Source organism: Streptomyces sp. NPDC003032 (assembly GCF_053591415.1).
Genome location: NZ_JBSFTT010000044.1, coordinates 1 through 53570, shown reverse-complemented (window position 1 = coordinate 53570; position 53570 = coordinate 1). Strand labels below are relative to the sequence as shown.

General features: G+C 67.1%; 34 protein-coding genes and 4 pseudogenes. 20 read left to right on the top strand and 18 right to left on the bottom strand.

The features are described 5' to 3' along the window. Window positions 1-251 (top strand): annotated as a pseudogene (locus ACWDZ7_RS37025) (hypothetical protein); the annotation flags it as partial. A gap of 330 nt (window positions 252-581) precedes the next feature. On the opposite strand, the pseudogene ACWDZ7_RS37020 reads toward ACWDZ7_RS37025, so the two are convergent. The 3 genes and pseudogenes from ACWDZ7_RS37020 to ACWDZ7_RS37010 all read right to left on the bottom strand — a co-directional run. Then, a pseudogene (locus ACWDZ7_RS37020) lies at window positions 582-1234 on the bottom strand (amino acid permease); the annotation flags it as partial. A gap of 78 nt (window positions 1235-1312) precedes the next feature. Beyond that, the gene (locus tag ACWDZ7_RS37015; RefSeq protein WP_451803138.1) at window positions 1313-1879 is read right to left on the bottom strand and encodes a hypothetical protein; all 567 of its coding nucleotides are present in this window, start codon (window positions 1877-1879) and stop codon (window positions 1313-1315) included. Between the two features lie 652 nt (window positions 1880-2531). Continuing rightward, window positions 2532-2726, bottom strand: coding sequence for a hypothetical protein (locus tag ACWDZ7_RS37010; protein WP_451803137.1), 195 nt, complete (start codon window positions 2724-2726; stop codon window positions 2532-2534). Window positions 2727-3046: 320 nt separating this feature from the next. Here ACWDZ7_RS37010 and ACWDZ7_RS37005 point away from each other — a divergent pair. From ACWDZ7_RS37005 to ACWDZ7_RS36955, 11 genes and pseudogenes are all read left to right on the top strand, one after another. Beyond that, window positions 3047-3388 (top strand): annotated as a pseudogene (locus tag ACWDZ7_RS37005) (helix-turn-helix domain-containing protein); the annotation flags it as partial. Between the two features lie 240 nt (window positions 3389-3628). Then, window positions 3629-4618 (top strand): hypothetical protein, encoded by a 990-nt coding sequence (locus tag ACWDZ7_RS37000; protein WP_451803139.1) that lies wholly within the window; start codon window positions 3629-3631, stop codon window positions 4616-4618. A gap of 39 nt (window positions 4619-4657) precedes the next feature. Then, entirely contained in the window at window positions 4658-5692 is a 1035-nt protein-coding gene (locus ACWDZ7_RS36995; protein ID WP_451803136.1) for an asparaginase, read from the top strand. 43 nt (window positions 5693-5735) lie between these two features. Beyond that, complete coding sequence (locus ACWDZ7_RS36990) at window positions 5736-6203, top strand: PPC domain-containing DNA-binding protein (protein WP_451803135.1); 468 nt, start codon at window positions 5736-5738, stop codon at window positions 6201-6203. Window positions 6204-6436: 233 nt separating this feature from the next. Beyond that, complete coding sequence (locus ACWDZ7_RS36985) at window positions 6437-7177, top strand: HAD family hydrolase (RefSeq protein WP_451803134.1); 741 nt, start codon at window positions 6437-6439, stop codon at window positions 7175-7177. 849 nt (window positions 7178-8026) lie between these two features. Next, window positions 8027-8701: a class I SAM-dependent methyltransferase gene (locus tag ACWDZ7_RS36980; RefSeq protein WP_451803133.1), complete on the top strand. Its 675-nt coding sequence runs from the start codon at window positions 8027-8029 to the stop codon at window positions 8699-8701. Further along, window positions 8698-10014 carry a N,N-dimethylformamidase beta subunit family domain-containing protein gene (locus ACWDZ7_RS36975; protein ID WP_451803132.1) on the top strand — a complete coding sequence of 439 codons (1317 nt, stop codon included), beginning with the start codon at window positions 8698-8700 and terminating at the stop codon, window positions 10012-10014. The genes ACWDZ7_RS36980 and ACWDZ7_RS36975 overlap by 4 nt, the downstream gene beginning before the upstream one ends. Before the next feature lie 13 nt (window positions 10015-10027). After that, entirely contained in the window at window positions 10028-11170 is a 1143-nt protein-coding gene (locus ACWDZ7_RS36970) for a glycosyltransferase family protein (RefSeq protein ID WP_451803131.1), read from the top strand. Between the two features lie 6 nt (window positions 11171-11176). Further along, window positions 11177-12772, top strand: a complete 1596-nt coding sequence (locus ACWDZ7_RS36965) for a hypothetical protein (RefSeq protein ID WP_451803130.1) — start codon at window positions 11177-11179, stop codon at window positions 12770-12772. After that, window positions 12724-13278, top strand: a complete 555-nt coding sequence (locus tag ACWDZ7_RS36960; protein WP_451803129.1) for an FkbM family methyltransferase — start codon at window positions 12724-12726, stop codon at window positions 13276-13278. Before ACWDZ7_RS36965 ends, ACWDZ7_RS36960 begins: the two co-directional genes overlap by 49 nt. A 23-nt stretch (window positions 13279-13301) precedes the next feature. After that, a complete protein-coding gene (locus ACWDZ7_RS36955; protein WP_451803128.1) occupies window positions 13302-13940 on the top strand; it encodes a histidine phosphatase family protein in 639 nt (212 codons plus the stop codon). A gap of 32 nt (window positions 13941-13972) precedes the next feature. Here ACWDZ7_RS36955 and metG read toward each other — a convergent pair whose 3' ends face one another. After that, on the bottom strand, window positions 13973-15694 hold the full coding sequence (gene metG / locus ACWDZ7_RS36950; RefSeq protein WP_451803127.1) for a methionine--tRNA ligase: 1722 nt from the start codon (window positions 15692-15694) through the stop codon (window positions 13973-13975). 326 nt (window positions 15695-16020) lie between these two features. Here metG and ACWDZ7_RS36945 point away from each other — a divergent pair, with 326 nt between their 5' ends. From ACWDZ7_RS36945 to ACWDZ7_RS36925, 5 genes are all read left to right on the top strand, one after another. Continuing rightward, window positions 16021-17316: a nucleotide sugar dehydrogenase gene (locus ACWDZ7_RS36945; RefSeq protein ID WP_451803126.1), complete on the top strand. Its 1296-nt coding sequence runs from the start codon at window positions 16021-16023 to the stop codon at window positions 17314-17316. Window positions 17317-17330: 14 nt separating this feature from the next. Further along, entirely contained in the window at window positions 17331-18302 is a 972-nt protein-coding gene (locus tag ACWDZ7_RS36940) for an NAD-dependent epimerase/dehydratase family protein (RefSeq protein ID WP_451803125.1), read from the top strand. Window positions 18303-18602: 300 nt separating this feature from the next. Further along, the gene (locus ACWDZ7_RS36935) at window positions 18603-19835 is read left to right on the top strand and encodes a helix-turn-helix domain-containing protein (protein ID WP_451803124.1); all 1233 of its coding nucleotides are present in this window, start codon (window positions 18603-18605) and stop codon (window positions 19833-19835) included. A gap of 29 nt (window positions 19836-19864) precedes the next feature. Next, window positions 19865-20395: a flavoprotein gene (locus tag ACWDZ7_RS36930; RefSeq protein WP_451803123.1), complete on the top strand. Its 531-nt coding sequence runs from the start codon at window positions 19865-19867 to the stop codon at window positions 20393-20395. A 262-nt stretch (window positions 20396-20657) separates the two neighbouring features. Beyond that, window positions 20658-21110: a helix-turn-helix domain-containing protein gene (locus ACWDZ7_RS36925; RefSeq protein ID WP_451803122.1), complete on the top strand. Its 453-nt coding sequence runs from the start codon at window positions 20658-20660 to the stop codon at window positions 21108-21110. A 561-nt stretch (window positions 21111-21671) separates the two neighbouring features. On the opposite strand, the gene ACWDZ7_RS36920 is transcribed toward ACWDZ7_RS36925, so the two are convergent. After that, window positions 21672-22001, bottom strand: a complete 330-nt coding sequence (locus ACWDZ7_RS36920; RefSeq protein ID WP_451803121.1) for a flavoprotein — start codon at window positions 21999-22001, stop codon at window positions 21672-21674. Between the two features lie 384 nt (window positions 22002-22385). On the opposite strand from ACWDZ7_RS36920, the gene ACWDZ7_RS36915 reads away from it, so the two are divergent. Beyond that, window positions 22386-23453: a hypothetical protein gene (locus tag ACWDZ7_RS36915; protein ID WP_451803120.1), complete on the top strand. Its 1068-nt coding sequence runs from the start codon at window positions 22386-22388 to the stop codon at window positions 23451-23453. Between the two features lie 57 nt (window positions 23454-23510). Here ACWDZ7_RS36915 and ACWDZ7_RS36910 read toward each other — a convergent pair whose 3' ends face one another. The 6 genes from ACWDZ7_RS36910 to pglW form a co-directional block, all read right to left on the bottom strand. Further along, a complete protein-coding gene (locus tag ACWDZ7_RS36910; protein WP_451803119.1) occupies window positions 23511-25667 on the bottom strand; it encodes a DEAD/DEAH box helicase in 2157 nt (718 codons plus the stop codon). Window positions 25668-25720: 53 nt separating this feature from the next. Next, the gene (gene brxD / locus ACWDZ7_RS36905; protein WP_451803118.1) at window positions 25721-27073 is read right to left on the bottom strand and encodes a BREX system ATP-binding protein BrxD; all 1353 of its coding nucleotides are present in this window, start codon (window positions 27071-27073) and stop codon (window positions 25721-25723) included. A 70-nt stretch (window positions 27074-27143) separates the two neighbouring features. Beyond that, on the bottom strand, window positions 27144-30062 hold the full coding sequence (gene pglZ / locus ACWDZ7_RS36900; protein ID WP_451803117.1) for a BREX-2 system phosphatase PglZ: 2919 nt from the start codon (window positions 30060-30062) through the stop codon (window positions 27144-27146). Then, window positions 30062-33961, bottom strand: coding sequence for a BREX-2 system ATPase PglY (gene pglY, locus ACWDZ7_RS36895; protein WP_451803116.1), 3900 nt, complete (start codon window positions 33959-33961; stop codon window positions 30062-30064). Before pglY ends, pglZ begins: the two co-directional genes overlap by 1 nt. 23 nt (window positions 33962-33984) lie before the next feature. Continuing rightward, entirely contained in the window at window positions 33985-37743 is a 3759-nt protein-coding gene (gene pglX, locus ACWDZ7_RS36890) for a BREX-2 system adenine-specific DNA-methyltransferase PglX (RefSeq protein ID WP_451803115.1), read from the bottom strand. Beyond that, on the bottom strand, window positions 37740-42512 hold the full coding sequence (gene pglW, locus ACWDZ7_RS36885; RefSeq protein WP_451803114.1) for a BREX system serine/threonine kinase PglW: 4773 nt from the start codon (window positions 42510-42512) through the stop codon (window positions 37740-37742). Before pglW ends, pglX begins: the two co-directional genes overlap by 4 nt. 504 nt (window positions 42513-43016) lie before the next feature. Between pglW and ACWDZ7_RS36880 the strand changes: the two genes are divergently transcribed. Beyond that, on the top strand, window positions 43017-46289 hold the full coding sequence (locus ACWDZ7_RS36880; protein WP_451803113.1) for a type I restriction-modification system subunit M: 3273 nt from the start codon (window positions 43017-43019) through the stop codon (window positions 46287-46289). A gap of 157 nt (window positions 46290-46446) precedes the next feature. Here the strand turns inward: ACWDZ7_RS36880 and ACWDZ7_RS36875 are convergent, their stop codons facing one another. Continuing rightward, entirely contained in the window at window positions 46447-47805 is a 1359-nt protein-coding gene (locus ACWDZ7_RS36875; protein WP_451803112.1) for a DUF2399 domain-containing protein, read from the bottom strand. A gap of 3 nt (window positions 47806-47808) precedes the next feature. Further along, window positions 47809-49656, bottom strand: a complete 1848-nt coding sequence (locus ACWDZ7_RS36870; protein ID WP_451803111.1) for a hypothetical protein — start codon at window positions 49654-49656, stop codon at window positions 47809-47811. 21 nt (window positions 49657-49677) lie between these two features. Here ACWDZ7_RS36870 and ACWDZ7_RS36865 point away from each other — a divergent pair, with 21 nt between their 5' ends. Further along, window positions 49678-50007 (top strand): hypothetical protein, encoded by a 330-nt coding sequence (locus ACWDZ7_RS36865; RefSeq protein ID WP_451803110.1) that lies wholly within the window; start codon window positions 49678-49680, stop codon window positions 50005-50007. Here the strand turns inward: ACWDZ7_RS36865 and ACWDZ7_RS36860 are convergent. The 5 genes and pseudogenes from ACWDZ7_RS36860 to ACWDZ7_RS36840 all read right to left on the bottom strand — a co-directional run. After that, window positions 49928-50920 (bottom strand): hypothetical protein, encoded by a 993-nt coding sequence (locus ACWDZ7_RS36860; protein WP_451803109.1) that lies wholly within the window; start codon window positions 50918-50920, stop codon window positions 49928-49930. The genes ACWDZ7_RS36865 and ACWDZ7_RS36860 overlap by 80 nt on opposite strands. Then, on the bottom strand, window positions 50917-51570 hold the full coding sequence (locus tag ACWDZ7_RS36855) for a hypothetical protein (protein WP_451803108.1): 654 nt from the start codon (window positions 51568-51570) through the stop codon (window positions 50917-50919). Before ACWDZ7_RS36855 ends, ACWDZ7_RS36860 begins: the two co-directional genes overlap by 4 nt. Beyond that, a complete protein-coding gene (locus ACWDZ7_RS36850) occupies window positions 51563-52024 on the bottom strand; it encodes a hypothetical protein (protein ID WP_451803107.1) in 462 nt (153 codons plus the stop codon). The genes ACWDZ7_RS36855 and ACWDZ7_RS36850 overlap by 8 nt, the downstream gene beginning before the upstream one ends. Before the next feature lie 114 nt (window positions 52025-52138). Further along, window positions 52139-53314, bottom strand: coding sequence for a hypothetical protein (locus tag ACWDZ7_RS36845; protein WP_451803106.1), 1176 nt, complete (start codon window positions 53312-53314; stop codon window positions 52139-52141). Between the two features lie 120 nt (window positions 53315-53434). Beyond that, a pseudogene (locus ACWDZ7_RS36840) lies at window positions 53435-53570 on the bottom strand (IS5/IS1182 family transposase); the annotation flags it as partial.

Genomic DNA, 53570 nt, shown 5'->3' with positions numbered 1-53570 from the left:
GCTCCAGTACCGCCACAACATCCTCGACGGCTGCCTCACCGGCACCGGCCTCCGACGCCAGCCACCATGACGACATCACGCATTCAAGGTCAGTAGTCCAGACAGGGGTCTCGCTCTACGAGGTCCAGCACTTGCTCGGGCACGCGAACTACCAGACAACCGAGCGCTATGCGCATCTCCAGCCGGGAGCCCACGAAGCGGTACTTGATGCGTGGGAAAGCATGGATGGCCGCCTGTCCCTCGTCGCGTAGTCCGTGGGGGAAGGGCTTCTGGTTACCGGACTCCACGATGACGGGAGTCTGTTGCCGTGCGCACTTTGGAGGGCGACTACCAGATGGCATCCACTACGTACAGTGTGCAAGTGGCTGCCAGATGTAACGATGGGTCCCTAGCGCTTGCTGCCCCCGTCTGTCGAGATCGACGTGAGGCCCCAAAGCCAATCCGGTCCTGAAGGGCTGGCTATGCGTAGCTGCTGACGCTCGTTTGACGCTCTAAGGGGTTTCGGTCGTTGGATAGGACCGAAAATGTGGTCTGACCTGGGGTTTTGTGATAGTCCGATTTTTTTGCGACATCTTTTCGATGACGAACTCGGTGAACACGAATCCGGGGGACTGGTGCCGGTCGGGCACGAGGAGCAGTGCGCCGACGATCACCACGACACCAATGAGGTGCCACCCCACGGAGATGGTGTTGAAGAAGCCCACGACGCGCACCCGGAAGGTGTTCACCACGGCGTGCAGCAGCAGGATGAGGCCGAAGAGCGTGATGGTGTGCCCGGGGCTGGCGGCGTAACCGGACTGCAGGTTCAGGTAGGCGTTGAGGAAAGAGGCGGCACCGAAGTCGATGCCCGCAGTGACGGCGACCTGGCCGAGGGTGTTGAACCAGCCGGTGAACCACGCCCAGGCGGGCGCGGACTTGCGGGGGGGGCGAGCTTGTGGGCCCAGAAGTACAGGCCAGCCGACGTCGGGTACGACGAGCAGACCTCGGCCATGGCCAGCCCGACGAACAGCGTCATCAGGCCGACGAGCACCCAGCCCCACATGATCAGGGCAGGTCCGCCGGTGTTCATGCCGAACCCGTACATGGTCAGACAGCCGGACAGGATGCTGATGATGGTGAACGAGACGGCGAAGTTCTGGCGCCCGGACATGGAGCGGTCCAGGGTCTGGGTGATGCCGAGTTCGGCCAGACGCTCTTCTTCCGAAGGCGTGACGCTCGGTATGTCCAAGGGCATTCGGCTGATTCCTTCATCCTCGTCGAAACTAACTGATGGGTCGGGAAGAGAAGTTGGGACTTTGCGGCCGCGGCGCAGCTACGGCGCGGTGGCCTTCACGGCCCAGGCGCGGTGACGGGTGAACAGCGTGCGGGCGTCGCCGCAGTAGCTCCACGGCACGTCGGTGGCGTACGGGCCGATGGCGTCGAAGACTTCTCCGGCTTCACGGTGCCGGTTGGCGAACGACAGGGCGTGGGCGAGGTAGTTGGCGTCCTCATGGAACGCGGCGTGAGGACGGCTGGGTGCCCGATGGGCCCACCAGTTCTCAAACGCCTGCCAGGTCGACGGGTTGTCCGTCCAGGGGTGGACGGTCAGCCCGTAGCGGTGCCCCTCCACTTCCATGCGCCGCCGGTGTGACTCGGCGAGGGCGACCAGGGGCAAGACGTGCACCGGCAGGCCGCGTGGGGCATGCGTGCACTGTTCTTGAACCCAGTGGAACATCTCCCCTCCCGTGCCGTGCCAGGAGGGGAACATGTAGGTGAGCAGCTCGTGGTGAGCCTCCCGATTCCACGGGTCGCGCTCCTTCACCTGTCCCCACAGCTGACGCACCGTGGAGCGCCAGGTGTGGTCTCGGGGCGGCGAGTGAAAGCGAATTAGTGCGAGCATGACAATGTGGGGCGAAGGGTCGTCCGGCATCGCATCCGCGGCGGCATCGCACGTATCCCACGCCTGCTCCATCGCCTCACTGCGACCGCGTCCTCGACTGCTGGCCATGGACCGCAGGGCCAGAACGTTAGCCAAAAGGGCAAGAGCGTGCGGGGAGCGCGGCTCAGCTTGCGCCCATGTGTCAGCGAACGTCAGCCGCGCACCAGCACGGGCGAGGACCTGTAGGCGAAAGATGCGCCGATCCCAGTCCGAGCCTGTAAAAGCAAGCAGCTCCCTGGCACCTTCCCATCGGCCCATCGCCGCGTCCTCGACCACCACGCGTAACTGGGCGTCGTCACGGGCGGGATGCCTGACCAGGGCCGGTCTGTGTCTATTCATGACGGCCCCGCTCGCCCCCGAGAAGCTGCTGCAGCCCCGCACACCGGGCCTTCCGTGGCAGGGCCAGGAGGCGCGCTCCGCGCTTCGCTGCAAGCGCGGGGCGCGCAGGCTGCAGCGGGGCGGCGGCGGTTGCCGTATCCGCAGTCAGGTCCGCGGCACAGCTGGAATCGGCGTCATCAACAGTCCTTGGGTCGCATCCGGTAGTGGAAAGACCGTCAGGGCGCAGCGGTAAAGGGAGGGGAGCCAGAACCTCGCCCGCACCCAGACGGTCGGTCTAGAAGTCGAGCTTTTCGATCAGCTGTGCTGCGTCCTGCACACCGTCCCTGATGCTCGGAGCCGCGGAGCTCCCAGCCAGGAAGAAGCCGAACAGGACGCACACGACGGCGTGGCCGATGTTCAGGCCGGCTCTTTTCACGAGCAGAAAGACGATCACACCCAGGAGCACTACGGCGGAGAAGCTAACGACCACGGGCTGCCTCCAGGGAGGGGCGCATGCCGCAACGCGAGCGAGCCTGCCGTGCCGTCGCCCGCGAGCGACCCGACAGCAGGGGTTGTGCCAGCCGTACGTGTAAGGCCGAGGACACCTTGGACTCCGGAGGACATGTTCAGGGACAGCTGCGGGCCCACAGCGCGCTAGGCGCGCCCGAAAGATCCGCTCCCGGGGGGTTCGTCGGCGCCGCGCACTGCGGGAGTCCCAGAGTGATGGGAAAACGCGCGGCGCACACATTTCGCAGGTGATATCACTGGAGTGATTTCAGTTTCACCAGGCGCAGTTGAGCCCGCCAGGGCGTGGTCAGCCGGGAGGCAGAGGTGTTGGCGCAGTCGCCGCGACGCTGTGAACAGTGCGGCTATCAGCTGAGCCAGTACAACTCAGGAACGCTGTGCTCAGCCTGTCTTCGCTCGCACAGCTTCAGTCCACCCGCCCCTTCCGTGCCAGAGCGCGTTTGGCGAAGCCCGGAGGTCCAACAGGCGTTGGCGGCCTGGGACTTTGGAGGGGCAACGCAGCTTATCCGCCAACAAGGGTCACTGCGCCAAGACGACATTGCCCAACTAACGGGCCTCAGCCAAGCGTTCCTCTCGATGCTTGAAGCCGGGAGTCGACGCCTCACCAATATCGACAAGATCGCCGAGTTCCTCTCCGGCCTCGAGGTACCTCCCGAGATCTCTCCACTGCTGCTTCCTCGCCAAACTCAGCCACCTGTAAGCCTGGACGCCGGTGAGACGCTCACAGAGGGACCAAGTCACCTTCTCCTGCCCGGAGGCCGCAATCTTGCTCCCACGATGCTGCCGGCGCTAACCAGACCGGCCACCTCATTCCGTGGCGACACGCTGTGGCTCCCACTGAACACGGACACCGAGACATGGAGCCGGATGCCGCTCCGGGCACTGCTCGCCACCTCCCGCACCGTCGACGGGACACGACGGCACTTCGTCATGGACGCACGCCAAGGCGACCGGCACCAGGCGGGCGGCGTCCTCGCTATCCCCGTGGCCTACGAACTCGACGACCTCACCTACGGAATCCTGTGGGCTGTAGCGGGGTTCGATTCCGCCATTCTTGGCGACGACACAGCCCTCCACGACCTGCTGGCTCCTTCGCCGCAGCCCCGTTCAGCAGACAACGGCACGATGCCCGCCCGAGACAGCCTCGCCGACGGATCGCAGATGCTCGTCGGCTCCCAGATGTGTGCCTCGTTCATCCTCGAACAGCGCGACGCACTGGCCGACGACCCGGTCTTCTGGACCCGCGAACAGCGCGGGGAAGAGGCCGCGACATGGCTGATCTTCCAGCACAAACACCGCTACCTCCAGGAGATGGCTCCCAGACAGGCCCACAGCGGCGTCGGGCGAGCCTTCTGCATCCCCCGTTCCGAGGTCACTGCCTCGCCCACGTACGAGCGTGTCCTGCTGTTCCTCGCGCTCGCATTAATGGAGTCGTACGGCGTCACGACCTGGCTCACCGACGAGCCAGACCTCCAGCAGACGGACGGTTTCGTACTGGTCCCCGGACGCCGTGCCGCCATCGCTACTTGGGTGCGTGCCGAGCCCTCGCCCCAGACCGCTCTGGCCGCCGCAGCTCCCATGCTGAGGACGTTCATGGACCTTACCGGGCACGCGCAGGCACACACGATCACGGCTGGATCGACGCCTGGACAACGGCTGGCAGCAACCGCGGATTACCTCGGCCTCGACCGCCCGTGGCTGACCCGCCGCTGCCGACAGCTCGCAGCCGAGGGCACCGCAGGGCTGGCCAGACCTCGTAGCCGCCACCTCAGCCTCGACGCCCTGGACATCGCCTGCTCCTACGCGGCCACCGAATTGCAGCCCAAGGCTGGCGGCCATCCCGAGGAGACCCGATAGCCTGCACCGAAGGATCTCCGTCGAGTGAGATCTACTGAGATGCGAGCGGGCAGGTACGGGAGGGGAGTTGGGGCAATGGCCGACGCGACAGCAACGGTGGCGGTCTATTCACTGGGCGGCACCATCGCCATGAGCACCGACTCGACGACCGGAGGTGTCGTACCGGCCCTGTCTGCCCGGGACCTCCTCGCAGCCGTACCCGGCCTGGACCGCCGCGGCATCCACCTGCGTGTGCACGACTTCCGCCGAGTACCCGGTGCCTCGCTCACCTTCGACGACCTCACCGAACTCAGCGCGGCAATCGATAAGAACCTCCATGGTGGCGACATTGACGGAGTCGTGATCACGCAGGGCACGGACACCATTGAGGAGACCGCGTTCTTCCTCGATCTCCACCACAGCCGTCACGAGCCACTTATCGTCACCGGTGCCATGCGCAACCCCACCATGGCTGGACCCGACGGACCTGCCAACCTGTACGCAGCTGTTCTTGCCGCAGCCGAGCCCCAGCTGCGCGGAGCCGGCGCTCTGGTCCTGCTGAACGATGAGATCCACGCGGCCCGGCACGTCCGCAAGGCGCACAGCACCAGCCCCGCAGCCTTCACCTCACCTGGCACAGGCCCCCTCGGCCGTGTCGCCGAAGACCGTGTACGCCTGACAATGCCCCTGCCACGACGGCACAGTGTGGTACTGCCGCCGAGCCGTGACGCGCGTGTGGGCCTGTACACCGTCAGCCTTGGCGACGACGGCACCCTGCTGCACGCGTGGGACGGCCAGTGCGACGGCCTCGTCGTTGCGGCCTTCGGCGTTGGCCACGTCCCGCAGCCGCTCGTCGAGGCACTGGGTGAACTCGCCTCGCGCATTCCTGTGGTCCTCGCCTCGCGCATCGGCAACGGCCCCGTCCTGACCGGAACGTACAGCTTCCCCGGATCAGAGAAGGACCTTATCGGCCGCGGTCTCATCCCGGCCAACGACCTCGGCCCGTACCAGGCGAGGCTCCTGCTGCATGCGCTGCTGGCCCAGGACGCCGACCGCAGCGCGATCACCGATGCCTTCGCGACCTTTGCGGAGTGAACCACCGCTCAACAGCCCGCCTTCAGACTCTAAGGATTCCCGCATGCGTGCCCACGAACTGACGATCGGCCGAACCTTCGGCGTCACCTTCGACCACGGCGAGGACTTCTTCGACGCGCTCTCCGTGTTCTGCCGCGAGAACGAGATTCGTCAGGGCTACGTTCCCTCGTTCATCGGCGCCTTCGCTGAAGCTGAAATCGTGGGAGCCTGTGAGAAGTTGGACGACCCGGACGCTCCCGTCTGGGCCAAGACGTTCGTCACTAACGTCGAGGCTTTCGGCGCTGGCACCCTCGCCCACGATCCGGAGACCGGCGGCATCCTCCCGCATATCCACGTTTCCGCCGGGCTTAAGGCACAATCGGCTGACGGCCGAACCAGCCACCTGCTGAGCGCCAAGGTCCAGTTCCTCAGCGAGCTCTTCGTGGTCGAGGTCGTCGCGCCGATCATGACCCGGCCGCGCAACCCCGCGCTGTACGACGTGCCCCTGCTCACCTTTGGCGCTGCGCAATGAGCTGCCAATACTTCACAGTTACCCGACCGGCGCACTAGGCAGCGCCCTCACCGCAGTACGACCTGCTCGCAAAAGGATCAAACCCCATGGCGTGCCTGTACTGGGCTCTCGATGTGGCGTAAAGACCTTCAGTCGACTCGCCTCAGTGACCACGTCGAGGTGAAGCTCAGCTACCTCCAAGCAGTCAGGAACGCCACGTACGTTCAAGACGCCACCCTCACGGGAGCAAGGAATTGAACGACGCCAAGGAGTCACAGACGCTCATCCTCTGGGACATCGACCGCACGCTGCTCTACGTCGGCGACATCGACCGCCGGGTGTACCGCGAGACGTTTGCCGAAGTCGTCGGCCGCCCGGCCGAGCACCTGCCGGCCCGTGGCACCGGCGTCACCGTGCCCCTCGCGATCCGGTCCCTGCTCCTGGAGAACGGCGTGACGGAGGAGATGGTCCCAGAACTGATGCCCCGGATGGTGGGACTGCTGCCCAAGCGGCTCGCAGGTCACACAGATGATCTTCGGAGTCAAGGGGGCCTCATGCCTGGAGCGGTGGCCGCACTCCAGGCCGTGCGTCGTCACAAGGGCTGGGTGCCGACGGCCGTAACTGGGAACCTCAAGCCGAACGCACTGCTGAAGCTGGCAGCTTTCAACCTCGACAAGTACCTGGACACCGAGATCGGCGGATACGCCTCCGACGACGTCCATCGACCGGCCCTCGCCGGCATCGCGCAGAAGCGTGTGCAGGCCAAGCACGGTACGGGCTTCACGCGCAACAACACGGTCATCATCGGGGACTCCCTTGAGGACGTCCGCACTGGTCGTGAAGGAGGTGCCAAAGTCGTCGGCGTCGCATCTGGCACCGCGTCTGCCGACGCCCTCGAAGGCGCTGGCGCCAACACTGTTGTGCAATCACTTGAGGACATCGACACGGTGATGAACCTAAGCGCGACGTTTGCTCTCAAAGACGAATGTCCCTGACTGAAGGAGGAGCAAATGATAGTTCCTTCGCATCACAGAACCATCACGAGATACCACAAGGACAGTGTGTACGGGCCTCACTCATGAGGCCGAGCTCTGGAAACGAGCCCACAGCGTATGCGATCGGGATGCTCACGTTTGGCGGTGGCGCTCTCCTGCTGAGCGAGCTGTTCGGGGTGTGGATCGCGTTCACGGTTGTTGTCGCGATCACCTTTGTGATCACTCTGGGGACTATGAAGCGTCGACGCGAGGGCTGTCGTCACGACGAGCAAGCTGCATGGGAACGCATTCTGAGAGAAGAATGGGGCTATCGCAGGGAGTAGGCCACAGATCGGCGTCCGTAAATCGTCAGGCTCGGTACACGCCTGAGGCGCGCCCTCGGGCGTGCTGGTGCAAAGCCCGGGCAGATGCCAGTTCGTGCTCTTCGCACTGACAGGTAGTTCCGGAAAATCGATGATGGTGACGCCAGCGGACGTGAGCATCTCCACTCCGCCGACAGACTGCTGGCTCCGCAGGATTCACCGGATCATCGCTGCGATACTGCGCGGACACGGTGACGTGTCTCTTCCCATTTAGTCGCATGGCTACAGCCGTTCTCATCGCCAACTGCCGCGACATCACTCAGGTGATATCACCTCCGCAATGTGCGCCTCAGCGCAACATCCTGCACGGTTGAGAACCGTCGCGACGCCGAGGTCAGCATCTCGGCCGAGCTCGATTCCCGAAGCACGTTGTGTGCCCGCACGTACCGGTGGCTCATCGAGTATCAGTTCACCGTTCTCCACTACTTGCCCAGCCGCTTGGCCGACCAGCGCGGCAGCACCGCCATGCGTACAGAGAGGGATCATCATGCACGCCACACCGGACGAGCGCCCGCTCGGCCACTGGTCGCAACGCCAGATCGCCTACTACCGCGCACGGGCTTCCGAGTACGACACCTCGTACGCCGATCGGATGCGTATGCCTCAACTCAAGAATGCGCTCGACACGTGGCCGATCAGTGGTGACGTTCTGGAACTGGCATGCGGTACGGGCCAGTGGACCCAGTTACTCTCCAACCGTGCGAACAACCTGACGGCGCTTGACGCCGCGCCCGAGATGTTGGATGTCGCCCGTACCCGGATGCGGGGAGCGGCCACACGCTTCATCGAGGCGGACATCTTCCGGTGGGAGCCCGACCGCCAGTACGACACGATCTTCTTCGCCTTCTGGCTCAGCCACGTACCACCCACAGTGATGTCCAGCTTCTGGGACATGCTGCGGCGGTCCCTGAAACCAGGTGGCCGAGTGGTCTTCCTCGACGACTCGCGGGCGAAGGCGGAGATCGAAGAGCAAGTGCCCGAGGCGCAGGTACCGACTGTGCTCCGCACCCTCGCCGACGGTACGCAGCACCTCGCCGTCAAGGTGCTGTACGACTCGGCCGATCTCACCCGGCATCTGAACGACCTCGGGTGGGAGGCCCACGTCGAGCAGTTCGACCCCTACCACGTCGGCGGCATCGCGCGGCCCAGGAGCCACAAGTGATCAGCGTCAACGGCTATCCAGCGCGTCCCAGCGTGCGCGCCGGCGACGTAGTCCGACTGCATGTCGCCACAGAAGCCCCCCGGTTTCACGTCGACTTCTATCGCTGGGGGGCCACTCCCCAGCACACGGGTCACGTCGAGTGGCCGGGACGAGTGGCCGCCCCGGGCCGGTTCGACGCGGACTGGCAATGGCCCGCTTATGAGTTCCGCATTCCGCGCGACTGGAAATCCGGGGTCTACATCGCGGTCCTGAGCGCAGAGCCGACGTCCGACGCACCGGCCATGGACTCGCGGGACGCCAGGATGCTGCTGGTCGTCACACCGGCCGCTCCCTCGGCCGACAGGGTCCTCTACAAGATCCCGACCTTCACCTACCACGCCTACAACACGGCGGGCGGAGGCAGCCTGTACAGCGCCACCCGCGTGACGTTACGCCGTCCCGGAGGCGGTGTGGGAGGCCCCGTCAAGGGCCTGCCCGACCCGTACGACACCGCCTCCCCCCGCCAGACGTTCGCACACTGGGATGCGTCCTTCATCTCCTGGATGGAGGACAACGGGATCGAGGCCGACTACTGCACGGACCTCGACCTCCACGAAGGACGGCTTCTCAGCGACGGGTATCAGCTCCTGGTCTCCGCCGGCCATGACGAGTACTGGAGCGCCCAGACCCGCCGGAACGTCACCGCATTCCGGGATGCGGGAGGCAACATTGCCAACTTCGGGGCCAATACCTGCTGGTGGCGGGTGAACGTCTCCTCGGATGGAGCGGGGCTTGACTGCATCAAGTTCCCGCCCGAAGCGCCCGCCGGGACCGACCCCGACAGCTCGTACGGATGCCCGGACCACTGGTGGGAGACAGAACCCGAGAACACCCTGCTCGGAGTGAGCTACCGCAACGGTGGTGGTCACTGGGATGGCATCCGTACCCCCCTCGGGTTCACCATCACCGACGCCGACCATTGGGTATTCGCTGGAACCGGCCTGAAGACCGGCGACATCCTCGGCAGCGACAGGGCACTGATCGGATACGAGTGCGACGGCGCAGCGTACGAGATCGACGAACTCGGTCGCCCCCGCCCAGAGGGCCAGGACGGAACCCCGAAGAACTTCGAGATCCTCGGCATCGCCCCACTGCCCGCGGAGTGGAACTTTGCCGCCCGGGAACAGACGCTCAGCCCCCGAGCGGCAACCCTCGGCCTCTACACCGCTGCCGGCACGGTCTTCACCGCAGCCACCACTGACTGGGCCCGTCTGCTGGCCACCGACCCCCAGGTCGCGGCCATCACCCGCAACGTCATCACCCACCTCGCCTGACGAAGGGATCGTCGTGTCCGGACTCGCACAGCCCCTCAACGTGATCATCGGAGTCAACGGCATCGGAATGGGGCACTCAGTCAGACAGAGCGTGATCGCCCAGTACCTCCGCGACCGCGGACACCACGTGCGAATCGTCACCAACGGACGTGCGCGCGTCGACTATTTCAAGAACCTCGGCTTTCCCGCCTGGGATGGCTGGATGCCTTCGCTCCTCGCCCGCGGGGACCGCATCCACACCCGTGAGGCGGTACGCGCCAACATCCGACAGGCTCCTGCGGGCCTCGCCCAACACCTGCGCCTTCGCCACGCCGTCCGGGACACAGGCATCCCGGACGTGTTCATCACCGACTATGAGCCCAACACCTCGCGCCTGGCCTACCACTTCGGCAAGCCGCTGATCTCCATCGACCAGCAGAGCAAGTACCGTCACCTGGACCTGCCGACGGTCGGCCAATACGCCCGCACCGCCGACGAGCAGCGACTGCGCTACTTCACGCCCCGCGCCGACCGCTCCTTCATCTGCTCCTACGTCCCCCTGGACACCGACAACCAGACGCTGGAGTTCATCGCCCCAGTCGTCCCCGACCTCGTCCGCTCAGCGCCGGTCACCACCGAGCCCCTCGCCACGGCCTACTTCTCGCGCTACTTCGATCACGGCCCCGAGGAGTCCGTCCGCACCCTCGCCGAAGTCTTCCGCCAGTACGTTCCCGACCGCGCCCTGCGCATCTACGCGCACACGGATGAGATCGGGACCCTCCGCCGGTATGCCGAGGGAAAGATCGAGATCTGCGCCTTCGACCGCCAAGCATTCATCACCGACATGGCGCGATCCGAGGCTGTCTTTTCCAACGCCGGCTTCAACCTCATCAGCGAAGCCTTCGTCCTCGGCAAACCTGTCCACCTGGTGCCGCTGCCCACATATGACCAGCACTGGTGCGCCAAGGCCGTCCACGAGGCGGAACTCGGCGCCTGGGCACCGCGCATCGACCGTGCAGCGGTACTCGACTTCCTCAACCGCACTCGCGAGCTGCGCCACAACGTCGTACGCCACCGTGACCAGCACCTCACGTCCGACCCCCGTGAGCGCATCGCCTCTTACCTGGAGAGCCTGCCTGCGGCAACCGGGCGGGTCACCACACAGTCTGTCCTGTAGACGGTCATGGAGACCGCTTCGCTCCATACCGGCGTGGGCACCGCGGGGACTGCCGTCGCCGTCGTCGTCTGCTACCGATTCGCCGTCTCACCCGCCGTACGCGCCCTCGCCCAAAGGCCCAGAGCATTGCGGGCCGCCATCTATGCCGCCGTGCCCGCCGTGCTCCTTGCGTTCCGCCCGCTTCCAGAGCCGGGCTCGTTCTGGTGGCTTGCCGTCTTCATAATTGCGCTACTCACCTGGCAGGGCACCACCAGCGACTATGACGTGACCCAGCCCATCGGGCCACAGCGCCGCGACAAGCAGCTGCTGCTACTCCTCGCGGCCGCGTCGTGTCTGTGGACACCAGCCCTGCTGCCGTGGCTCGCTGTGTACTGCGGCAAGCTGCGCGGCTGGAGGCATCACGCGATGATGCCCCTGCGGCTGGTCAAGGCGTATCTCACCTGGTTCCTCGTCGCGCTGGTCGTCGGCCCCCGAGTGTCCGCGCCCGGGCTGCTTCTGGTCCTCGGCTGCGTCTCGCTGTCTCACTACGTCAAGCCGGCCTGGAGCAAGGCCCGCTTGGGGCCCCGCCCATGGTCGTGGGCCTGGCACAACCGCACCCACTACCTCATGGCCTCCGCGTACTCCTGGGGCTGGGCACGGTTCCTGCGAGCCGACACCGTGTCCCGCCTACTGCGTGGAGCACGCGTCGTCGATCGACCAGCCAACTTCCTCACGGTGGCCATCGAACTTGTCGGACTCGTCGCCTTCCTCGACCGGCGGCTCCTGATCGCGGCCCTGGTAGCCACCGCCCTGTTCAATCTGGCCGTCGCCCTCGCCTCCGGCATCCTTTTCTGGGAGAACATCTGCACCAACGTCGCCCTCGCGATCGTTGTCACGCTGTTGCCCGAGCAGGGCTACGACATGGTGTTCGGCTGGCCCGCCGCGCTGATCGCTCTTGTGGTAATCCTGCTCAGCGTCGCTGATCTCCTCTGGAATCCTTGGCACTTGGGATGGTGGGACTCGCCCTTCACCGCACGCACCCACTGGCAGGTGGAGACTGTCTCCGGCGCGAAGCTGGGTCTCTACAACGACTTTATGTGCCCGTACGAGCGTGAGTTCGGCCGCGTCCTGGGCTACTTCCTCACCGTCGAGCCCATAGTCCACGGACATCTCGGCATCGTCTGGGACCAGCAGCTACGCGATCGCCTCGTCCAATCTGACGGCGACCTCGACAAGCTGAACGCACTCAAGCAGACCTACGGCCAGAGGCAGACAGACCAGGTGCAGGCGCGCGAGCACATCGCGTTCCTGACCACGATGTTCACCCGCCTCAACACCGGTGCCCCGAAGGGCCCCGTGCCTCGGTCACTGCACAGCCTGAAGGCACCGGGCGGCCAGCTCTACTACTGGGGCGACCTCCCTCCCTACCGCGGCGAGGAGCCAGTCCGCCGCATCACCATCCGCTACGAGGAACGCCTCTACCGCCCAGGCGCAGGCGACTTCCTCCTGCTCACTGATCGCACCGTGAAGGAGATCGAACTCCTCACGCCCACCCCTGACCACGGGAGTACCCCATGCGCAAGGTCTTCGTCGACTGCGGAACGAACCTCGGAGTCGTCCTGAACCGCTTCATCAACGAGCTCCCGGACCACGACTTCTACGCCTTCGAGCCCAACAAGGAACTGCTGCCGTCCATCCACCAGCAGGTCGAACGGGCCGATCGCTCGCCCCGCGTCGAGATCTCTCACAGCGCGGTATGGACCCATGACGGGACGATTGATCTCTTCCTCGGCCATCACGAGAGCTCCACCGTGATGCCCGGCAAGCGGGTGCCGCCGATGTACGACCAGCAGATCGACTACAGCTCTCCCGTCTCCGTGCAGGCGACCGACTTCAGCGCCTGGCTACGCCGGACCGTCGCTCAGGACGATCACGTCGTCGTGAAAATGGACATCGAGGGCGCCGAGTACCCCGTACTCACGAAGCTGGTCGCCGACGGGACGATCAACCTCATCTCCGTCCTCTACATCGAGTGGCACTACGACCGCTTCCCCTCCATGAGCCGAGCCGACCATGACCAACTCGTCGCCGCCGTATCCGACTTCGTCGACGTCCGCGACTGGGACTAACCAGGGGAAGGGGACAGGCCAGCATGCACTCGAAGTACATCTACCTGATCAAGCACGGTGAGACCGAGGAGAACGCCCGCGGCATCCACCAGGGCCAGGCGGTCGGCGGCACACTCAGCAAGCGCGGACGCGACGACATCCGCACCGTTGGCTGCACCCTCGCCGCTGCCGGAATCACAGCTGACCAAATGCTGGTCAGCCCGATGTCTCGATGCCGTGAGTCGGCCGTACTCCTTGCCGCCGCGCTCTCACCGGCCGACGCACGCGTGGACGACCGACTGGCCGCGAAGAACAGCGGTCATCTTGGCGGCCGGCCCAGGGAGCTCGCGGCGGCGGAGGCGGCTAGACAGGATGTCCCCATCCACCAACTCCGCGCGCCGGGCGGGGAATCGTCCGAAGACGTACAAGCCCGCTACGTGCGCCTGTGGGACGAGGTCTGTGCTGGACCGCACCGCACAACTGTCCTGGTCGGACACGGCGGCGGAATCGCGTGCCTCCTGCTGAAGCTTACGCAGCACGGCTTCGAGCACTACCTCGAGTACGTGCCCGAATCTGGCTCCGTGACGTGGGTCGAGATCATCGAGGACGCCCCTCGGATCCGGCTGATGAACGGGCCGCCCACTGAGCTGGCCGGACACCTCACCGCCCGTACCGCCCGATGAAGCCGGGACCGGTACGGGCGCGGGAGAAGACGTCAGGCGTCGGCTCCGCCGAAACGGGTCCGGTAGGACTCCAGGTCCTCCTCCATGATTTTCGCGAAGAGGACCGGCGGCACGCTGAACGCCGTACCGGCCGGGACCGCGTCCAGGGACTTCGCCTGCTCGGCGGTGACCCAGGTCGCGGTGTCGCCCTCCAGCGCGAAGGCACTGCGCATGGCGGCGGAAGAGGCGGGGATGAACGGCTCCGAGACCACCGAGTACAGGTGGATCAGGTTCATCGCCGTACGCAGGGTCAGTGCGGCGCCTTCCGGGTCTGTCTTGATCTCCAGCCAGGGGGCCTTCTCCTCCAGGTAGGAGTTGCCCGCAGACCACAGGGCGCGCAGCGCGGCTGCGGCCTTGCGGTACTGGAGGGCATCCATGTGCTCCTCGTACTCGGCGAGCAGCCGTGCGATTTCATCGCCAAGCTTCTCCTCCACCTCGCCGGCGGCGTTGCCCGCAGGAACCTCGTCGCCGAACCGCTTCCGGGAGAAGGACAGGACGCGGTTGACGAAGTTGCCGAGGGTGTCGGCCAGGTCCTTGTTGACGGTGGCGGCGAAGTGCTCCCAGGTGAAGGAGGAGTCGTCGGATTCGGGGGCGTTGGCGATGAGGAAGTAGCGCCAGTAGTCGGCGGGCAAGGTCTCCAGGGCCTGGTCGGTGAAGACGCCTCGCTTCTGCGAGGTGGAGAACTTGCCGCCGTAGTACGTGAGCCAGTTGAAGCCCTTGACGAAGTCGACCTTCTTCCACGGCTCGCGGACACCGAGCTCGGTGGCCGGGAACATCACGGTGTGGAAGGGGACGTTGTCCTTGGCCATGAACTGGGTGTAGCGGACGGTCTCGTCGGCCTCGTACCACCACGACTTCCAGTCGCGGGTCTCGCCGTCCTGGGCGGCGTCCGCCCACTCCTTCGTCGCGCCGATGTACGCGATCGGGGCGTCGAACCAGACGTAGAAGACCTTGCCCTCAGCCGCGAGCTCCGGCCAGGTGTCGGCTGGCACCGGGACGCCCCAGTCCAGGTCGCGGGTGATCGCGCGGTCGTGCAGACCCTCGGTCAGCCACTTGCGGGCGATGGACGTGGACAGATGCGGCCACTGCGTACTGACCGAGCTGATCCACTCCTCTACCTCGTGCTGGAGCTTGGACTGCAGAAGGAAGAGGTGCTTGGTCTCGCGGACCTCCAGGTCCGTGGAACCGCTGATCGCCGAGCGCGGGTTGATCAGGTCGGTCGGGTCGAGGACTCGGGTGCAGTTCTCGCACTGGTCGCCGCGTGCCTTGTCGTAGCCGCAGTGAGGGCAGGTGCCTTCGACGTAGCGGTCCGGCAGGAAGCGGCCGTCGACCGGCGAGTACACCTGCCGGATCGCCCGCTCCTCGATGAAGCCGTTCTCGTTCAGCTTCCGCGCGAAATGCTGGGTGATCTCCACGTTCTGCTGGCTGGAGCTGCGGCCGAAGTAGTCGAAGGCCAGCTCGAACCCGTCGTACACGGCCTTCTGCGCGTCATGCGCCTGCGCGCAGAACTCGGCGACCGGCAGCCCCTTCTCCTTGGCGGCCAGCTCGGCGGGCGTGCCGTGCTCGTCGGTGGCGCAAATGTAGAGGACGTCGTGACCGCGCTGGCGGAGGTACCGGGAGTACACATCCGCCGGAAGCATCGACCCGACCATGTTGCCCAGGTGCTTGATCCCGTTGATGTAGGGAAGCGCGCTGGTGACCAGGTGTCGAGCCATCCTTGGATGCTCCATTTCGTACGTACGGCGCCGGTGCCACGGCGGGCCCAAGTCGGGAGGCTGCAGCCGACGCGACCACTCAAGTCGCACGATGACGTCACACAGGGTGACGGATCGAGGCTGCAAGCCACGGTCATCGTATCGAACCTGGGGAACGCCCTTCCTGCGGGTTCAGGGGTTCCACGGCAGGGCTGGAAAGGCACTCGGCCGTCCGAGACAGGCGGCCAAGCGAGTCTCGTACGGCCGAGGCAGTCCCATCTTAGAGCCACCGCACCGCCGCGGTTTCGCAAGCACTGCCTTCACACCACTCCAACGAGGTGGACAGCATGATCGAGAATTCCGAGTCCCCGCAGCTCCGCGTGGTCATCGTGGGGCAGGGATACGTGGGACTCCCGCTCGCTGTCAGCGCGGCTGAAGCGGGGCACCGCGTCGTCGGCCTCGATGTTGACGTACAGCGAGTGAAGCGCCTCATGCTCGGAGAGTCGTATGTGGAGGACATCCCGAACGCACGGCTGGCCCCGCTCCTCGCATCCGGCGCCTACCGCCCGAGCATCGACGCCTCCGACTGCGCGGAATTCGACATCGCGGTCGTCACCGTCCCGACGCCGCTGCGCGACGGCGTGCCAGACCTGTCGCATGTAGAGGACGCGGCCCTGACGCTCGGCAGCCACCTTGTGCGCGGAGCGACGGTCGTCCTGGAGTCCACCACGTACCCGGGTACAACCGAGGAGTTGTTCGGCCCGCTCCTTGAACACGCCTCCGGCCTGACAGCCGGCATCGACTTCCACCTCGGCTACAGCCCCGAACGCATCGACCCCGGCAATCCGGACTGGAAACTGGAGAACACCCCCAAGGTCATCTCCGGTATCGACGCCCCATCCACCCATGCCGTCCGCCGCTTCTACGCATCCGTCGTCGAGACCGTCGTGCCGGTTTCGAGTTGCAAGGAGGCGGAGCTGACGAAGCTGCTGGAGAACACCTTCCGGCACGTCAACATCGCGCTCGCCAACGAGCTGGCGATCTTCGCCCACGAACTCGACATCGACATTTGGGCTGCCATCGACGCCGCGTCCACCAAGCCGTTCGGGTTCATGCGCTTCACCCCGGGCCCGGGGGTGGGAGGCCACTGCCTGCCCATCGATCCGTCGTATCTGTCCTGGCGCGTTCAACGCGCCCTTGGGCGCAACTTCCGCTTCGTGGAGCTGGCGAACGACGTCAACAACCACATGCCCGACTACGTGGTCCGCCGCCTCGTCGACGGTCTCAACGAGCGCAAGAAGTCCGTCAACGGATCCCGCATTCTGCTCCTTGGCCTCGCCTACAAGGCCAACACCGGAGACGCGCGGGAAACCCCGGCAGCACGGATCGCCGAGATGCTCACCAGTATGGGAGCAGAGGTCCAGGCGGCTGACCCGCACGTCCTCGACGACGCGCACCCTCCCGCCGCCAGCCTCACAGCCGTCCAGCGAGTCGACGTCACCCCCGAGCGCCTCGCGGCGGCCGACGCCGTCGTCCTGCTCGCCGACCACGACGCCTTCAACTACCCCGCGATCACCGCGCACGCCACATACATCCTCGACTGCCGCCGCCGACTCGTCGGCACACACGTCGACTCTCTCTGAAGGGAAACCCCTCCGTGGACATCGTGATCACCGGCGGCGCCGGATTCATCGGCAGCAACCTCGCCAGGACCCTGACCGAGCACCCCGAGATCAACCAGATCCGGGTGATAGACAACCTCTCCACCGGCTCCAAGGAGAACCTCGCAGACCTCGACATCCGCTTTGTCGAGGGCGACATCCAGGACGCCGAACTCCTGGACCAGACGTTCCACGGCGCGGACGCGATCGTCCACCTCGCTGCCCTGCCATCCGTACCGCGCTCCGTGAAGGACCCCCTGGCCAGCCACCACGCCAACGCGACCGGAACCCTCCAAGTCCTCGAAGCCGCCCGCCGTGCCGGCAACCTGCACGTGATCGCCGCTTCTTCCTCCTCGGTCTACGGCGCGAACCTCCACCTTCCGAAACATGAAGACCTCAGCACTGCCCCGATGAGCCCTTACGCCGTTACCAAGCTAGCGACCGAGGCCTACCTGAGCGCGTACCACCACAGCTACGACCTGCCGGTCCTGCCCTTCCGCTTCTTTAACGTCTACGGCCCCGGCCAGTGCGCCGACCACCCCTACGCCGCCGTCATCCCGAAATGGATCAGCGCCACGCTCGCCGGCCAGCCCATCACTGTGTACGGCGACGGCACTCAGACCCGAGACTTCACCTACGTAGGCACCGTCTGCCAGGTTCTCGCTGATGCCCTCCTTCGCCGAGTTGTCGAACCCCGTCCGGTGAATCTGGCCTTTGGCACTCGTATGTCTTTACTGAACGTGATTCCAGTGATCGAGGCGGCGGCGGGAATTCGCGCTCGCAGGCAGCACCTGGCCCACCGAGCCGGTGATGTCACCGATTCCCAGGCTGACAGCACTCGCCTGCGGTCACTCTTCCCGCGAGTCGAGCCCATGCCGATAGAGGGGGGCATATCTGCGACGGTTGAGTGGTTTCGCCCTCGCTCCCGGGAAGCCCTTGCTGGCTTCTCCCCGGGATCTCGGCGGTGAGCCCGGCGTGAATGGGCAGCGAGTCCGCGGTCTGGCCTCTCCCGAGCCCCAGCACGCCAGCCGGGGCAGGCAATCCCCGTGATCGTGAGACTTGCGTGTGAAGGGCCATGGCTGTCACCCGTAGAAGGCCCGTCAGAGTTCATGCCGGGTGCCGGCCGCCACTAGCGGCGGCTAGTTCCTGCCAGTTCGGGAAATCCAAGCCCGTACCACCACTGCGGCACGCGCCACCACTCCCTGATCTCGAGGGCCTGCTTGACCGCTAACGTGGATGACGGACCAACCGTCGGGGAGGCAGCGCGCATGCGTGGTCTTGGGGATCACCTCAGCATCGGAGAACGGATCGCGTTCTACCGCGAGCGCCGGGGCTATACGCAGCCTGTGCTCGCCGGACTCGTCGGGCACAGTACCGACTGGCTGTCGAAAATCGAGCGCGGTGTGCGGAAGCCGCCGAGGATCGACAAGCTCACCGAGCTCGCCCGTGTACTGCGGGTCCCGCTCGGCGACTTGATGGGGCAGCCCGTCCTCCTGGAGGACGATGAGAAGCACATGGACGACGTGCCAGCCGTCCGCGATGCGCTGATGAACCCGCGCCGGCTCTCCAAGCTGCTGTTCGGCCGTACGGCGGAGCGGCAGTTGCCCCGGCCGGATCAGGCGCAGGTCTTCGTCGAACGCAGTTGGGGTGACTACCAGGCCGGCGTCCTTGGGGACGTCATCACCGCCCTGCCCGGACTGCTCAGGAGTGCCCAGGAACTGGAAGACCTTCCCCCTGGCGATCAGCGCCGACGCGGCCTCGCCGTCTCGGCTCGTACGCACCACCTGGCGGCGACCACCCTCGCCAAGGTCGGCGAGTCCGACCTCTCGTGGCTCGCGGCCGAGCGAGCCATGCGGGCCGCTGACGAATCCGAGGACCCGCTGTCGCTCGTGTCCGCTGCCCGCTCCGGTACACACGCACTGCTTGCCAACGGGCGCTACTCGGACGCCCTCGAACTGGGCGATACCGCAGCGGCCTGGCTGGCCAGTCAGGTTCGTGCCGACGACCCGGCCGCCTTGAGCCTGCTTGGCATGATTCATCTGCGAGCCGCTGTGGCCGCCGCACGTCACCAGGACCGCCCCACCGCCAACTCTCTGCTGGAGAAGGCCAAGCGCCTCGCCGACCGGCTCGGCTCCGACGAGAACCACTGGCAGACATGCTTCGGCCCGACGAACGTCGAACTCCACCGTCTATCGATCGAGCTCGACCTGGAGAACATCCCGTACATCGTCGAGCACGGCGACATCGACGTCTCACACATGCCAGCAGAACGCGCCGTGTCCCACCGCATCGACTACGCCCGCGGCCTCTGCCTGAAGGGTCGCGTCGACGAGTCCTTCAGAGAGCTGCGGGAGGCCGAACGTACCTCGCCGCAGCTCGTGCGGAACAATCCACGCGTACGCGAGACCCTTCGCGATCTGAGGAAACAGTCCCCGGTCACGGGCGGCAGCCACTCGTCCGAGCTGCTGGCCATGGCCCAACGATGCAGGGCGGTGCAGTGAGTTCGGTGCGAGGCAAGGTATTGGGCGTCGTGGGATCGAGCGCCGGCGGGGTCGAGGAACTGCGTACAGGGCTCGTGATCCCAGCGCTCGAACGGGGCTGGACGGTCGCGGTCACGCTCACACCGACCGCCGACCAGTGGCTTCGCGTGAGCGGGGAGACCACGGAGCTCGAAGGACTGACCGGGCTTCCCGTACGGGCCGAATCACGCCTGCCGGGTGACTCCCGTCCGCATCCGCCAGTGGCCTGTTACGCCGTTGCCCCCGCGAGTGCCAACACCGTCGCCAAGCTCGCCCTCGGGATCTCGGACAATCAGGCGTTGACACAGGTCAACGAGGCCATCGGGACACTGGACCTTCCGGTAGTCGTCTGGCCCCGGGTGAACGCTGCGCATACCCGCCACCCCGCCTGGGAGGGGCACATCAAAGCCCTTCATGATTCGGGGGTGCGGTTGATCTACGGAGATGAGGTGTGGCCGCTCGCCGAGCCGCGGGCGGGGATGCCGGGGCGCCCGTATCCGTGGAGAGCCGTACTGGATGAGGCAGGCAGGGCTGTCTCCTGACAACCCTGCAATGAGGTTGAAGGCAAAAGGAATTGGACCCGGACAGTCTGTCCGGGTCCTTCGTCTTGGCCGGCGCCACTCTGAGGGCATCACCGACCAACGGAGGCACGGGATGCCCGATCAGGGATTGAGTGCGGCGCTCCCCGGCGCAACGATCTGGGGCGACCCATCCAGGGGCTGCCCGACCACACGCACAGGTGTGGACGCTTCCCGGTCTGCGGACCCCAGGGCGAAGCGTCTTGTCACCCCACCGGAGAGCCAGGTGTCGACGACGCTGCCCTCCACACCTGCTGGCGGCACCCGGTTCTGCGGCCTCTGCCGATGCCGTCTGAGCCGGTACAACAGGGAAGACCTGTGTGCCGGTTGTAGCCGGGACCACCGGCGCCAGGAACCAGCCGAGTGCACCGTCCCCACGGGCGTCTGGCAGTTACCCGATGTCCGCCAGGCTCTGGTCAACCGCGAATTCGGACGCATGTGCCTGCTGATCAGACAGCACGGTGGGGTCCGCCAAGACGACATAGCCGCAATCACCGGCCTGAGCCAAGCTTTCCTGTCGATGCTCGAGTCCGGAGCTCGCAAGCTGACCAACATCGACAAGATCATTCAGCTGCTGGATGGCCTGCAAGCTCCACCAGAACTCACCGGACCGATGCTGCGGCCTAGCATCCATTACCAGCCTCGTTGCTCTACGCCTACGGCTCTCTCGCGTTGCTGACCTCGCCGTCCTCATCACAGCCTGCGAGGTGCTAGCCGTCACCGGGTGGATCGTGGCCCCTGCCCGAACCCCGTGAGAACCCGTCGCGCGGTCCGATCTGCTTCCCTCACCCTGACGGAATGCCGAACACCATCACCCCGCGCCTCCAGTACAGCGCCACGGCCGTGCGCTCGCGCTGAGACGACCGCCCACAGGCCATCTGTCGGCTCATCTCCCGCCGCCTGGACGGCGTGGTGGATGCAGGGCCGAGCGCCGGGAGCGGGTTCACCAGCGGCTTCGCCGCCGTGCTCCGTGGAGCTGGCGAGCTCCGGGCTTCGCGCGGCGTTCACGCTCGTTCACCGGGCCTCTCCTGGGCTACGACGTAGTGCGCTTCGCGCTTGTCGCTGAGGCGTGAACGAGTTCATTGTGGCCTTGTTCAAGCTGCTGCCGCAGTAGAGTCCAGAGGAAGGGGCTGCGATTGCTCGGCGGCCAGAATCCGTACGCCCCACTCGCGGAGGATCGGGATCGAGCGGCCGTACTGCGGGTGCCCCGCGAGGCTGGCGTTGGGCCGTGGAACCACGATCACTGGCAGTCCTGCCCCCAGTGCCTCCGCGGCGACGGAGAGAGGGTGTCCGCGATGCCGGCAGCAAGCTTCTTGATCGTGTTGAAGGCCGCCGGGGCCACGACCACGGCTTGTGCAGTGAGCAGCTCCACTGGGTCGTCGGGATCGATCTCCCAGCGCACGGCCAGCCCCGAGCACTGCCCGGCCGCGGCAATGTCTGTAATGAGCCGTCCGGTTGGGCTGGTGATGACATAGGAGCCCCAGCCATCTGCACGCAGGGCGGCTGCGAATTCTGGGAGGTCGCCGATCGGGCGCGTTCCACACCCCACGAGGTGCAGTACTGGACGCATGCGCTGCTCCCCTCCAGGTGAGGCGATCACGCCACGTATGGGTGGGCGGGCAGCGAGGTTTGAGGGGCTCCCGGTGCATCCGGGCTGACCAGCAGGCCAACCATCGTAGGCGGATGAGAAGGTCGGGGCGGGGGACGGGGGTTCACAAAGGGGGCGAGGGATGGTCGAGGATTCGACGTGCGGGGCTTTCTGCTTGTGAGTGATCACGAAATTCCCCAGGCAGGGCGGGTTCACAACTGCGTGTCCAGACTCCTTGCGCTCACACCGCAGCGGCGATCCGGTGCGCACGTGGCGGTGGATACGGGATAGGTCCAGTCGGTTCCAGGAGAGGGTGAGAAGATCACATTTGGCAAGTTCGGTGAACGGCAGGGGTGGGGCAAGGGCATGGCAAAGAGGTCCGCGTTGCGGGGGTACTTGCTCGAGGAGGCCCTGGCCTGGTTGCTCCGGCACAGCGGTTACCGGCTGCTCGTCGACTATCGACAGGACGATGCCGAACTCATCGGATCAGGCGGTTCTCTGCGTGTTCGTGGTCGTGGCGCTGTCCATCAGGTTGACGTGCTGGGTGAGTTCGCCTTCACCCCAGCCTTCTCCCTCCCCGTGCGGATGTTCCTAGAAGCTAAGCATCACTCGACCCCGTGCGAACTGGAGGTCGTGCGCAATGCGCACGGCGTCCTGCACGACGTCAACGAAAACTTCATGAGTCATGCCGGTACGCGGCCCCGACGGCGGTACCAATACACCTACGCGCTCTTTTCCGCCAACGGGTTCAGCCCGAGCGCCCAGCAGTATGCTCTCGCCCACCAGATCTCCTTGGTGGACCTGTCCGGAGAGTCCTTCACATGGCTGCGCAAGGCGATCCGGACCACTGCGGCCAGCCTTTACTCGGCGCAGAATGCCCATGCCGTTGCCCGTTTCCCTGTGACATGGATGCGCAAGGTACTCCGCGAGGCTCTCGGCACATGGCCGACAGGGGTGCCGCCACTGCCGGTCACTACCAACGCCGAGCAGTTCAAGGCTGCCGCCTCCGTGATCCTTACCCAGTTCGTCGATACCTTGGAACAGCACGCTGCGGCTGAGCTGCTGCTCGGTTTCCCTGCGGCCCCTTTCATCCTGCCGCTGGCCGCCGAGGACCAGGAGCAGTTCCTCTCTTACGCCGAACAGTGCCCCGACCACGCTGTGCGGTTGCGCCGGTCTGGGCAAGCCGCAACTGCTGAGTGGACGCTTTCCCCGCGAGAAGACGAGGGCGCATATCGCCTGGCCTTCAAGCTGCCGGAACACATTGAGGTATGGATCAGCGGGATTGAAGAGAAAGAGCGGCAACGCATCCTGGACATCAAGCAGCAATTCCTGTCGAGCATCACGATCTACCGCATGAACGGCAGCGGTGTCCGCGCCTACCAACTCAGATATGAGCCGAGCGAGTTGCGGCCGTCTCCAGGCGGAGGGCAATAGCGGATCAGCGAGGGGAGGGAACTGCACCGGCAGTAAATCGCCTGTGTGCCGGGCTGTTCAGGTGCCCCATTCCATCCGTACAGGCTCGCGGGCTGCGGCGAGGGCGCCGTCGAAGTCGGCGAGGCGTTCGGCGAGGGTGGTGGTGGCGATGCGGGGCGGGAGGGCTACCGAGAACTTCAGGCCGCGGACGGCTCGCGGGTCGACGGTGGGCAGGGTCAGGGAGTCGGGTAGTTCGGCGCGGGCGGTCTTCCAGTCGGTGGGGGCGAGGTCCTGGCGGAGCCGGACATGGGTGTCGGTGGGGCGCTGCACGGGGTCGGCGAGGTTGCCGAGGGAGGCGGCGAGGGTGGCGTTGGCGCGGTAGCCGGCCCAGGTCCACCAGCGGGTGGCGTCGGCGTCGCGGACCAGCAGGGTGCCTGCCGGGTGTACTTCGTGGGGTGCGAGGTCCAGGCGGAGTTCGGCGAGAGCCGCGATGGCGCGGCGGGTGAGGCGGACGTCGGGGTCCGTGCCGAGCAGGACGTCGCGCATGGCGCGGGTGAGGACGTAGGACAGCCCGCGGGCTTCGCTGCCCTGCCATTTGGCGATGCCGCCGTCCTCGACGGGCTCCACGAAGGCACGGCGTCGGGCCCAGTCGATGAACGTGACCTGCCAGCTGCGGCCGGCCAGCAGCAGGCGGCGTGGGCCCGGTCGTTCTTCGGTGAGGACGGTGGGGTCGGTGGTGCCGATCTCGGTGCGTCCGGCGAGCACGGTGAACTCGGGGGGTGCGGTGAAGGATGCGGTCAGCTCCATGAAGTGCCGGCGGCCGAAGTGCTTCTCGGCTTCGGGGCCGATGAACAGCATGCCGCCGTCGTTGTCGAGGAAGTCTTCCGCGACCAGGTGCGACAGGACGGGCGCGGCGGACTGGTCGAAGGGAGCCAGGCCGTTCCACTGCTCTGGCCACAGCCGGTCGCCGATGCGGTGTTCCTGCAGGGTGACGGCGAGGAGTTGCTGTGCGACGAGATGGCGGGGTGAGGGCGGCGGGGTGACGGGCTCCACCCAGCCTCGGGCCCACAGAGTGAGCAGGCCGGCTGCTTGGAGCAGGGTGTCGGGCCGTGTTGCGAGGAACAGGCAGTTGCGGGAGGTTCCGGAGCGGCGTCCGGTGCGGCCGATGCGCTGCAGGAAGGAGGCCACGGTGCTGGGTGAGTCGATCTGGATGACGCGGTCGAGGTCGCCGACGTCGATGCCGAGTTCGAGGGTGGAGGTGGAGACGATGACGCAGTCGCGAGCTTCGGCGAATGCCTGCTCGGAGCGTGTGCGTTCGTCGGTGGAGAGGGAGGCGTGGGAGAGGAACACGGTGACGTCGCGAGCGCGCAGCGCCGCACCGAGTTCTTCCACCTGCTTGCGGGAGTCGCAGAAGACAAGCCGTTTCTCGCCCCGGTGCAGGGCGGAGATCACCTTGGCGGCGTTGGCGAGCGATCCGACGTAGTCGAGCTCCACCTCTCCTGCGGGACGCGGGAGTTCGGTGCTGCTGGCGTTGCCAGAAGTGGCGGGCAGAGTGACGCCGGGGGCGACGACCCGGCCGGGGCGGTCGGCTGGGCTCGCGCCTTGGAGCCAGGTGAGCAGGGCGTCGGGGTTGCCTACCGTGGCGGACAGGCCGATGCGCTGGATGCGGTGGCCGGCGAGCCGCTCCAGGCGCTCGAGTACGGCGAGCAGGTGCCAGCCACGGTCGTCCCCGGCGAAGGCGTGCACCTCATCGACGACGACGGCACGCACCCGGCCCAGCATGTGCGCGTGGTCGGTCTTGACGCTGATGAGCATCGCTTCGAGGGACTCGGGCGTGGTGAGAAGTAAGTCGGGGGACTCGGTGCGGATGCGACGGCGTACGGACTCCGGGGTGTCGCCGTGCCAGAGGGCGGCTCGGCGCCCCAGCCACTGGGCGTAGCTGTCGACCCGGTGCACCAGGTTGTTGAGAAGCGCCTTGAGCGGGGCCAGGTAGAGGACGGAGGTGCCGGTCCAGCGCTGCTCTCGCATGGCGGACAGCAGCGGGAAGGTGGCGGCCTCCGTCTTCCCTCCGGCCGTCGGGGCGAGCAGGATCGCGTCCTCGCCGTCCATCAGCGGATACACGGACGCCTTCTGCAGGGGTCGTAGATCGGGCCACCCGAGCGTGTTGACGATGTGGTGCAGGACTACCGGGTCGAGGCGCTCCACCGGGTCGGTGCCGCGCGGCTGCTCCTGCACGTCTGTAACTCCAGGGCTGCTCGTCAGAGTTGGGGACTTCAGAAACTGGGTCGTCAGAGGTCGAGGTCGAGGTCGTCCGCCGACGCGGCCGGTGCGGGCGCGGCGAAGTTTCGTTCGGTGGCGGTGAGATCACCGCTGCCCACGGTTAGCTTGTAGTGCGTGCGCGGGTCGAAGTCGGGGAACTGGTCGATCCGGTCGAGTACGTCGCCGACCAGCTTCTTCAGGTACAGCCGCGGTGCGACCCCGACCTTCCCGCCGAGAGCTCCGCCCACAGCTCGGGCCAGGTCGGTGAGGTAGACGTCGTCGGCGAGCTGCTTGATGCGATCGGGGGACTGGGAGCCTTCGGCATACAGGTCACGGATGGTGGATCCGAGTCCGACCAGCGATTCCTCGGTGAATCCAGGCAAGCGGATCTGGACGGCCCGCGGATTGTCGAACCGCGGGTCCGTGGTGAAGTCCGTGGCGAGGCGCTGGGCGAGCGGCGCGAGTCGCTGGACGCCCTGCTGACCGTCGTAGAAGGCGGGCGTGCCGGTGATCACGAGGTACAGGCCAGGGAAGCGGCCGGAGTGGACCTCGTCGATGAGCTGGCGCAGGGCGTTGAGTGCCTTGTCGCGGGCGTCGGAGCGGACCCGTTGCAGGGTTTCCACCTCGTCCAGGACGAGGATGAGTCCCGCGTGGCCGGCATCTCGGAGCACGGTGAGGAGGCCCTGCAGGAAGCCGAAGGCGCCGAAGTGGTCGAGGTCGCCTCGGACGCCGGCGCTGCGCCGGGCGGCTGCGGCGACGTGCGGCTGGCCGCCGAGCCAGGACATCACCGCGGCGGCGGTGGCCTCGTCGCCGGCGTCCAGGGACTGCTTGTATCCGCGTAGGGCGGTAGCGAAGGCGGGCGCGTGCCGGGACACCTCGGCCAGGCGGGCAGTGAGCAGCCGGTCCACCGCCTGCGCCAGCTCCCCCTCGCCGGTGCCGTCGTCGAGGGCGTCTTCTTCCAAGGCGTAGAACCAGGCGTCGGTTACCGGGCGCAGAGCGCTGGGCGGGAAGCTCGAGGTGGTCAGGCGTTCGGTGAGGCGCCGGTAGACGGTCTCGAGCTTGTGCAGGGGTGTCTCGGTCTCCGACACCTGCACTTCGGCCACGGCGAAGGTGCGACGCTTGGCGCGTTCGCCGAGCCAGCGAGTGAAGAAGGTCTTGCCGGAGCCGTACTCGCCGCGTACGGCCTTGAACACCGAGCCACCGGCGGCGACGGTGTCCAGTTCCTCGTCGACTGCCTGCTCGAACCGGCCGAGTCCGGTGGCGAGCAGGTCGAGACCGCTCTCGGGGACAGCGCCGCGCCGCAGCGCGTCCACCACGGCGCGTCGGCGTACGGCCCCGACGGGGGCGGTGGCACCGGAGGCTGAAGATTCAAACCCGTTCACCGGAACAGTCTCCCATCCGGCCGGACGCGGTCCCGCCGGTTCGAAGGCCGATGGGGTCGGTGGCATGTGTTCACAGACCGAACTGCTCGATCAGCTGGGCCCGGTGTAGGCGCAGGGTGCGGTTGTCGGGGAGGATCTCCAGGATCTGGGCGCCGTCGTAGTTGAGGATCTGGGCGAGCGTCGCAGCGAAGCCAGGGGCGCGGGTGGCCGGCTGGCCGGCGCGCTCGGCGAGGGCGGTCATCGACAATGTGCCTGCTTCGACGAGCGCAGTCAGCGCCTTCGGGAGAACCGTCTTGTCGCGTGGCTGACGGGCGAGCAGGTCCAGCTGCGTCCGGTACAGCTCGGTGGCCATGAGTCGCTCCACGAGTGTGGTGACTGGGTCAGCTGCCGGGGCAGGGGAGGGGGCGACCTCCGTCTTCGAAGGCTCGGCAACGGCCTGCTGTGCAGGTTCGGCAGTTGCCTGCGGTGTCGGGGGCGCCACCTCCTCTTCGCCGAAGAGGCCGATGACGCCCTCGGGCACGGGCGGGGCGGACTTCTTGGACTGCTTACGCTGCGGGTGCACTGGGGCAGCGTCGTGGGTGGGAGCCGCTTCTTCCTCTACTTCGACTGCGGCCTCGGCGCCCTCCCACCACATGGGTGCCGGGTCGCCCAGCTCGCGCCAACCTGCGGGCGGCTCGGCGCCGAACGGCAGCAGGGCGAGCAGCGGGATGGTGAACTCGGCGAGTGTCGCACCGCCGTGATAGCCCGCCTTCAGCGCGGTGTACCGGGCGTCGTGGTCGCGCAGCGCGACGATCCGCGCCCCCGGTTCCGGCCAGATGACCCGGGGCCCGGCCAGCTCTACCTCGGCCGGTGCTACGGGTCCGCCGGGGGTGCGATGGCGTGCCGAGCCGACGGTGCCGCCGACCACATCGAGCTTGCTACTGCGCCGCTCCACGACATGGCCGTGGTCGGAGGTGATGAGCACGGTCATGTCGTTCGCTCGGGCGGCGCGCAGCAGCGGTTCCAGGCCGCCGATCTCCTTCGCGGCCCATGCGCCGTCGCCAAGCTTCTGCTCCTTGCCGAGTCGGTCGTCCACGGTGTTGAGGACGACCGCGACGTGGGTGCGTTCGTCGGCCAGCGCCTCGGTGAGAGCGGTGGAGAAGGGCGAGCCGGTGTCGGGCCCGCGCAGGTCGTCCTTGTGAAATACGGCAGCCGGGGCCCCGTTCCAGCAGGGATGGAGAGGGAAGAGCCGCTTCTCGTCGTTCTGGTCGCCCTTCATCAGGGTGCCCGCGAACAGAGAGGTGCGAGAGATGGTGGTCAGGGTGGGCAGTGCGGCAGCCACCGCCCGTCGGACCGGCAGACCGGTCGCGTCGGTGAGGGGGTCGAACTCGGCCCACTGGCCCCGTAGTTCTTCGCCGAGCTCGGCGGCGATCGCGGCACTCATGCCGTCGATGAGGAGCAGCAGAACCCGTCGGCCAGGACTCTGGACGACAGGCGTGACGACGCGGTTGAGGAAGCTCTCCACGGTGAGCATGGAGCGGGGACCGGTGCCGTCCGCGGTCCACACCGCAAGCCGCTCGGAGAATGCCTGGTCCAGCTCCCTGCGCCGCTCGCGGACCTGGTTGCCGATCCGGCTGTACGCATCGGAGAGTGCGGCGTCCGCGTCGCCGCCCGCTTCCAGGTGTTCCAAAGCTCGGTCCACCCAGCCGAGTTCGTGGATCTGACGGGCGGTGCCGTCGGCCACCGAGGCGATCTCGGATCCGGGCTGGGTCGTGAGCCAGCGCCGCAGCCGTGCTGCCATCCGTACCCGCTCGATACGGGCCTGGTTGGTGCCGTCCGCGGCCAGTGCGTGCTCGACCAGTGCGGTGACGGCGGCTGTGACCTTCTCCGCGTCTCCGTCGGAGAGTGCGCGGCCCGCGGCCGTGAAACGTGCGTCGAGTCCGGATTCGAGCAGAGGGCTGGCCGAAGCGGCAGCCTGCGCCCCGAACTGCGTGACGAGCTGTGCGGCCCGCGTCAGGACGGGGTCGGCGAGCCGGTGTTCTCCCCGGTCGACCAGGCTGCGGACGTACGTCTCGCCGTTCTGCCCGAAGGAGGTCAGGAGCCTGTCGAGTTCGTCACCTTGGGCGGGCGGCGCTTCGCCGAGCCACCGCTCGGCACGCCCGCGCGCCCGGTACAGGTCGTGGTCGGCTTCTGCATGCCCCCACAGCGCTGCGCACACCACCGCATACGCCGCCGCGTCCGCCCCGTGCTCGGCGTCCACCAGAGCGGTGACGATCCGGCCGGTGGAGCCGCCTTGTTCGGGCTCGGACAGGAAGCGGGCCAGACCGGCCCGTTCCGGGCCGCGCAGGTCACGCAGGAGGTCTGGGCCGCCGGGGGTGAGGGTCCACTGGAACAGTGCGACGGGATCGATGCGGTCTCCGTCGTCGTGAGCGGCTGGCCGTCCGAGTGGGTTCGTGTCGTGGCGGCCGAGCCGCAGGCGCCGCCGGGCCAGCCGGGTGAGGGCCTCGTCGCGGGAGAGCAGGCCCCTGCCGAGTGAGGGCCATCCCCGGGTCGCCGCGGCGTCGAGGAGTGCTTCGGCCGCCCACTTCTCGCCGCGCAGCCGCCCGTCGAGGCCGCGCGCGTCGAACGCTTCCTGTACGACCTCCCAGTTGTCGACGGATCGGATCCTGCCGCCGTAGACGCGGGCGAGCAGCCCGGGGTCGAGGTCGGTGTCCTCTCGATCGGTGAGGACAACCAGGACCTTGGGATCGACGGGCTCCGCCGCGTCGAGGTGACCCAGGATCTGCTCGTGCACGGCGAGCACCGAGGGAGCCACGGCCACCCGCACCTGCAGCCCGCCCGCCGTCCGCTGCACCACGGGCGCATCCCAAGACGGAGCGGCCCGCAGCAGCAGTACGCGGGGCGTGCCATCGCCGAGCCGGCTGCGAGCGGCGACGTACTGACGGACGGTTCCTGCGGACAGTCGGGCGGGGCCGACGGCCGCAGGGACTGTGGTGACCGTGTCGGGCATCAATCGACGACCTTCCAGACGACCTCGACGGTTGCGTTCGGGTTCTCAGCTGCGAGCGCCGCGATCTCCGCCTGCAGTTCGGCGGCGGCTCGGGAGGCGGTGGTACGCCCGCCGCCGGAGCGGGCCGCGGACCGCGACGGAGTCTGAGGCCCTGGCCCCGGCCCTGGCTCCGGCAGTACCTGCGGGTGGGCTGAACCAGTGTTCAGATCCACGCTCTCGGAGCTGGGCGGCAGTTCGGCGGGCGGCTGGGGCTGCTCGGCCGCGGTCCGCCGGGACCTCAGCAGGGACAGCACCTCCCGGCCGGCGGCGGTCAATACTCCGGGCAGGTCGGGGTAGTCACCGGGGTCGCCGGCAGCGGCGTCCCGCACCCGCTCCAGGACCGCCGCGCCGTCCACGCCGAGGGTGTCGGCCAGGCTCAGCTGGTCCCAGACGGTGTTCTGCAGCGCGCCGGCGACCTTCCCGGAACTCATCAGCGACATGCCGAAGCGATGTGGGGTGAAGTCGCCGAGGTCGAAGCGGGCGAGCCGGTCCACCACGGACTTGGCATCGATCCCGGCCTCGGTCACCTCCTTGACCAACTCCTGCGCCCGTCGGGCGAGAACGAGCCGGGGCGAGTCGTCGCTGAGCTGGAGGAAGTCGCGGTGCTTCTCCAGCTCCCCGACGAGCCGTCCGGTGTCCTGCGCGAGCGCGGCGGCAGCCTGCCTGATCTGTCCGGCGAACTGGTTGACGATCCGCCCGCGCCGCAACTGCGGTGCCCCCTTCCCGAGCATCGGCTCGAAGCGCTTGCGCGCTTCGTCCCAGTCGCTCTCGCTGGGCAGCTGCTGCTCGCGCAGCGCGTAGTCCCGCTTCAACTCGTGCGGTGCGGGCGCGGGTTCGATGGGCACCCCGCCGCGCACCCACACCCGGTCGGTCATCTCCGCATACGCGGCGGCAACCAACCGCTGCAACGGCTCCGGCAGCCCACGCCGATCGGGCAGCTCACTCCAGTCGCACAGCTTGACCAGGGTCGGCTCGGCGACGCCGTCCCGGCGGGCCTGGGCGTTGAAGTGGTCCGGCCAGGCGGTGGACTGCCGGTAGTACGCCTCCCGCATGGCGCCGAGCCCGAGCCCGCCCGCGATCCGCGCCATGACCTTGCGGTCCTTGGCTTCGACCTCGACCTGTCCGTCACGGTCCTCGGCGGCCTTACGGACGTACTCGAAGACGCTCCTGATCTCGGCAGGCTTCACGGGCCTGCCCGAGCCCTCGGGGTCCAGATCAGGATGAGCGGGGTACTGCTGCGCAAGGAGCTTGCCCACCAGATCGCGGGCAGCGGACTCCAGCGGCGCGCCGAGCGGGAGCCGCAGATCGGCTGCATCCTGCTGGGCGACCAGATGGTTCTCGAAGCTGAGGTCGACCACCCCTTCCTGCTTCTGCGCAAGCCCGTACGCCTGCCGCAGGGACAGGTTGACCCGCTCAGTGAGGACGACGAGTTGCGACTGGAGCATGCCCTTGGCACGCTCCTTGTCGTCCGCGTTCAGGCTCCGCGCGTACTCGGCGTCGAAGCGGGCTTCGTCCGCGAGGGCCTTGTCGATGACGACGAGACGCTCGAAGTCGGCACGGGAGGCATCCGTCAGATGGGTGGGAAGCCAGGCAAGGGTCCGCGAGTCACCGCCAGGCTTCTCCCGCAGGGCGCGCAGCCGCTGCAAGTCATCCATCGGGCCGAACTCGCCCTCGTCGTACGGGAAGTCGACGACGAGGCGCCAAGCGTCGTCCTGGCTGGGGCGCAGAGTGGTCTCGGGCAGGGAGTCGGGATCGGCGACGTTCCCGAAGACCACCTCGACCTGCCGCTCGGTCCCCTTCCACACCAGTCCGAGCACGTCGTACGCGTCGAAGCCGCCGGGGCCATCGCTGACGCCGAGCGCATCCTTGAGCAGGGCACGCATCTTGGTCCGCCGGTTGCCCTGGTTGTTGTGGACCTGGGCGTTGGCGAGGACGGCGTCGAGGTCGACGCCGGTGAGCTCCAGGCGTACCACTGCGCCCGGCCCGGTACCGGTGACCTTTATCTCCGGGAAGTTCACCGCCCATTCCTTGACCTTGTGCTCAAGGCGGCCGACCTCAGTGCCTGCGATACGGGTGGTGATGGAACCGTGGTTGAGGGCGTGTAGCCGCGCGAGGGTGAGATCCGCGAGAGCGGGCACACTCGGCGCCAGCGCGGACAGCAGCAGGGTCTGCAGCAGCCGACTGTCACCGGTGAAGTCACGGCAGCGAGCAGTGAGTTGGGGATCGTTGAGGGCCTCGGGATGACGGCGGTACGCCTCGACCTGGTCCTCGGTGACCTGGTTGGCCTTCAGCAGATACGGGCGCAGCTTGTCCCGGTACAGCTTGTCGGCGGCCTCGAAGTGGACACTGGTCTCCCCGCTGAACGCCTTGTCGCCGCCCCCTGCGATCGCCGGGTACAGATCACCGAGCGGCACGAGCTGCCCGAGCCGCCAGTCGTCGCGGTGGTCGACGAGCAGCTGGCTCATCAACTTCAGGCCGGTACGGGAGCGCTGCAGCGCGGCGGAGATGTGCACCAGGGTGTCCATGAACGTCGGCGGGAACGGATACGTCCGCCGGAACGCGGTCTCATCCGCCCCCGTGGTCGACTTGTCGTGACCGAGCAGGGTGTCCCACACGTCGGAGCCGAGCTTCTTGGCCTCGGCGAATGCGGCCTCCACCTTTGCCTCGGCCTCGTCGGTGGCGGGCTTCAGCAGTCGGGCCTGGGCGATCTGCGGAAGGTTCCGGTCCTCGAGCACCACCTTGTCGAAGCGCCCGCCACTGAACTTCAAGGTGTCCTGTACGGCAGCCTCGGCGGCCCCCGACATCTCCTCGCCGACCAGCTCGCGCAGATCGCGCTGGCGGGCGATGAACGACACGACCGGGATGGCGCGCCGTTCGTCTGCGCCCTCCACAAAGTTCGTGATCTTGTCGGCTTCGCGGGAGACGAACTTCTGGTCGTGGATACGGGAGGCCAGCCACAGGATCAACTCGTCCATGAACAGGACGAGCCCGTCGTAGTTGAGCTCCTTGGCGTGTGCGGCGATGATGCCGAGCCCCTTGTCCAGGGAGACGAACCCGTCGGCGTCCTCGGAGGCGTTCCGCGCGAAGGAGGGGAACAGGGTCTGGGTGAGGTCCTGCACAAGGCGGGCCCTCAACTCCTGTGGCGTGGAGGGGTTCTCCAGGTCGAGACTCTTGGTGTTGTCGTGCTCCTCCTGCGCGGCAACCGCCTGGTCGAGCAGCTCGGTCGTCCAGGCGAAAGAGTCACCCCACTCGTCCTCCTGGCCGCCTCCGGCGTCGGCGAGCTGTTCGATCACCCGCTCGTCGCCGTTTCGTCGGCGCTGCTCGGCGAAGTCCTCGAACAGCCCGTCGGTCAAGTAGACCTGGGGCAACGGGCAGCCGGGGTGCAGTTTGCGTACATGCTCCACATACTTGCCGAGCACGCGCTGTTCCAGGGACTTGGAGCCAAGCATGTGGTAGGGCACCAGCAGGAACTTGCGGTCGTCGGAGTCCAGCCAGGAGTGCCGCGTGCGTACGGGGTCGAGATCCGCGCGGGCTCGAGCGGCCTGATTCCGCGAGAGCAGCGCGTATAGCACCGCCATGAAGTGCGACTTACCGGAACCGAACGAACCGTGCAGGTAGGCGGCCTTGGACGAGTGGCTGTCCAGTGCCGACTTGATCAGGTCTAGGGCCTCGTCGAAGTTTCCGAGGAGGCGGTCGGTGACGACGTAGTCTTTCAGCGCCGCCTCAGCGCCCTCGGGAGTGACCGCCTCGTTCAGCTTCAGTACGAAGTCGGAGGTGGACACCGACTCCGGGATGTCGATCAACTCGCGCAGCAGCGGCCGGTCTTCGGGGCGCGGGGTGTTCTTGCTCATGAACGCCATGGTGTGTTTGCTCCTCGCCCTGCTCAGTGGGACTCAGTGCCGGTGGCGGCATCGGTGGTTGCGTCGGTGGTGCCGGCCGTGACGGACGTTTGGGCGGCGGCCTTCGCGCCGGTGCGCTTCTTCGGGGCGGCGGCCTTCTTGGCGCCGCGTCCGCGGGTGGCAGCCGCCGGGCGCCAGGCCCGCAGTGCGTCGTCCGTCAGCCCGAGCTCACCTTGCTTCGACTGCCGGAACGCCAGGATCTCGGCGGCCGGCGACGCCCCGAACTCCGGGTCGTACTCGCCGTACCACTGCTCCAGCCAAGGCTGCAGCTCCAGCAACCCGGCCAGATACGGCACGAGTTCGTCCTCGCCGAGCCCGGCCTGCTGGATGTACGAGGCGAGGGCGAGCGCCTGCTCCAGGTGATCCCAGCCGGCCCACCCGTAAAGCTCCGGCGACTGCGCGTTGACCGTGCCGTACGACACGAACCGCTCCTTGGGCACGTCGAGCTTGCCGCGCGCACGCCAATAGCTCGGCTTCAGGAAGTCCGCGGAGGTGTACTTCGGCGGTACGGGAATCCGCTCACGGATCTTGCGCTTGGCGGGCTCGTCGGGCGCGGCGTCCTCCTCACGCTGGAGGCCCCAGACGTGCTCCCAGTCGGCGCGCTTTTTCAGTCCGGCCGGCTTGTAGCGAAGGGCCGGGATGAATGGCACATGCTCCTCGGATACCAGCTCCCGTACGGTCTTCACGAGGTCCTGACGGGGCGCGTACAGCTCGGCGACGGACGTGAAGTCCTCGTCGGCGGACAGGCTTTCGGCGAGGCGGGCGAGGGTGGTGACGGTGGGGTTGCCGTTGACGTCGAACCAGTGCACACGGCCCTCGATGCGGTCGAGCAGCCAGGACTTCAGCGCTTTCTGACGCATCGAGTCCCAACCTTCGGTGGCCCAGCGCCGCTTGTACTCGGGGCGCTCGACCATGCCGATGGCACGGTTCGTCTCGATCGCGTCGATCCGCTTCTGGACGAGTGCCCGGTAGTCGTCGGACCAGTGGGTGGGGATTTCGGTGATCGGCGTCGACTCGTGCCGTGTGAACCATTCGCCACTGGCCTCACCAGCGGCGACCCGCCGCGCGAGCACAATCTCGAAGGCCCGCTCACCAAGAGCGAGTTCGGGTACGACGGAGGCGCCGGGCAGGTGCAGGTCCTCGGCGTGCAAGTTGTAGAGGGAGTAAACCTGCCAGTCCAGCTCCTCCTGAAGGGCGATCATTTGGGCGCGGGTGGAGATATGGCGGGCTTGCGCTTCGCGAAGCCTGAGAGCAGTAGGGGTTTCAGAGGCCGCGATCTGTGAGGGGTCGGTTTCGGTGAACTCTTGTGACAGAGATTCCAATAGTGAAGCAAGGGCGGTGGGATATGAAGCGGGAAGCGGGAAACGCTCTACGTTCCCGCCGGTGAACTGATAGAAGTCCTCGAAAGGTACCGTGCTCTGCCGAGCCCCCTGAGAGTCAACAGTGCTTCCTGCGTTATGGCTGACCTGCTTGAGCCAAAAACATGCAGTCGAACTATTGAGGACACCCAGAATTCCAAAATGATCTTCTGGGCTCGCCGCTTTAGGGAGCTTGATCACAGGAGCAGAGCGATTGAAGACCTTCCCGCCGCGGGCAAGCACGAAATGGTTGTGCGTAGCAATGAATGAGTATGCGATTGCCCAGGGGTGAGCTGCGCCATTCTTAGGTAGACGGTGCCACTGCCACCAGGAGAACCCTGATTTGAGATAGTTTCCTTTGCTCCCCGCTGTGCGGTGCCACAAGAATGACCTCAGAGGCCAAAAGTGATGAATGAATTCATGGTTGAGTTCTGCGGCGGGGAGCAGTTCGCGATTCGTGTCGTATGGCATCGCGAGGAACTCTTTTTCCGTGAAGTTCCATTCGCGAGCGTGATCGCCTCGGTGGCTTTCTAGAGCATGTAGCTTGCTAGCCTTTGCGCCGAGCGGCCCCCCGGTAGGGAGAGTGAAGGCTTCATCCGCGTGAGTATCTCCGTCGAATCCGACGCCCCAGGTCCTTGATCGAAGGGTCAATTCGGATGCCGATTCGATAGCCTCCTTCACTTCGGGGGATCCCCCGCCAGAGAGGCTCCATGGGTGAGCTGATAGTTCGGCGCGTTCGAGCTCCTGAGTGCTTACCCATTGAGATTCGCTTCCAGGGAGATCGATTTGCTCCACGATGGCCTGCCATACGACTCCCTCGGCAGGTGTTTTTGGGGTGGAAGGCTCTCCTTGGATACTCATCACGGCGCGGATGGTTGCGCCACGTTCCTTGCCGCTGCGAGGTTGACCGACCAGGATTACTGTTGGTGTGCCGTGACCTGGGATGTAGGCGCCTGATGTGTCGATTACCTCGGTTAGCTCGACGTGGTTGGCAAAAAACTCCTCGATTAGACGCTTGCCGAACTTCCGCTTCATGAATGAGCTTGCAGTAATTTGGCCAACGCGCCCAAATTTTTGGTCGTCTGACTTGTAGGCTAGGTCGAAGAATCGTTCTGCGAAGGGGACTGAGAAGCTGTACAGCCCAAAGCAGCTACCGTAGAGATCTCGATACGCCGCATTGAGGCTTCTGTCCGTTACCTGGATGTATGGCGGGTTCCCCACCACTACGTGATAGCGCCCCGGCCGCAGGATGTCCGGGTACTCGTGCACGTCCTCTGTCTCGTACTTGAAGTCGGCGAGCTCGTCCGCGCCGGCCTCTTGCGAGTCGTCGAAGAGGTTGCCCTGCCGGTGTCGGTGTTTCATCAGCGAGTCACCGACCGCCAGATGGATCGGCCACTCATACTTCCCAGCCTCCGGCATCGTCCGCACTCCGCTCGCCGCCATCGCCGCGACCAGAAGCCGGAACCGGGCGATTGCCACCGCGAACGGGTTCAGGTCCACCCCATGGACCGAGTTCAGGGCTGCCCGCACCCGGTCATGTGCGTTGCCCCCCGGCTGACTCTCCGCCCACAACCGAATGAGCCGCTGGAAAGCTCCCAGCACGAAGTGGCCCGACCCGCACGTCGGGTCAATCATCTTCAGCTCTTCGAAGCCGAACTCCCGTACCGCAGGCGTCATCGTCCGGTCGAGGATGAACTCCTCCACGAACTCCGGCGTCTGCAGCAGCGCGTATGTCTTGCGGGCCGCCTCGCTCAGGTCCTGGTACAGGTCACCGAGGAACCGGGTGTCCCACCCTTCAGTGCCGTCCTCACTCAGAGGGTCGCTGAAGTCGTGCACGAGTACCGGGCCGCCGCCCTCACCGGGCTCGCCGTCGCCCACTCCCTCGCCGGCACGCTGCTCCCGCCAGAAGGAGAGCAGCGCACCAGCCCCGTCATGCGAAAGCGGGATCTGGTACAGCGGGTTGTGCTCCTGATCGAAGAGCAGCCGCCCCGCCTGCCCAGCCCCCAACTCGGCGAACGCGGTCTCCAGCCACCCTCGATACGTGGGGTCGGAATCCTTCTCCAGATATTCCTCGTACCGTGCCTGGGCGGTCTCCCGCCCCGCCACATCCGGCGCCGTGATGTACGGCTCGGCGATCAGCCGGTTGTCCTCGCTGAAGCGGACGAACACCGTACCCAGTACCCAGGCCACCGCGACCTGTGTGATCCGTTCGCCCAGCCATGCGTTCCACGTCGCCGCCGTCCGCCCCAGCTTCCGGGCCTGGTCGTACTCGCCGCGTAGCCGCGTCCCGACCTCGGGGACAGCCTTGACCTGCTGCTCGAGGTCAGTCTCTGCCGCCTTGACCTGCTTCTGCAGATCGGCGAGGAGGCTCTTGCGGTCGATCACGTACGGCTCCTGTGGAGAGTGGGAGAGAGCGGAAGAAGATCAGGTAACGAGGGTCGGGCGTCAGGTACGAGGTGCTTGCGGGTGACCCAGGCATCCGGCACGACGATCCACTCGTCGAACCCCGCCTGGTAAGGAACACTCTGCCCGGCCAGACGCGGCGCCCGTGCCGGATCGGACTGGGCGACGAGCAGCCACAGTGGGTTGCCTCCCTGCCGGGCCTCCTCTGCGAGCCGCCCGAGCAGGTCCAGCGCGTCGTACCGGATCAGCGCCGCGGTGTCGGTGAGGAGCAGTGGGCCGGGCCCCTCCGCCAACCGCTCCCGCAGCCGCGGCTCGATGCGCCCCCACGCCTTGTCGGTGCGGATGCGCAGCTGTTGATGGGCCCGGCTGCCCGATTCGGCGGCGTCTGCCTTGAGGACGGTCTCCCAGGTGGGACGCTCCGCCTCGCTGACCACCCCGCGCAGTTCGTCAACGAACAGTCCGGTCAGCGACACCGGCCGCGCACCGAACGGTTCACCGGCCAGCCATCGCACCGCGTCCTCGGCGCGCCGCTGGGGCACGGTCAGCACCCGGAAGCCGTCCTGCCGCGCCGAATGCGTCAGCCGCTGGTCGGCCTTGACCGCGGCGGCGACCGCCGCGTCCGCGTCGTACTGGGTCGGGGCCGAGCGACGCGCGGCCGAGGCGCCCCAACTGGCCGAGGTCAGCCCGGCGGTGGCGTCCCCGGACCGGCGGTCCGGGACGAGACGCAGGACCTTGTCGTAGCGCGTGGCCAGCTTCAGCTCAAAGCCGGCCTCCTTGAGGGCGCGCACGAGGGCGCTGCCCGTGGGCAGCTCGCGCGGCACCAGCGGATCCGTACCCAGGTCGGGGAAGCGGGTCGCAACCCGCTTGTGCAGTGCGTCCACCGTCAAGCCCGGAAGGCGGTCCTCCTCAACGCCGGGCTGCACGGCGACCACACCAGCCTGGGTGATCCTCAGAGCGCGCACGAGGTCCAGGTCGCGCGGGTAGATCTCCAGACGCGGGGTGAGCGCAGCCCGCGTCGAGGCGGCGACCGCGATCTCGGCGGTGCGCCGCTCATCCCAGCCCAGGTTGCCCGGCGGCCGGCGCACCCCGTCCAGCTCGGTCAGGACCGTGCTCGCCGTCGGAAGGGACTCGAGCGCTGCGAGCCGGTCGGCACGTGCGCCCAGGTTCAGCGCGTACTCCTGCAGGGCAGGCAGCGACGGGGTGTCCGGTCCATCCACGCCCTCCCGGACGTCCAGGGCGAGCAGGCCGATCACCGGATCGGCGCCCTTGGGCATCCGAGCGTGGAAGTAGCGGAAGAGCTGCGGGGACTCGTCGTCCCCGCTCTCGCGCTCCACCAACGCCCGGCTCTCGCGCTCCACCAACGCCCGCAACAGGGACAGCGCGAGCGCACGCCGGTCGCGCCGTCCCACATGCTGAGTTCCGCGCCGGGCGATCAGTGCGTCAGCGAGTTCGATCACCGGGGCGACCCGGCCTCGCTCGGCGAGGAGCTCCACCAGCTCCTCGCGCAGCAATCCGAGGGCGGCATCCTCGTACCAGCGCTCGCGTGCCTTCTTCACGATCTGCGGGATACGGCCGACGGTCAGGCCCACGGCTTCGGCGACGTCCCGCTGACGCACCCACGCGAGACCGTCGGGCAGGCGGCCCTCGTCGTCGGGCAGGCGCAGGAGCAGCCGTACGGCTTCGCGCTCCTTGGCATTGGAACGGGCGTTGCCGCCGGACGGCCTCGGCACCAGACGCGCGGCGAGCGCGTCCAGGCTCAGGCCGCTCAGCGCCTGCGGGACGGCGACGTCTACGCCGGCCTCGGCGATTGCGTCGGCGGCCGCCCGTTCCAGGGCGGTGCGTTCCTGGTTTGCCGCCTTGAGGGCCGCTGCGCTCAGCGGCGGGGGCGCGGTCTTGCCGAGCCGGAGGTTCCACTCCTTCTGCCGGCGCTGGATCTCCTCCCGGGTGCGCGAGCCCATGCCCGGCGCGGTGAGGAACTTCTTTGCCGAGTACTCCAAGACGTCCCCGACGGTGTTCAGCCCCATTGCGAACAGCTGCGACTGTGCCGCGACCGTCAGACCGGCCACCGACAGCGGCGTCTTCCGGTCGGCGCGCTCGGCCTGCTGGTCGCGGACCTGCTCGGCGGAGACGTCGTCGTCCTCCCGCCCGATCCGCGGTTGCGCCGCCGACTCGGCTCCTGCGTCCGTGCCGCCCTTCGCTCCGCGCCCTGATTTCTCGCCGTGACCGGTGCTCGGTGCCGTCGTCTGCTGTGCGTCAAGGAAGATGCGCTGCCAGGCGCGCTCCATCGGCTTGAGATCCGGGAAGCGATCCTTCACGTCCCGGGCCAGGGCCTTACGGAAGAACGCCACCAGGCCGTCCCGGACGGCCGGTTCGAATGCGTCGGCCGCGAGCCGCGGGTAGGGCCACTCCTTTGCATCTGTCTGCCGGGCCGTGACCGAGCCGTCGCCCCAGCGGGGCAGTTCATTCGCCGCCATCTCGTGCAGCGTCACGGCCAGCGCGTACCGCTCGGCATGTCCGTCGTACGAGCCGCGCGTGATGATCCCGACGAACGGGTCGAGGTAGCCCTCGGTGCCGGCCTCGATCTCCTTCGCCGGATATCCGGCGAGCGAGAAGTCGATCAGCACCAGCTGGCGGGTGCCGTTGGGGCGGATACGGATCGCGATGTTGTCCGGCTTCAGGTCCCGGTGCCAGATTCCCTCCGCCTCCAGGTGCTCCACCGCGCCGAACAGGTACTTCCCGTACGCCTCCAGCTGGTCCATGCCCAGGCGGCCGTTGTCCCGCAGCTGGCGGGCGACGGTGTCCTCACGGCGGCGCGGCCCCTTGCTCGTACTGCCGTCCTGGTCCTTCAGCTCCCGGCTGTCGCCCACGTACTCCAGGACCAGGACCCGGCGCCCGGCCAGCGTCAGCGGCTCCGGTTCGTACAGCGAGATGATGCTGGAATCCCGGTGGATACGGCGCAGGACCTCCGCCTCGCGATCCAGGACCGCGTGCTTGGCCTCGCTCAGAGCGACCTTCAGCACAGCCACCGGCAGGGCGCCGCTCCGCCGCGGCTCGCCCTCCAGATCTCGCACCAGGAATGCCCGTGAGGTCGAGCCCGTGCCGAGCCGGCGCATGACCTCCCAGCGCCCGGCCAGCACATCCCCGGCCACCGCCTCCAGCGGGTCCTTCTCCGGCTCGGACCGCTTCTCGCCCGCTCTTGTGGCTGAGCCGCCGTCCCCGCCTGCGCCTGCAGCCGCATCCCTGCCGCCCGGGACCTCCTCGACGAACGCCTGCTCGACGTACTCCAGCATCTCCAGAAAATCGTCGACCGTGGACAGACGCCGACCCGGTTCGTACGCGGTGGACGTTTCCACCAGATCGTCGATGTCCGGATTGAGACCATCGACCAGCCCGCTCGGACGTAGACTCTCGCCTGCCTCCAGACGCGCCATGACCTCGCTCTGACTCGCGCCCGGCGCCTGCCCGGTCACCAGCAGATACGTGAGCACGCCGAGCCCGTACACATCGAGGCGCACCGGATCGGCCTTCGGAATCCTCAGCTCCGGCGCCAGATATGGATCTGCCTGCTCCGCGACATGGAACCCCGACACGTTGGTCGGAGCCAGAGTCAGCGGCCGACCGCGGCTGGCACTTGCCCCAGTGGCGATCTGCCAGTCCGCGATCTGCGTCCACGGACGCAGCCAGCGCTGCTCTTCGCCAAGCTCCCGCCCACGCGGGCCACGATCGCGCGGAATCACATGCACCGCGTGCGCCGACAGCGTGCGGTGGTGGACCCGCCGTGAGTGCGCGGAGCGCACTGTCTCGGCAAGCTGCCGCACCAGCGCGAGGCGCCCCTGCAGGTCGAGACCCTCCCCACGCTGGACGAGGTAGTCGTCCAGGCGCAGCGTCTCCGGGTGGTAGTCGAAGAGGATCGCGGGCCCGGCGGGATGCCCCGACGGTAGATAGTTCTTCAGCTGTACCGCACCGGGATGACGAAACCGGCTGAGTACCGACGCCTCGCGGGCGGCGGCTCGTTCCACCGAGCGCCGCTCATCGTCGGAGGCGCCACGCTCACTGAGGAAGACCCGTACCCGCGCCAGATCGTGCAGCTGGGAATGGCGGCCCAGATAGTCGGCCCAGGTCATCCCGGAATCGAACGCCTTCGCCTCCAGGAGGTAGGAGCCCACCTCGTACTGGCGGCGGATCGGCGCGATACGGAGCTTCTTCAGAGCCGCATCGACACGGCGGGACGTCTCGGCTGTGGTCTGGTACCGGGCGTCTCCCGGCGGTACGGCCAGCATCTCCACCAGCTGCTTGACCGTGAACACGCCGTTCATGTCGGCGGCCGGAAGGTTCACACGAAGCTGGTCGTCGGTGAAGCAGACCGCCTCGCCCACCCAAATTTTCGGCCGATTAGCGGGCTGACCGGAGACACCGTTGATCAGGCCCGACAGCTCCTTGGCCTTCCGGTTCGACAGGTGCAGCGGATTGCCGTGCCGACGGCTGGTCCCACCGGGTGTGGTCTGCACCCAGTCGTTGCCCCCGCCGTGGACGGAGCCGTGCCAGTCCTTGAGCTCGACCAGGAACACCCCGGCCGGCGCCACCACCAGAAGATCGACCTCACGGACGTGCCCGCTGTTCGCGGTGAACGCGAAGTTCGACCAGGCACGCCACGGCTCCTCGTCCGGCAGGCGCCTGCGGATCGCCTCAAGGCCGCGGCGCTCGTGCTCATACTCGGACTCGGTGACCGTCGTCCACCGGTCTTCCAGCATGCGGCTCCCCGTCCGTGTCTACTTGTACGTCTGCCTGCCACATTCCTGTCGGCGTGTTCAGGAAGCCCGGCTCAACCTCGGACTGAATTCTAGAGGGTGGCACTGACAACAAGAGCGGACGGATCCCGTACCGGCAAAGGCCCTGTAGACCAGACTTGGAGGCGCCGAACCGGGGCAGAATGCACCACGAACGGATTCAGCCAGGCGAGCCAGATCGATTTCGGCCGCAGCGATGCCGAGTCGATACGGGCACGTGTGAAGCGGTGGGTGGCGGGTCGGCGGTCATGTCGCCGTGCACGATGACGTTATGTCTTTGTGCCCCAGCGTGCCCTGACGGCGCCAGGTCAGAGCAGCGCTCACGTGCCACCGGCGGCCGATGGGGGAGGGGCAATGGCTGGTTAGTAGGTGCGGGCTGTCACGGTGGTGCCCTCTGCGTAAGATCCAGTGACTGTGTGAAGATCGGCCTTGAGTGTGGGAGGGGCCGGGTGACCGGAGGGGAACGCCATGGGCGATTCAGGGACGCAGCTTTCCAGGCATATCTGGTCGCTCACGGATCTTCTTCGCGGAGACTTCAAGACATCTGAGTATGGCAGCGTTGTTTTGCCGTTCACGGTGCTGCGGCGCCTGGATTGCCTCCTCGGACCCACGCGGCAGGAGGTGCAGGACGCCTTGGCGAAATTGGTGGATAAGGGTGCATATCCGGACTCTTACCTGGAAAGCGTCCTCCATCGTGCCTCGGGCCGCCCGTTCTTCAACACCAGCCGCTATGCACTGGACGCGGTCGCCGCCGATCCGGGCAACTCAGAGTGGTTGCTGCGCGAGTATGTGCACGGTTTCTCCGAGAACGTCAGGGACGTGTTCCAGCGCTTCGAGTTTGACCGCACCATCGAACGGCTCCACCACACTGGGCTGCTGTATGCCATCGTCAGCCGGTTCCTCTCCATAGACCTGGGGGGACCTCTCTCTGCCGACGACATGGGGTTTGTGTTCGAGGACCTCGTGCGGCGCTCTGCCGAACAGGCAGGAGGGACCGGCGCGGATGAGCACGTCACCCCTCGTGACGTCGGCCGGCTGATGTCCGCCCTTCTGGTGCTGCCCGACCAGGATGAGCTCGCGCGGCCCGGCGTGCTCCGTACGGTCCACGACCCGGCCTGCGGAACCGGCGGCCTGCTCGACGAGGTGGCTGAGCGCATCGAGTCCGCCCATGCCGGGGCGCACGTGTCTCTGCACGGCCAGGAGATCAACGCCGAGACCTGGGCCGTCGCTGGCTCCAACATGCTGATGAGCGGACGCGACCCGGCGCAGATCCGGTTCGGGAACGTCTTGCGGGACAACGTCTTCGTCAATCAGCACTTCGACTACCTGTTGGCGCACCCCCCGTTCGGCCTGAGCTGGAAGAACGCCGAATGTCAGGTCCGCGCCGAGCATGAACTGGGCGATGAGGGGCGCTTCGCTGCAGGTCTGCCGCGTGTCAGTGACGGGTCGCTGCTCTTCCTCCAGCACATGCTGGCGAAGATGAAACCGGCGGACGCTTTCGGCGGCGGAAGCCGTGTTGTCGTCCTGTTCAGCGGTGCCCCCATGCAAGGCGGAGCTTCTGGCTCGGGCGAGTCCGACATCCGGCGATGGATCATTGAGAATGACTGGCTCGAGGGCATCGTCGCCTTGCCCGACCAGCTCTTCTACAACACCGGCATCAGCACGTACCTCTGGATCCTGAGCAATCGCAAGAAGCCGACGCACCAGGGCAGGGTGGCCCTGGTCAAAGCGCAAGACCACTGGCAGAAGACGCGGCGGTCATCGGGCAGTAAGCGGAAGTACCTCGGCCCCGATCAACTCAGTAAGATCGTCCGGCTCTATGAAGAGGCGCTGTCAGCTCCGGTCGGCGGATCCCCCCGCGGCCACGTGAGTGTCGTGCGGAACGAGGACCTGCTCTACCGGCAGATCGTCATCGAACGCCCGCTGCGCCTGCGCTTCGAATTCACCACCGACGCCTTGCACCAGCTTTCCTCTCTGAGACCGATCCAGCGAGGAGACCATCCCGAAAAGCTGATTGGCGCGCTGAGTGGATTGGTCGGAACGTCTTGGGCCACAAGCTCCGACGCTTTCTCGGCACTGCGGCGCGCGGCCGTGGCCGTCGGCCAGCCCTGGCCGCGAGGTGCCGCCTTCGAAAGGAGCGTCCGGAACGCGATCGGGGTACGCGACGATCAAGGAGAAGTGCAGCAGCGCCAAGGCGTGAGAGAACCCGATCCGGAGCTGCGTGACCTGGTCGTCGTGCCGTTGCGGGACGACCCTGATCGGTACTTCCGCACAGAGGTGCTGCCGCATACCCCGGATGCCTGGCTCGACCATGCGAAGACCAGGGTCGGCTGCGCCATCCGGCCCTCGCTTTTCTACGTCGCGGAACTCGACGGAGCGTTCGGGCCGTTGCGGGCCTTCGCGCAGCTGGAGACGGAGCGTGTCAAGCTGCGCCCTCCGCGGCGAGGTGAGGCGGAGCCCATCCCGCCCAAACACCTCACGGCATCCTATCTGCGCAGCGTCGACTCGGCCTTGGAACTTCCAGATGCGGAATTGGATGACTCTGAACTGACGCCTTGCGCGGGCGGTGACTTGGTCGGGCGCTCCGGTAACTGGCGCCTTCTGCCTGCAGGGTTCGGTGACGCTGTCACTCGGCTGTTCGTGCTGCACCCCACCGAGGGAAGCGGCCGTGTGCTATGCGAATGGCTCAACTCTCGCAAGGGGAGTACGGCTTACCCGCAAGCTCGAGAGCTGCTCGACACGCCAGTGCCGGTGGAGCTGGTCATGGCCCCGGAGGTTCAGAATCTACTTGCAGAAGTACAGGAGGGGCGCCATGCGCTACGCATGGCGACGGAGGGCATCTTGCCGAACGTCTTCGAGAACCCCGAGACGCGCGTTGCGGAGATCCGTCAGTCCATCCGGTTTGTCGCCCGCGAGGCGCGCCTCGCGGCACGATTGGTGCGCCCTTTCGACGACCCCGTGTGGCGTGCGGAGGCGAGCTATCCATTTCACGTAGCCGCTCTCGCACGGCGTTACCGCGTGAGCACCCACCCGGCCGAGAGGAAGGACGGTCTGCTCAAGCTTGGTGAGGGAACGGCACGCACCCTGGGCATCCTTGCCCTGCGTGAACTGATTGCGCACCACAATGGATTCACTAGATCTCTGCGCAACAACCTCGGCAAAGGGGCGACCTTTGGCACTTGGACCACGCTCATTAAGAAATTCATGGACGAGGTCCCAAATCCTCGACTGCCGGAACTTGTCGCGCTCCATGAGCGCGATGTCACGCTATCGCTTCTGAATAAAATCAGGGATTCTCGTAACGATTCCCACCATGCTCACGGGGTGCGCGGGAGCCATGAACTCGATGAGGATGTCGAAAAGCTTGAGCCGTATGTGGTCTCGGCTCTCAGCTCAGTCAACTGGCTGTCGAGTACAGACTGGTTCTGGGTGGAGCGCTGCGAATACCTCGATGATGCCTCCTACCAGGTTGTGGGCCTGAGGCTACGAGGGAGTCACCCGAGCTGGGAGCCGTTTAGTCGGTCGATCGACCATCCTCTGCGACGGGAGCGGGTCTATGTCGACGGCACCCCGTCAGGTGTACCGATCGATCTATGGCCATTGGCGATGGTCAGCCTGTGCCCGGACTGCCGCACGCGGGAACTGTTCCTGCTAAATAAAATTTCAAATGGCATGGCGATCCTGCGTAGTCTGGAGGAGCACGAGTTGACAATCCCGTACCCCACTCAAGCTCAGAACTGAGATTGCGAGCGCCTTCAATTTCGTATGTGTTCCATGCCTGGTACGGCGAATCCCGGGCTAACGGCTCATCTCCATACCGTCTGAGTGCGTCGAAGGCTGAAAAGCGAAGCTGAAGAAGCGACGGCGTACAAACAGGTGAAAGCCCAGCCAGCGGCTCTTAGATGAGGCGCAGCACGCTTTCGATGATGGCGGCTTCCTGTTCAACAGGGTAGCCGCGGTCGAGGCAGCCTTGGGCGAGTGCAGCAGCTGGACCAGCCTGGGCTGTTCGCAACGCCTCCCAGACGGGGCTGTCCGGCGCCCATGGCCTCTGCCGTACATGGGCAGCGGATCCAACGTCGCAGAACACGCTTCTGGTCTGGGCTGCGGGCGGCAGAGCTTGGTAGACGGCGGTGGCGATGCGGATGCCGCCGAGGTCCGCGTCGGGAGCGATGACGATCGTATCGCCGGCCGCTGCGAGGTGGGCGATGCGACCGAGGACGGCTGTGCTGGGCATTCCCCCGCAGTACGCGATGCCGACGTCGCTGCTCGTGGTTCTCACGTTCAAGGCGTCGCACAGCGTCTCGGCGGCCTGCAGGTTCTCGACGACGATTAGGCGGGCGCCGGTGAGAGTCAGGCACATGTCGGTCTGTTCGGCGCGGAGGAGTATGGGGCCCCGAAGATGAGCCAGGGGCAGGCTATGTCCTGCGGTCTGAAGGGCGATGGCCCCTCCGGCTCCGATGCGGCTGTCGCGTTGGAGTCCGATGGCGGTGGCCACGTCGCGGGCGACACCGCAGTGATTGAGGATGCTGCGGGCGTCGTCCCAGGTTTTCGTGTGGCCTGTGTGTGCTTGGGAAAAGGCCCGAGCATTGGGGTGGGTGGTGCCCTCGCACAGGTCGCGGGTGACTGCGATCAGGATGCGTGAGCGTTTCGGCGCGGGTGAGGGTCGGTCCAGTTCTGCTTGCAGCGCGGATCGCAAGCTTTCCAGAGCCGTTTCGGTGAGCCCCTTCATCGTGGAGAAGCGGGTGGTCGCGTCACTCAGGCGGGCGCGCAGCGTATCAACGGCCTCCTGGACGCTGGCGCGGAGCTGATCGCGCGTGGCGGTCTGCTGAGTTGAGAGCTGGGCGGCCGTGCGGGTGGCGGCGTCGGTGCGATACCAGCGGATGGGAGCTCCGAGGGCCATCTCGGAGGCGGTGACGTTGCAGCGCAGCACGACCACGCCGGCGCGGGTGAGTGTTATCGCGGTCGCCCAGGCGTGCCTGCCGTAGCGCCGCTGTATGGCGCGCCACTCGCGGTGCGCGGCGTTGAAGACGAAGGCCCGGTCACCGCTGCTGGCGAGGGGCGGGATGGCGTCGGTGGCAAGGTGTTCCGGCAGCGTGGTCGCGGTGAGGTCGACTTGGGAGTAGTGGGGCATACCGGTCTGGCGTGCGTTGACGAGACGTCTGGTTCCGTCGGCGGCGTGGTGGGTGCGTACGACGGCGTGTGCGGTGAGTCCTTGGGGGAGGCCCTTCAGGGGGATGGTTGGACCGGTGGGCTGCATCGTCTACCACCAGGTGCGTCCGGCTAGCAGAACCTCCGTGGTCAGCTCGATGCGCTCGCCGTTGGCGTCGTAGCCGAACATCCGGGTGGGTGCGTTGAGGGCTTCCGTGTGGCTGGGGTAGTTGAAGTAGAGGAGTTCACCGCTGTGTTCGGTGGCGTCGTCCAGAAGGGATTCCTGGCAGGTGCCCAGGATGGTGATGCCGTTGCCGTGGGCGCTGGTGGCAAGGGCGCCGAGGACCTCGCGGCGGTGGTGGGAGCCGAGCGAGTCGCCCAGTTCGTCGAGGATGAGCAGGCGCCCACGTGGGTGTGGGGAGGCGAGCAGGGAGGCCAGGACCAGGTGGATGGAGAACAGCTTCTCTTGGGCCGAGTTGGTGATGTTGTCGTAGGGCAGCATCGGGCCGTGCGGGGTACGCCGCCAGCATGGGGTGACTTCGCACCTCCACATGTCCTGCAGAGTCGGGGGCGGAGTGAGCGTCCGGCGCAGTTCGGCACCGTACAGCCCGGCGTCCCGGTTGAGCGTGACCAGCGCGTCCTCTATGTCACCCAGGGCTTGTTCGAGCCGCAGGGCGATACTGCCCTGCATGGTGCGCAGGCTCTCTCGCAGGTCGCCGACCTTCTGCTCACCGAAGGCGATCCTGCTGGCCCGTTGGGCGCGCTCTTCGGCGATGCGGTTCGCGGCTGAGACGTCGGACTCGGCGAATCGGGCTAGCCAGTCCTTCAGGGCGCGGACGGGCGCCTCGAACGCGGTGGCATCGGCGAAGCGGCGGCCGCCGGCATCATCGGCGAGGTTGTTGCGGAGCCGGATCGCGTCCTTGAGTGCGCCGGTCGGGGCGCCGACGCCGGTGTCGACGTCGATGCCGATCGCTTCGAGGGCTCGTTCGAGATGGCGGCCCGCGCGCTGGCGCAGAGTGTTCTCACTGCGGCGTTCCGGTTGGACCTGTGGGCGATCCGAGGTGGCTGGTGAGGCGGTGGGCCAGCGCAGGGCGCGCAGAGCGGCTGCGCGGCTGCCGCCGTGTTCTTGCCAGTAGCTGATGTCGAGATCGTCGATCTGCTGCTGGACAGTGGTGAGCTGTTCGGCGGCTTGTGCTTCAGCGGCCTGGGCCGTGTCGATGGCGGCTTGCGCCTGGGTGTGCTGGAGCGCGAGGGTCTTGTGGGCGACGAGGGCATCTTGGAAGGCGGCTTGTGCTGCGTCCCTCTCCTGCTGGCGCGCGGCGGTCGCCTGGTGGAGGGTGGCGAGTTCGTCTTCCAGAGCGGGGCGCTGGGACCGCAGGCGCGCGGCGAGTGCGGCTGCTTCCAGGCGGCGGACGAGTTCGGTGCTCTGCGCTTCGGTTTCCACGGCCTGGTCGCGCTGCCGCTGAGCCTGGTCGAGGTCTTGTTCGGCTTGGTCCAGTGCGGCGCGCAGGCGGGTCAGGAGGGAGGCTCGCCCGGTGAGCGGCTCGGCGTATCCACCCAGTACGTACAGACCGAGAGCGTTGTCGACCGCGGTGTCCGGGGCGTGTTCCAGGTGCATGCGCGCGGCCAGGATGTCCAGGAACCCTTGGATGGGATCGTGGCCGTGGCGGTCCGTGTCGGGTACACCGATGAGGAGGGCGCCGGGCTGGCCGACCAGGGCCGCCCGGGCGGTAGCGACGGAGGACGTCGCGATGCACACGGCGTCGCGGTACAGCGCCAGCCGGGGCTCCCAAGCGGTGCGTTCCTCGGGAGCGAGTGTGAGTCCGTCGAGCAGTCCGGTGGCGTGGATGCCGGCTTCGCCCAGGGCGCTGATCGTTTGGCCGACGGTGCCGTAACGGCCCTCGCCGGCGCGGGCGAGGTCATCTTGGGCGTTCTGGCGCAGCGTGGCGGCCTGGGTCACACGGGCTTCGCAGGCGATGGTGTGCTGGCGGGCCTGTTGGGCTTCGAGGCGGGCGTCGTCGAGGTCCCCGTGGACTCCCGCTGCGGCACCCTCCGCGTCCTGGAGGGCTTGATCGTGTGCGGCCAAGCGGTGACGGGCGCTGCTCTCGTCGTCCCGGGCCCGGGTGAGACGCTGCTCGGCGCCCTCTTCGGCATGCGCCGCCTCGTCGTGTCGACGGGCCAGGCGCTCGGGGTCGTCGAGGGCGCGCTGAGCGGCTTGGGCTGCTTCCCGGTCACCCCGGGCGCGTGCCCGTGCCTCTTCTTGTTCGCCCAGTGCGGCCTGCAGCTGTTCGGTGCGGTCCAGCGCGTCTAGCAGCCCCCGGGCGTAGTGCAGGGGCCCACATGTCCTGGGCTCGGACGAGCTCTTCTCGGGCGCTGATGCGCTGGATGACGGTGTGCAGGGCCCGCTCCTCGGCCGCGTAGCTGGTGATGTCCTCGCTCCGGCTGGTCAGCAGCTCGCGTTCTGCTTCGCTCAGGTCGTGGCGCAAGGACGCGTCGGTGTCCAGGAGAGTGGCGCGGCCGGTGAGGTCGATGAGCGCGGTGCCGATGCCGGCCGGGGTGAACAGGCCGGTGTCGAGCTTGAGGAGGGACGGGCCGCCGCGTCGTTTGCCCCGGGAGGTCAGGAACGCGAGGCAACGGGGAACGGGCCCGTACAAGGCAGTCGCGTACTGGGTGGCGCCCAGCGCGGACGCGGACGGCAACGCGCGGTAGATCTCGGCGGCTTGGTCATGGCGTTCGACGTCGTCCTGAGCGGTAGCCAGATGGATGCCCGGGGCATGCCGGACCTCGACGTACGTCGGGGTGGCGGACAACTTCAGCCACACGGTGTGGGCGCTGGCGGGGACATCATCCGGGTCGGCGAAGAGCCCGGCGATGTAGCCGGTGGTCGCGGGCGCATAGCCCTGGGCGCCGATCCCTGCGGTCTGCGGTTCGAAGAGCAAGTCCGCCACCGACGCCGGGCCGCTGCTGTGCATCCGCCATTCCGGATCGCCCAGCAGCAACGAGACGGCGGCCAGCCAGCTGGTCTTGCCGGACTCGTTCGAATCCGTGGGCCCCTTACCGGAGACGGCGATGAAGCAGCCGGGGATGAGACCGACCGCGGCCGAGGGGTGCCGGGCGATGTCGAAGGTCTGGGCGCACAAAAGTTGCCGTTCCCCGATGATCCCGAGGCTGATCGGGACTTCTTCGGGGGGCTGCGTCTCCTGCGGTTCGGTGGCAGTGTTCATGGTGCTACCTCCCGCGGGGCGGAGGAGGGTTCGGGCGGTGTCTGCTCCTGGCGGCGCTGGCGGATGGCCCGGGCGTACATCGAGTCGGGCTGGGTGACCACGACCAGGTCCTCCCACAGCCGGGCCGACTGTGCTTCCGTCAGCCGCAGCAGCGCCGGGCCCGGCAGTAGGGCGCGGTGAAAGCCTTCTCGCAGCAGGCGGCGTGCCTTGAGGCGGCGCACCGCCGGGCGCAGCTGCTCGTAGGTGAAGTAGGGGTTGGCGTACAGCTCCTCGACGCTGGTGCCGGGCCCGTCTGCGAGCCAGGTCGCCGACCCGTGGACGCCGCGGGCGCGGGGGGCTGCGACCGTGCGCAGCAGGACCAGTACCAGCACCGCCCGGTCCACGGGCGGCAGGACTCCGATGCCCTCGGCGGCCAGGCGTTCGCCCACGGTGTCGTCGTAGCCGCTGGTGAAACCGAATATTCCATGGTGTTCGCGGACCAGCAGGACACGGCCGAGGCCGGCCAGACGCCGGGCGACGACCGCCCGCAGCGCATCGGTCTGTAGGGCGGGAAACGCTGCGCCGGGCACCAGTCCGTCGGCGGTCTCCAAGGCTGCGAGGGCGGACTGGACGTGGGCCTCGTCGACGTCGGAGAGCGGTATTTCACTCATCGTCGTCCTTCTGCATCGGCGGGGCCTGGCCTGCGCCCGGGAGCTGGTCGTGGAAGCGCCGCATGGTTTCGGCGAAGGTGGCGGGCAGAGCGGCCACCGCCGGCCCCAGCCGCAGCCGCTGTCCCTCGCGGACGATCAGCAGCAGCAACTGCAGCTCTCCGTCGAGGGCGGCTTTGGCGAACTTCACGTCCAGTCCGATGTCCCCGGCCGCGTCCAGGATGTCGGCGCGCGCGAACGGGCGGCCAGGGTAGGGGGGCCAGTTCAGGTCGGGCCACGCCCGGGCCAGGCACAAGGCGAAGGTGATCATCTGGGTGGGAGTGAGCCGGGCGACGGGGTAGGTGCCGAGTTCCTCGGGAACCGGCGCTTGTGACCAGCCCAGCACGAGCGCACGACCCAGCGGGCCCGGACGGCCGCCCGAACTGGCCGGGGTGGGCCACGGGCAGTCGCATTCCATGAGGCTGCGCCCTGCGATCCGGGCCGTCTCATCGGCCTCGGCCAGCAGCCCAGGCGGCAGGCTCCGGGGGCGAGCGTGCCACCGGCTCGGGCGGCGGCAAGGATCAGGGGCACATCAGCGTTCTTCATCGGTGTGCTCGCTTGTCACCAGGTCCTCCGGCGCGGTAGCCGCAGGACGCTCCATGCGGTGGACCGTGACCGGATGCAGATACGTCACCCACGCCTCACGGTCGATGATGAGCTCGGAGCCGATCTCCAGCCGGTACGGAGCGTGGGGGTCGGCGTCCAGCATGATCAGATCCGTCAGGAGCCGGACGGCCCGCGGCCACCGCGACCGCCGCAACTCCTCCGTCACCTCGACGCGGTCACGCTCCAGAAGCATGCGATCGGCAGCCCGTTCGCGACGTGCCCGTTCCCTTACCCCTCGCTCGACCACGGCGCCGAACGGATCCCGCTCCGGCGACCCCTTGGGCATCTGCGGCCGGTAGCGCGCCCGGTGGCGCGGCGCGAACGCATCCACAGCGTCCACCACAGCCCCCGCATCCACCCACACCTGCGGCGCATCCACCACCAGCGCGGCGCCGGCCTCCGCGAGCCGTTCCGGTGGGGCGTTGCGGGCCGCCTCCAGGTACTCCTCGGCCGATAGGACATCGAAGTCCAGGGCAACCCCGGCGTGATCCAGCACCCGCAGCAGCGCTTGCGCGACCCAGTGGCCGTACTGCTGCTCGGCCTCGACCATGGCCACGGCCTTGTGGGCGAGGTCGACGTCCTTCGGGAAGTGCCGGTTCACGTCACGGTTCAGGCGAAGGACACGCTGGTCCAGGTCCTGGTGGTTGTACTGCCGTTGGTCCTCGATCAGCTCCTTTAGCGAGCCGTCCAGGACCAGCGCCTCGAGCTGAACCGCGAACGTTGCGAACACCCACTGGCAGAAAATGATGTTGCGGGCGACTGCATCCCGGTCAGGATGCTCGCGGTCGAGCAGTTCTTGGGTCCGGTCCAGCAGGCCGATCAACTCGTCGATGCCGCCGTGGCTCTCCAGCCGGTCGCAGATCATCAGGAAGACAGTGCCCAGCGGATGAAAGGAGTGCCGCAGTTGGTGCTTCTTGGACCGGTAGGGGCGGATGAGTTGCTCGCTCTCGAAGACCTGCCAGCGTGACTCGAACAACTCCGCCGGGTAGGCAGGACGGGTGTGCTGTGCGATCCACTCCCACACCTGCACCTTTGTTGCCCCGCCCTGGGCGCTATGAGCGGCGAACCCCTCTGCGATGTCGCGCGTGATCTGCAGATGCACACGATCGGTGACCGTGGCTCCAGTGTGCCGTGCCGCCGCCGCAACGAATGTCTGCAGGTTGCTCGACCGCTGGGAGTCGCTCAGCGGCCGGCCGATGTCATCATCCGGGTCTTAAAGGTGCTAACAAAGCCGTTGGACGTGGCGGTGGGTGATCAGGCAGACGGCGAGGCCGAGGAAGGCTTCATGGATGTCGTCGCGTCGTTCCCAGCGGATGCGCAGGCGGCGAAAGCCGTGGAGCCAGGCGATGGTGCGCTCG

What these genes read in the sequence shown, in the direction of transcription:
- ACWDZ7_RS37015 (WP_451803138.1), bottom strand. Translation starts at nt 1,879, where the DNA reads ATGCTCGCACTAATTCGCTTTCACTCGCCGCCCCGAGACCACACCTGG.
- ACWDZ7_RS37000 (WP_451803139.1), top strand. Translation starts at nt 3,629, where the DNA reads ATGCCGCTCCGGGCACTGCTCGCCACCTCCCGCACCGTCGACGGGACA.
- ACWDZ7_RS36995 (WP_451803136.1), top strand. Translation starts at nt 4,658, where the DNA reads ATGCGAGCGGGCAGGTACGGGAGGGGAGTTGGGGCAATGGCCGACGCG.
- ACWDZ7_RS36990 (WP_451803135.1), top strand. Translation starts at nt 5,736, where the DNA reads ATGCGTGCCCACGAACTGACGATCGGCCGAACCTTCGGCGTCACCTTC.
- ACWDZ7_RS36980 (WP_451803133.1), top strand. Translation starts at nt 8,027, where the DNA reads ATGCACGCCACACCGGACGAGCGCCCGCTCGGCCACTGGTCGCAACGC.
- ACWDZ7_RS36965 (WP_451803130.1), top strand. Translation starts at nt 11,177, where the DNA reads ATGGAGACCGCTTCGCTCCATACCGGCGTGGGCACCGCGGGGACTGCC.
- ACWDZ7_RS36960 (WP_451803129.1), top strand. Translation starts at nt 12,724, where the DNA reads ATGCGCAAGGTCTTCGTCGACTGCGGAACGAACCTCGGAGTCGTCCTG.
- ACWDZ7_RS36955 (WP_451803128.1), top strand. Translation starts at nt 13,302, where the DNA reads ATGCACTCGAAGTACATCTACCTGATCAAGCACGGTGAGACCGAGGAG.
- metG (WP_451803127.1), bottom strand. Translation starts at nt 15,694, where the DNA reads ATGGCTCGACACCTGGTCACCAGCGCGCTTCCCTACATCAACGGGATC.
- ACWDZ7_RS36945 (WP_451803126.1), top strand. Translation starts at nt 16,021, where the DNA reads ATGATCGAGAATTCCGAGTCCCCGCAGCTCCGCGTGGTCATCGTGGGG.
- ACWDZ7_RS36935 (WP_451803124.1), top strand. Translation starts at nt 18,603, where the DNA reads ATGCGTGGTCTTGGGGATCACCTCAGCATCGGAGAACGGATCGCGTTC.
- ACWDZ7_RS36920 (WP_451803121.1), bottom strand. Translation starts at nt 22,001, where the DNA reads ATGCGTCCAGTACTGCACCTCGTGGGGTGTGGAACGCGCCCGATCGGC.
- ACWDZ7_RS36915 (WP_451803120.1), top strand. Translation starts at nt 22,386, where the DNA reads ATGGCAAAGAGGTCCGCGTTGCGGGGGTACTTGCTCGAGGAGGCCCTG.
- pglZ (WP_451803117.1), bottom strand. Translation starts at nt 30,062, where the DNA reads ATGCCCGACACGGTCACCACAGTCCCTGCGGCCGTCGGCCCCGCCCGA.
- pglY (WP_451803116.1), bottom strand. Translation starts at nt 33,961, where the DNA reads ATGGCGTTCATGAGCAAGAACACCCCGCGCCCCGAAGACCGGCCGCTG.
- pglW (WP_451803114.1), bottom strand. Translation starts at nt 42,512, where the DNA reads ATGCTGGAAGACCGGTGGACGACGGTCACCGAGTCCGAGTATGAGCAC.
- ACWDZ7_RS36880 (WP_451803113.1), top strand. Translation starts at nt 43,017, where the DNA reads ATGGGCGATTCAGGGACGCAGCTTTCCAGGCATATCTGGTCGCTCACG.
- ACWDZ7_RS36875 (WP_451803112.1), bottom strand. Translation starts at nt 47,805, where the DNA reads ATGCAGCCCACCGGTCCAACCATCCCCCTGAAGGGCCTCCCCCAAGGA.
- ACWDZ7_RS36860 (WP_451803109.1), bottom strand. Translation starts at nt 50,920, where the DNA reads ATGAACACTGCCACCGAACCGCAGGAGACGCAGCCCCCCGAAGAAGTC.
- ACWDZ7_RS36855 (WP_451803108.1), bottom strand. Translation starts at nt 51,570, where the DNA reads ATGAGTGAAATACCGCTCTCCGACGTCGACGAGGCCCACGTCCAGTCC.
- ACWDZ7_RS36850 (WP_451803107.1), bottom strand. Translation starts at nt 52,024, where the DNA reads ATGGAATGCGACTGCCCGTGGCCCACCCCGGCCAGTTCGGGCGGCCGT.